General features: G+C 72.3%; 34 protein-coding genes and 2 pseudogenes. 22 read left to right on the top strand and 14 right to left on the bottom strand.

Annotation, left to right across the window (positions count from 1 at the left end; genetic code table 11):
• Positions 1-151: 151 nt before the first annotated feature.
• Together IEZ01_RS34855 and IEZ01_RS12405 are read right to left on the bottom strand one after the other, a co-directional pair.
• Positions 152-325 (bottom strand): annotated as a pseudogene (locus IEZ01_RS34855) (nuclear transport factor 2 family protein); the annotation flags it as partial.
• Positions 326-512: 187 nt separating this feature from the next.
• The gene (locus IEZ01_RS12405; protein WP_019883955.1) at positions 513-1,154 is read right to left on the bottom strand and encodes a ScbR family autoregulator-binding transcription factor; all 642 of its coding nucleotides are present in this window, start codon (positions 1,152-1,154) and stop codon (positions 513-515) included.
• 222 nt (positions 1,155-1,376) lie between these two features.
• Here IEZ01_RS12405 and IEZ01_RS12400 point away from each other — a divergent pair, with 222 nt between their 5' ends.
• Positions 1,377-2,444: a ScbA/BarX family gamma-butyrolactone biosynthesis protein gene (locus tag IEZ01_RS12400; RefSeq protein ID WP_229832903.1), complete on the top strand. Its 1,068-nt coding sequence runs from the start codon at positions 1,377-1,379 to the stop codon at positions 2,442-2,444.
• A 79-nt stretch (positions 2,445-2,523) separates the two neighbouring features.
• On the opposite strand, the gene IEZ01_RS12395 is transcribed toward IEZ01_RS12400, so the two are convergent.
• Complete coding sequence (locus IEZ01_RS12395; protein ID WP_189201663.1) at positions 2,524-3,429, bottom strand: LysR family transcriptional regulator; 906 nt, start codon at positions 3,427-3,429, stop codon at positions 2,524-2,526.
• A gap of 162 nt (positions 3,430-3,591) precedes the next feature.
• Between IEZ01_RS12395 and IEZ01_RS12390 the strand changes: the two genes are divergently transcribed.
• The 12 genes from IEZ01_RS12390 (at position 3,592) to IEZ01_RS35860 (ending at position 17,913) form a co-directional block, all read left to right on the top strand.
• Entirely contained in the window at positions 3,592-4,881 is a 1,290-nt protein-coding gene (locus IEZ01_RS12390) for an MFS transporter (RefSeq protein WP_229832901.1), read from the top strand.
• A 69-nt stretch (positions 4,882-4,950) separates the two neighbouring features.
• On the top strand, positions 4,951-5,889 hold the full coding sequence (yhfZ, locus tag IEZ01_RS12385) for a GntR family transcriptional regulator YhfZ (protein ID WP_019883959.1): 939 nt from the start codon (positions 4,951-4,953) through the stop codon (positions 5,887-5,889).
• A gap of 70 nt (positions 5,890-5,959) precedes the next feature.
• Positions 5,960-6,331 (top strand): PRD domain-containing protein, encoded by a 372-nt coding sequence (locus IEZ01_RS12380; RefSeq protein ID WP_019883960.1) that lies wholly within the window; start codon positions 5,960-5,962, stop codon positions 6,329-6,331.
• A gap of 57 nt (positions 6,332-6,388) precedes the next feature.
• On the top strand, positions 6,389-6,745 hold the full coding sequence (locus IEZ01_RS12375; RefSeq protein ID WP_019883961.1) for a DUF2620 domain-containing protein: 357 nt from the start codon (positions 6,389-6,391) through the stop codon (positions 6,743-6,745).
• Between the two features lie 21 nt (positions 6,746-6,766).
• Positions 6,767-8,092, top strand: coding sequence for a YhfT family protein (locus IEZ01_RS12370; RefSeq protein WP_189201659.1), 1,326 nt, complete (start codon positions 6,767-6,769; stop codon positions 8,090-8,092).
• A gap of 4 nt (positions 8,093-8,096) precedes the next feature.
• Positions 8,097-9,071, top strand: a complete 975-nt coding sequence (locus IEZ01_RS12365) for a phosphotriesterase family protein (protein WP_189201657.1) — start codon at positions 8,097-8,099, stop codon at positions 9,069-9,071.
• Between the two features lie 272 nt (positions 9,072-9,343).
• Entirely contained in the window at positions 9,344-10,027 is a 684-nt protein-coding gene (locus IEZ01_RS12360; protein ID WP_189201655.1) for a lysophospholipid acyltransferase family protein, read from the top strand.
• Between the two features lie 135 nt (positions 10,028-10,162).
• Complete coding sequence (locus IEZ01_RS12355) at positions 10,163-11,452, top strand: hypothetical protein (RefSeq protein WP_189201653.1); 1,290 nt, start codon at positions 10,163-10,165, stop codon at positions 11,450-11,452.
• The gene (locus IEZ01_RS12350) at positions 11,445-15,305 is read left to right on the top strand and encodes a CHAT domain-containing tetratricopeptide repeat protein (protein ID WP_158685635.1); all 3,861 of its coding nucleotides are present in this window, start codon (positions 11,445-11,447) and stop codon (positions 15,303-15,305) included. The genes IEZ01_RS12355 and IEZ01_RS12350 overlap by 8 nt, the downstream gene beginning before the upstream one ends.
• A gap of 160 nt (positions 15,306-15,465) precedes the next feature.
• Positions 15,466-15,741 carry a hypothetical protein gene (locus IEZ01_RS12345; protein WP_019883967.1) on the top strand — a complete coding sequence of 92 codons (276 nt, stop codon included), beginning with the start codon at positions 15,466-15,468 and terminating at the stop codon, positions 15,739-15,741.
• Positions 15,735-16,349, top strand: coding sequence for an RNA polymerase sigma factor (locus tag IEZ01_RS12340; protein WP_158685636.1), 615 nt, complete (start codon positions 15,735-15,737; stop codon positions 16,347-16,349). Before IEZ01_RS12345 ends, IEZ01_RS12340 begins: the two co-directional genes overlap by 7 nt.
• Before the next feature lies 1 nt (position 16,350).
• Positions 16,351-17,913 carry an IclR family transcriptional regulator domain-containing protein gene (locus IEZ01_RS35860; RefSeq protein WP_019883970.1) on the top strand — a complete coding sequence of 521 codons (1,563 nt, stop codon included), beginning with the start codon at positions 16,351-16,353 and terminating at the stop codon, positions 17,911-17,913.
• A 53-nt stretch (positions 17,914-17,966) separates the two neighbouring features.
• Here IEZ01_RS35860 and IEZ01_RS12330 read toward each other — a convergent pair whose 3' ends face one another.
• The 5 genes from IEZ01_RS12330 to IEZ01_RS12310 form a co-directional block, all read right to left on the bottom strand.
• A complete protein-coding gene (locus tag IEZ01_RS12330) occupies positions 17,967-19,523 on the bottom strand; it encodes an APC family permease (RefSeq protein ID WP_019883971.1) in 1,557 nt (518 codons plus the stop codon).
• Entirely contained in the window at positions 19,516-20,646 is a 1,131-nt protein-coding gene (locus IEZ01_RS12325; protein ID WP_019883972.1) for an aromatic ring-hydroxylating oxygenase subunit alpha, read from the bottom strand. Before IEZ01_RS12325 ends, IEZ01_RS12330 begins: the two co-directional genes overlap by 8 nt.
• Positions 20,643-21,812: an N-methyl-L-tryptophan oxidase gene (solA, locus tag IEZ01_RS12320; protein ID WP_020629239.1), complete on the bottom strand. Its 1,170-nt coding sequence runs from the start codon at positions 21,810-21,812 to the stop codon at positions 20,643-20,645. Before solA ends, IEZ01_RS12325 begins: the two co-directional genes overlap by 4 nt.
• Positions 21,813-21,823: 11 nt before the next feature.
• Positions 21,824-24,283, bottom strand: coding sequence for a GcvT family protein (locus IEZ01_RS12315; RefSeq protein ID WP_189201651.1), 2,460 nt, complete (start codon positions 24,281-24,283; stop codon positions 21,824-21,826).
• Between the two features lie 191 nt (positions 24,284-24,474).
• Positions 24,475-25,218, bottom strand: a complete 744-nt coding sequence (locus IEZ01_RS12310) for an IclR family transcriptional regulator (RefSeq protein WP_028797189.1) — start codon at positions 25,216-25,218, stop codon at positions 24,475-24,477.
• A 252-nt stretch (positions 25,219-25,470) separates the two neighbouring features.
• On the opposite strand from IEZ01_RS12310, the gene IEZ01_RS12305 reads away from it, so the two are divergent.
• Complete coding sequence (locus IEZ01_RS12305) at positions 25,471-25,791, top strand: bifunctional 3-phenylpropionate/cinnamic acid dioxygenase ferredoxin subunit (protein WP_019883976.1); 321 nt, start codon at positions 25,471-25,473, stop codon at positions 25,789-25,791.
• Position 25,792: 1 nt separating this feature from the next.
• On the opposite strand, the gene IEZ01_RS12300 is transcribed toward IEZ01_RS12305, so the two are convergent.
• Entirely contained in the window at positions 25,793-27,079 is a 1,287-nt protein-coding gene (locus IEZ01_RS12300; RefSeq protein ID WP_189201649.1) for an MFS transporter, read from the bottom strand.
• 196 nt (positions 27,080-27,275) lie between these two features.
• Between IEZ01_RS12300 and IEZ01_RS12295 the strand changes: the two genes are divergently transcribed.
• Both IEZ01_RS12295 and IEZ01_RS12290 read left to right on the top strand, forming a co-directional pair.
• Positions 27,276-27,728: an SPW repeat protein gene (locus IEZ01_RS12295; protein ID WP_019883979.1), complete on the top strand. Its 453-nt coding sequence runs from the start codon at positions 27,276-27,278 to the stop codon at positions 27,726-27,728.
• A gap of 241 nt (positions 27,729-27,969) precedes the next feature.
• Positions 27,970-28,605, top strand: a complete 636-nt coding sequence (locus IEZ01_RS12290; protein ID WP_019883980.1) for a LysE family transporter — start codon at positions 27,970-27,972, stop codon at positions 28,603-28,605.
• On the opposite strand, the gene IEZ01_RS12285 is transcribed toward IEZ01_RS12290, so the two are convergent.
• The gene (locus IEZ01_RS12285) at positions 28,562-29,068 is read right to left on the bottom strand and encodes a GNAT family N-acetyltransferase (protein WP_189201647.1); all 507 of its coding nucleotides are present in this window, start codon (positions 29,066-29,068) and stop codon (positions 28,562-28,564) included. The genes IEZ01_RS12290 and IEZ01_RS12285 overlap by 44 nt on opposite strands.
• Positions 29,069-29,124: 56 nt before the next feature.
• Between IEZ01_RS12285 and IEZ01_RS12280 the strand changes: the two genes are divergently transcribed.
• A complete protein-coding gene (locus IEZ01_RS12280) occupies positions 29,125-29,703 on the top strand; it encodes a YdeI/OmpD-associated family protein (RefSeq protein ID WP_040875081.1) in 579 nt (192 codons plus the stop codon).
• Between the two features lie 81 nt (positions 29,704-29,784).
• Here the strand turns inward: IEZ01_RS12280 and IEZ01_RS12275 are convergent, their stop codons facing one another.
• Entirely contained in the window at positions 29,785-32,166 is a 2,382-nt protein-coding gene (locus IEZ01_RS12275) for an LAETG motif-containing sortase-dependent surface protein (RefSeq protein WP_052185606.1), read from the bottom strand.
• Between the two features lie 202 nt (positions 32,167-32,368).
• On the opposite strand from IEZ01_RS12275, the gene IEZ01_RS12270 reads away from it, so the two are divergent.
• Entirely contained in the window at positions 32,369-32,920 is a 552-nt protein-coding gene (locus IEZ01_RS12270) for a hypothetical protein (RefSeq protein WP_189201645.1), read from the top strand.
• A gap of 46 nt (positions 32,921-32,966) precedes the next feature.
• Here the strand turns inward: IEZ01_RS12270 and IEZ01_RS12265 are convergent, their stop codons facing one another.
• Positions 32,967-34,223 (bottom strand): hypothetical protein, encoded by a 1,257-nt coding sequence (locus IEZ01_RS12265; RefSeq protein WP_373287602.1) that lies wholly within the window; start codon positions 34,221-34,223, stop codon positions 32,967-32,969.
• A 203-nt stretch (positions 34,224-34,426) separates the two neighbouring features.
• Between IEZ01_RS12265 and IEZ01_RS12260 the strand changes: the two genes are divergently transcribed.
• Positions 34,427-35,881 (top strand): PP2C family protein-serine/threonine phosphatase, encoded by a 1,455-nt coding sequence (locus IEZ01_RS12260; RefSeq protein ID WP_189201643.1) that lies wholly within the window; start codon positions 34,427-34,429, stop codon positions 35,879-35,881.
• Between the two features lie 147 nt (positions 35,882-36,028).
• Here IEZ01_RS12260 and IEZ01_RS12255 read toward each other — a convergent pair whose 3' ends face one another.
• A complete protein-coding gene (locus IEZ01_RS12255) occupies positions 36,029-37,510 on the bottom strand; it encodes a DNA-binding protein NsdB (RefSeq protein ID WP_189201641.1) in 1,482 nt (493 codons plus the stop codon).
• A 235-nt stretch (positions 37,511-37,745) separates the two neighbouring features.
• Here IEZ01_RS12255 and IEZ01_RS12250 point away from each other — a divergent pair, with 235 nt between their 5' ends.
• On the top strand, positions 37,746-38,870 hold the full coding sequence (locus IEZ01_RS12250) for an aminoglycoside phosphotransferase family protein (protein WP_028797191.1): 1,125 nt from the start codon (positions 37,746-37,748) through the stop codon (positions 38,868-38,870).
• Positions 38,871-39,211: 341 nt separating this feature from the next.
• Positions 39,212-41,128 (top strand): N-acetylmuramoyl-L-alanine amidase, encoded by a 1,917-nt coding sequence (locus IEZ01_RS12245; RefSeq protein ID WP_189201675.1) that lies wholly within the window; start codon positions 39,212-39,214, stop codon positions 41,126-41,128.
• A 26-nt stretch (positions 41,129-41,154) separates the two neighbouring features.
• Here the strand turns inward: IEZ01_RS12245 and IEZ01_RS12240 are convergent, their stop codons facing one another.
• Complete coding sequence (locus IEZ01_RS12240; RefSeq protein WP_189201639.1) at positions 41,155-41,973, bottom strand: aminotransferase class IV family protein; 819 nt, start codon at positions 41,971-41,973, stop codon at positions 41,155-41,157.
• A 183-nt stretch (positions 41,974-42,156) separates the two neighbouring features.
• Between IEZ01_RS12240 and cyc2 the strand changes: the two are divergent.
• A pseudogene (gene cyc2 / locus IEZ01_RS34850) lies at positions 42,157-43,548 on the top strand (germacradienol/geosmin synthase Cyc2); the annotation flags it as partial.

Genomic DNA, 43,548 nt, shown 5'->3' with positions numbered 1-43,548 from the left:
AGCTCCCCAGCCCTCATACAACCAGCGAACTACCGAACACCCAATGTGACAAGACCCGCTAACAAAGCACTACTAGGTGGCACCCGGATTTCCTCAGGCGGGCAGGGAGTTAGGGGTGGGGACTCTCCGGGCGAGGCCGGGGGGGCGAAGTGCCGCCGTAGGGCAGCCCGTCGGCCTGATGCAGTACGACGTCGGGTGCGAAGAAGGGAGCGGGTAGCGCGAAGGGGGCCGCGCCCGGGCCGCCTGCCGACAAGTACTCCGCTTCAGCTGCGTACATGCCGGTGAGGACGGCCGTCGACGAATCCGACGTAGGAGAAGTGGTCATTCCGCCAGGATGTCCAGCCGTGGCGTGGCGCACCAGCGGCATTCGGACGTCGACCTGTTGCCAGGCCCGACCGGCCCCGGTCCGCGCCCACCGTGGGCGTCGACGGGCACGGGCAGGTGAGGCCGGCGGGCCGCCGTCACTCCGCTCCCGCCGTGTTCGGACCGCGCCGGCTCCGTCCGGTACGTCGTCATTCCACCCGTCCGCGGGCCAGGTCCAGCTTGATTCCCGACAGCGCCTCCGGCGTCGCGATTCCCGGCAGCAGATAGCGCCACATCCGCAGAACCCGGTCCGGCAAATCCGTCCGGCCCGAGGTCAGCTGTGAATGCAACTGCGTTCCCGTACACGCGCCCACGACGAATTCCGCGACCTCCCCCGCGTCAACGGAATCGAGGAGATCTCCCGCCGCGCGCGCCTCGGTCAGGCACTCCTCCATGATGCCCGCCCATTCGCGGAACGAGGTGTCGTCCTGCAGGCCGAAGGCCCCTTGCTCCACGGCCAGCCGTACGCCCGCCCGCAGCAACGGGTCGCGTTGGAGCCGCCAGCACCACACCAGCGTGATGTCCACCAATCGTTGCAGACCCCCGGAAGAAAGCCGCGGAACAATGGTCGACGGCTGCGCCCGCATGACCGCGAGTGCGATTCCTTCCTTCGACTTGAAATGGAAATACAGCGCGCCGGTCGTCGAACCGGCCCGCTCCGCGATCTTCGTAATGCTGGCACCCGCGAAGCCGTACTCGTCGAACACCTCTGCGGCCGCCTGGAGAATCGCTTCCCGCGTCCGTACCGCGCGCTCCTGCTGCACCCGCTCCGCCCTCGTCACCGCCACCACCTGATCCCCTCAGTCAACACAGACGCTCAGACCTCACCAACCACACACGCATCGTTCACCTTCCCCCGCAACCAGCCCCCACCCCGCCCCGTGACACGCCCACCCGTACCCCCTCGACAAACAAAAAGAACACTCTCTATTTTATGCAGGCGGCCGACGATCGATCCGTCCGGCGTCCGCCGCGGCACGCCCCCTCAACCATCCATGAGAGGAAGGCACCCCATGACGTTAACCACGCACGAGCCCGCACCCAGCACCACCAGCATGTCGATGCCCGTCGGTGGCCCCAACGCCGATCACGGCACCGAGGGCCGTACGCACATACCCACGGCCACGTCCATATCCGACGGCCTGATACCCGCCGGCCCCACGACCCCCCTCACCCACACCGTGCCCCGGGAGTACGTCCACCGGCTCGCGCACTCCGAGGTGTTCCTCACCTCGATCCGTACGACGGCGCCCGACACTTACGCCCTCACGGCTCAGTGGCCTCGCCAGCACACCTTCTACTCCACGTACCCCCACCATCACGACCCCCTCATCCTCTGCGAAACGCTGCGGCAGTCCCTCCCCCTCATTGCCCACACCGCCTATGACCTGCCCCTGTCCCACAAGCTCGGCTGGGAACACCTCCACTACACCCTCAACCCCGACGCCCTCCTGAAGAGCAACACCCCGGCCGACATCCACATTTCTGCCGTCTGCACCGACATCAAGCGCCGTCGCGGTCAACTCATCTCCCTGACCATCCACTTCACGATCACTCACAACGGTGTGCACCTTGCCACAGCTCACACGCGGTACCACTGCCACCACCCGAGCCTCTACACCCGCCTGCGTCAGGGCCGTACCAACCCCACCCAGACGACCCTCACCGCCCCACCGCCCACCCCTCCGATCAACCCGCGGATCATCCACCGCACCCTGCCCCAGGACGTCACGCTCACCGCAACCCCCCAGCCCCATCAGCATCAACTCCGTATCGACCCGACCCACCCGATCCTCTTCGACCACCCTCTCGACCACGCGCCGGGGATGCTGCTGATCGAGGCCACCCGTCAGGCCACGCAGACCCATCACATCCACCCCCAGCTCCCCACGTCCCTCACGATCAACTTCCACCGCTATGTCGAGTACGACTCCCCCACGATCATCACCACCCACTCCACACCGGATGACCTCACCAGCCCTCTCGATCCCCGCACACACACCACGACCCTCACCGCGACACAGAACGACGCCACCGCATACAGCGCCGTCCTCACCACCCAGACGCTGCTGGAGGGTTGAGCGTCCGCAAACGCGGGAAGCCGGCCGCCCCATAGCAGGGCGGCCGGCGGCGAAGAGCGGGAAGGAAGACCGGGTCGTCTCAGTGGGCCTGGGCCGTCTGCTGCGCCGTCTCCAGCACCGTCGTCACGAAGGCGCGCAGCAGGGCGTTGTCGGCGGCCGACGGCCAGGTCAGGCCGTACTCGATGGGCGGGGCGTCATGGAAGGGGACGTACGTGATGCCGGGGCGCGGGTGGTAGCGGGCGCCGCCGGCCGCGCCCGGGGAGACTCCGCGGCCCGCCCCGACATGGGAGAGGACCTCCTGCCAGGAGGCGGCGGCCGGGCCCTTCGCGATGGCACGGCCCGACGGCGTACGCCGGGGGTAGTGGGCGTCGAGCCAGTAGCGCGGGGCGGAGCCCGTGGGGGTCACCATCGGGACGCCGGCGAGGTCTTCGAGCCCGACCGAGCCGCGGCGGGCGAGCGGGTGGTCGGCGGGGACGAGGAGGACGCGGGGTTCGCGGTAGAGGACGGGGCCGGTGGTGAGCCCGGGTTCGCGTACGGGGAAGGCGGTGAGATGGAGATCGAGCTCGCCCTCGTGGAGGGGGCGGAGGCCGCTGTCGAGCTGGACCTCCTGGATGCGGACCTCGGCCGAGGGGTGGTCGGCGGCGAACGCGTCGGCGGCGCGCGCCATCAGCTCTCCGCCCCATGGCGTGGCGAAGCCGAGGCTCAGTGTGCCCTTCACGCTCCGCCCCGCCGCGGTGGCGCGTTCGAGAGCCGCGAGGATCTGGCGGTGCGCGGGCAGCAGGTCGTCGCGCAGGAGCGTGCCCACGGCGGTCAGCCGGACGGTGCGGCTGGTGCGGGTGAACAGGGGCGTGCCGAAACGGCGTTCCAGCTTCTTGACGGTCTGGCTGACACGGCCGGTGGTGACGCCGAGGCGTTCGGCGGTCCGGCCGAAGTGGAGTTCCTCGGCGAGGGTGAGGAACGCCTCCAGTTCGATCCGTTCCAGCATGTCTCTCCGTTCGACGGCAGCTCGGCGCACCCTCATCGTTGAGCGTGACTAAACGACCGTTCCATTGTCGCGCCTTGATGGAGCGGGTCGCCGCGCGGAGGCTGGTGGATGTCCCTCTCCCCGGTCTCCCGGGCCCTTTTCTCCCCCGGAGGAAGCTCCCTCGTGTCCGCTCCCCGCACCCCCGTGCCGGTCCTGGTGCTGGCCGTCGCCGGTGCCGTGACCGTCGGCAACCTCTACTTCCCCCAGCCGCTCCTGGAGGCCGTGGCCCGCGGCATGGACGTGTCCGCGAACACGGCCGGGTTCATCGCGTCGTCGGCGCAGATCGGCTACGCCCTCGGCATCCTGCTGCTCGTCCCCCTCGCCGACACCGTGAACCTTCGGCGTCTGACCACCGTCCTGCTGGCGCTCACGTGCGCCGGTCTGCTGGTGGCGGCGGCCGCGCCGAACGCACTCACGCTGGCCGTGGCAACCCTCGCCCTGTCCACGACGACGGTCCTTCCGCAGGTGCTCACGCCCGTCGGGGCCGCGCTGGCGGGGCCGGGGCGGCGGGGTCAGGTCGTCGGGCTGATCGGGCTCGGTCTGACCCTCGGGTCGACCGCGTCCCGTTCCGTCTCGGGCGCGCTCTTCGGCCTCAGCGGGAGCTGGCGTACGGCCTATGTGGTGGCCGCGGTGGCGACGGCCGCTCTGCTGTTCGTGCTGCCGCGCCGGCTGCCTCGCCACGCCGGCCGGCGTGGCGCCCGGCTCCCGTACGGCCGACTGCTCGGCACGCTGCCCCGGCTCCTGGCCGCTCACCGTGAGGTGCGGCTCGCGGCTGCGGGCGGAGCGGCCGTCTTCGCCGCGTTCAGCGTCTTCTGGGCGACGCTCCCCTTCCATCTGGCGGCGCCGCCGCTGGAGCTCGGGGCGGCCTTCGCCGGTCTCTTCGGTCTGCTGACGCTCCCCGGGGCGCTGCTGTCGGCGGGGGCCGGACGGTTCACCGACCGGTACGGGCCGCGCGTGGTGTGCGGCTGGTCGCTCGGCTGCGTCGCGGTGGCGTTCGTCGTGCTCGGGGCGTGGGGGGACTCGGCCGTCGCGCTCGCCCTCGGCGCCAATCTGCTGGTCCTGGGCACGAGCGGCAGTCAAGTCGCCAACCAGGCCCGGGTGTTCGCGCTCGGCGACGCCATCGCCGCCCGTGTGAACACCCTCTTCATGCTGGCGTCGTTCGGCGGCGGCGCGCTGGGCACGCTGACGGCGACCTGGCTGTACGGGGCGTACGGCTGGTCGGCGACGGTCCTGACCGCCGGGGCGTTCGTGGCCGTGGCCTTCGCGGTGGTCGCGGCGGCGGGGGTACGGGGCGGGGTGGCTCCGGGCGGAACGGGCGACGGCACGGAGACGGACGTGAACCGCTCAGGTGGCGCCGGCTCCGGCACCGGTGTCGGTGCCGGTCACATTCCCGGGGCGAGGCCCGGCATATGACGTAGCGTCATGCCCGTACAGACGAATCGATCTTGTTGATTCCGGCCTCGCTCGTCGTACTGTTCGACCGTGAACGGTTTCGACGATCGGTTTCTCACCCGCAACGGTCTGGTCGCGCAGCGCCTCGCCGCCCTGCTCCTGCTCCACGAGCCGGGCGTGCGGCTGCCGCGCGTCCGTGACTTCGCGGTGACGCTCGGCGTGGGCAACGGAACCGCTCAGGCGGCGCTTCGGCTGCTGGAGGAAACGGGCGCGATCGGGACCACTGCGCGGGGACACCTCGGCACGTTCCTGATCCGCTCGGACCGGGCCGCCCTGTGGCGGCTCTCGGGCCTCGGCACGCTGCTCGCGGCGATGCCGCTGCCGTACTCGCGGCGGTACGAGGGGCTGGCGACCGGACTGCGGGCGGCGTTCGACCGGGCGGGCACGCCGTTCGCCATCACGTTCATGCGCGGCGCCACGGCGCGCGTGCGGGCGCTGCTCGACGGCAAGGCCGATCTGGTCGTGCTCTCCCGGCTCGCCGCCGACCGCTATCTCGCCGAGCATCCGGTCGAGCTGGTCGCCGACCTCGGCCCCGGCACCTACGTCGGCGCGCACGGGGTGCTCGTGCGCCAAGGCGCCGATCTCGGCGCGCCGGGGCTGCGGGTGGCGGTGGACCGTACCTCCGAGGACCAGTGCCTGCTCGCCGAGCGGGCGTTCGCCGGGCGTACGGACATCGAGTGGGTGGAGGGGTCGTACATGCAACTGGGCGGCCTCTTCGCCCAGAAGCGGGCGGACGCCACCGTCTGGAACCTCGACGAGCCGAAGGGGTGGCTCGGCGCGGCCGTGGACGTCCATCCCTTCGGGGACGCCATCACCCAGGAGCTTGCGGCGCACAATTCGAGTGCGGCCGTGATCGGGCGCCGTGACTGCCCCCACGCCCTGGCGGCTGTGCGGGCCGCGCTCGACCTCCGTACGGTCACCGCGCTGCAGGACGAGGTGGTGCGGGGCGAACGCATCCCCTCCTACTGAAGTTCCCTCCTCCTGACGTCCTACAGACCACTGATGCCCTTCAGACCACCGCCGCCCCAGGAGGGAACCCGTGGACGATCAGCTAGCCCTGCGTATCCGGCTCTTCCGTGAGAGCGGGCAGGTCCGGCCCGAGGTGGCCGACTTCGTCGCCGCCGAGCTGGACCTGCTGTCCGCCGCCGGGCGGACCGTGACGGAAGCGTCCGCCGGCATGCTCACCAGTCATCTGATGGGGGCGCTCACACGACTCCTGGACGGCGCGTCCGTCGAGGAGCGCGACACGGACGCGCTCATCGGCGCCGAGCTCACCGACCATCCGGAGGCCGTGGCCCTCGCCCGGGCCGTCTCCCACCGCGCCGAGCGGGCGCTCGGCGCGCCGCTCCCCGACTCCGAGATCCACTTCCTCGGTCTGCACCTGGCCGTCATCGGCCGACCCGGTGCGTGACCACCAAGAGCACCAAGAGCACCAGCACAGCAACCACGCGGGAAAGAAGGAAACAGCATGGCGAAGATCCTCACCGGCGGTGTCGCCAAGGCCGAGACGGCGGACGCGGTCCGAAGACTCGCCCTGGACGGCGTGGAGGTCACGGTCTCCTCCGACCTCGACGCCGCGACCCGGCTGCGCGCGGGCCTGGCCGACTACTACTTCGGCACCTGCCACACCGGCGCCGGTGCCTCCCTCGGCGTACTGGTCGGCCTCGTCGGGCAGGCGGCCTGCCACACCTTCGGGCGTTCGGTGCCCGACCGGGCCACCGTGGAGAGCCTGCTCGACCAGGGCAAGAAGGTCTTCGGTTTCTCCCTGGACCAGATCGACACGGTCGTGCCGCTGCTCGCGGACGCCGTCGCGGCGCGCGGCTGACCACCCGACGGGCCGCCACCCGTGAGTGCTCCGCTTGCCGCCGGGCTCGCCCTGAGCCCGCCGCAACAGCTCGGTGTCATCGCGCTGTGCGCGCTGACCGCGTTCGTGTCCCACCGCGCCCTGGCGGTCTTCAACGACGGTGTCAGGCCGTTCCTTCTCGACTTCGTCCAGGGCCGCGCCGAGCGCGGCCCGGTCACCGCCGTGTCCTTCGGGCTCTCCGCCGGGTTCGTGTTCGGTCTGGGCGCGCCGATGGCGCTGTCCACCGGCGTCCTCAACCCGTGGCTGCTGTTCCTGCCCACCGACGTCCTCGGGCTGCTCTCGCCGCGGCGATGGCTGGCACCGGTCCTGGGCGGCGCCTGGGGCGCGGTGGTCGTGTTCGGCCTGGACGGTGCCAACGAGGTGGCGCACCAGCTGCCCGTGGACATCCTCACGCCCCTCCAGCAGATGTCGACGCCGATCCTCCATCTCTTCACGCTCTTCCCGGTGCTGGCCGTCGCCCGGCAGTTCGGACGGCGGTGGGGGTGCGTGGCGGCGGTCACGGAACTCGCCCTCGTCGTCGCAACCATGAAGCTCTGGCCGGGCGTGTTCGCGGGCGCCCCCGCCCTGGCCGCCGGAGTGCTGCTGCTGATCGGCCTGGCGGTCGCCCGGGACATGAAGGACCGCCGGGCTCCAGCGGCCCCCGGCGGGGGTCAGGGCGGCGCTGACGACGCGGTGGCGTCGCTGTTCAGCGCGGGCGCGGCGCGGCTGCGCCGACATCTGCCGCTGTTCATGGTGCTCGGCGCCGGGATCTGTGTGCTCGCGCAGACGCACGCCTTCGGCGGCGGGGAGGCGACCAGTTTCCTCATCGCCAAGGGGCAGTACGCGGAGGCCGCGCAGGTCGACCTGTACCGGGCGTTCGGATTCCTGCCGCTGATCGCGACGACGGCGCTGGCCTCGGGCGCGTACGGGGTGGTGGGCTTCACCCTGGTGTATCCGCTTGGCTATCTGCTGCCGAACCCGTACCTCGCGGCGGTGGCCGGTGCGCTGGTGTTCGCGGCCGAGATCCTGGCGCTGTCCGCGATCGGCCGGGTCCTGGGCCGGCTGTCCAGTGTCCGCGACTCCTCGGAGCATCTGCGCGCCGCGATCGGCGACACGCTCCATCTGGCGATCCTCTTCGGCTCCCTGATGGCCGCCCATGCCATGGGCGGCGGGCTCGGCATCCTGCTGGTCGGCGGGCTGTACCTGCTGAACGAGACGATGGGGCGGCCGGTCGTACGGATGGCCGCGGCGCCCGCCGCGGTGGTGGCCGGAGGTGTCGCGCTCAACGTGCTGAACTGGCTCGACCTGTTCACTCCGGTCAAGGGCTGAGGCCATGCGTACGGCCCTGCCTCCGACCGTCCGTCCTGCCGTGCGCACGGTCACCGGCCCGCTCGATCCGTACACGGTACGGGGGCCGGTCCTCGCCCATGAGCATCTGGTGCTCGACCTGGACCGGCACGGCGACCGGGCCGCCGTACTCGACCCCCAGCTCCACGCCCCGGCGGTGACCGGTGAACTCACAGCACTGCGCGAGGGGTTCGGGCTGGCACTCGTCGTGGAGCTGACCTGCCGGGGTATGGGCCGCGACGCGCGCGCCCTGGCCCGGATCTCGCGGGACTCCGCGGTCGCGGTGGTCGCGGGCACCGGCTGGTACTACGCGCCGTTCCACCCTCCCGAGGTACGGCAGGCCGGTGGAGCCGACGTGGGCGCCCTGACCGAGATCCTCGTCCACGAGATCCGTCACGGCATCGGCACGACCGGCATCCGGCCCGGTGTGCTGGGCGAGGTCGGCAGCCACGGCGACCGCCTGACCGGGGCGGAACGCCGTACGCTGCGGGCGGCCGCGCGCGCCGCCCTCGCCACCGGCCTCTCCGTCGCCACCCACGCCCAGTTGGGCCGCGGCGGCCTGGCCCAACTGGACCTGCTCACCGGCGAAGGGCTCCCGCCGCACCGGATCTGTGTGGGGCACCAGGACCTCCTGGACGATCCGGTCACCCACAAGGAACTGGCGGCGAGCGGCGCGTACGTCTCCTTCGACACCATCGGCAAGGAGAGCTACCAGAGCGACGGGGTACGGCTGAGGCTGCTGCTGGGCCTGATCGACGCGGGCCACGCCGACCGGGCCCTGCTCAGCTGCGACATCTCACGCCACGCGTATCTCCGGACCGAGGGCGGGCAGGGGTACGGGCATCTGTTCGGCTCGTTCCTGCCGCGGCTGCGGGCGGCGGGCGTCGAGGAGGAGACGATCGACCTGCTGACCCGCCGCAACCCTCTCCGCTTCCTGACCGGGGGCCACTTCAGTCCCTGAGTGCGCCCCGCCGACCGCGCACCACGGGCTCCTCGAGTGCACGGCATCCGCACTCCCGAGCTCGTCGACGCGGCGGCCCGGGCTCCACCGGCGTGGCGAGATCCCGCCCGGCACACGCCCGCCGCCCCCGGGCCCGGGCCCGGGTACGGACGCGGGGGCGAGGGAGGGGGTTTCGACGGAGGGGAGATGAGTACGGGCGCTCAGGCCCGCGGCCGCGGGGCGCGGCGACGATGGGCGCGACGCATCGTCAGAGACCCGACGGGAGCCCCTCCGTGCTGAGCCGTATCTCCTCATCCCTCGTCCCTGTGCTGGGGCAGCTCAGCGTCAGCCACGACGACGACGCGGCCGCCTTGCCGGCCGGCTGCCTCGTCGTGGCCAACCACACCTCCCTGATCGACCCTGGTGTCGTACTGGCCGCGCTGCGCCGGCTGGGTGTCGAGCCGGTCGTCCTCGCCGCCGCCGGGCTGTGGCGGATCCCCGTCTTCGGCCGGATGCTGGAGCGCGAGGGGCACATTCCGGTCCACCGCGGCACCGCGCACGCCGCCGACGCGCTGCGGGTGGCCGCGTCCGCGCTGCGCGAGGGGCGGCAGGTGCTGGTGTACGGGGAGGGGCGGCTGCCGTACCGGAAGGACGCCGCCGAGGCCGCGCCGGAGGTGTTCCGTACCGGCCCGGCGCGGCTCGCCCTGGCCACCGGCGCGCCGGTCGTGCCGCTGGGCCAGGCCGGTGCCCGCCGGATCACCTCGGGCGGCGTGCCCAAGCAGCTCGCGGGTTTCCTGACCTCTCCCGTCCGCCGCCCTCGGGTGCACGTCCATGTGGGGGCGCCGGTGTGGCTGCCCGGGGACGTCACCGCCGCCACGGCCGCCGCCCATGCGGCTGTGACCGGTGCCTGGCGGGTCGCCGCGGGCCGCCTGGGCGAGCCCGCGGCACTCGCCACGCCGACCGCGCTCGCGGCCTGATCCGGTCGCGGACGGCGTCCGGGGTCCGGTTGGCCGAGAGCCGACTGCGGGGCGTCCGGCAGGGGCAGAATGCGCGCGGGAGTTGCTGACCGAGCGGGGCGCGGGGCCGGCGAGGCCGCTGTCGCCGGGGGTGTGATGACTGGTACGGAGACCGGGCCGGCGGGGACGGCGCGGGGGGCCGCCGGGGTGGAGCCGGTGGCCGAGGTGGCGCTGTCGCTGGTGGAGGACGTGCGCTCGAAGGGGGTTCAGGCGACGGACGTCAGCGTGGGGCACATCCGCTTCCACAGCTGGCAGGTGGAGCTGGCGAAGGCGGCGGCGCACGACGAGCCCCGGCTCGACGCGTATCTCGTCCGGGCGCACTACGACGTGGACTGCGAGCCGGATGTGCCACCGCCGCTCTGGGCCGAGGTGGAGTTCGGGTTCGACGCCGGCCGCTCCGGCGGCCCGCTGGTGTCCGCGGCACTGCCGGGCGGCGTGACCGTCCCCGAACCGGCCCGTACCCATGTGCTCACCTCCCGGCTCGACTTCGCCGCGGGCGACGAGGCCGGCGACGAGCCGCTCGTACGGATTCCGTTTCCGGCCCTGGCACCCGACATCACCGTCTTCGGCGTCGGCAGTCCCGCCGTGCGCTGGCGGCACACGGGTGTGGCGGGCGGGTCGGTGCGGCTCGGCTCGCATCTGGGGTGCTTCGTGCTGCGCGTACCGGCCGGGCGGCGGGAGATCGACGTGCGCGCACGGGCCGGGTACGCGCTGTCGGACGCGGACGCGATGGGGATGACGCCGACCGCGGGCAGCGACGTGTTCACCGTTCGCCTGCCGCGGCACGGCGCCCCGGCCGCGGGCGATGCCGCCGCGACGTCCATGCGGCTGGGCTTCACCCTCGACATCGTCGGATACAGCAAGCGCGAGGTGGTGCGGGACCGGCGCGCGCTGCATGCGCGGCTCGACCGGATCGTGCGCGACGCGGTCGACGACATCGGCCACGACCTGGACGATCTGGACCGCCAGCCGACCGGCGACGGGATCCATGTGGCGCTGCCCGTCGACGCCGATCCGCTGCACGACCTGCCCGCGCTCATCGGCGCCCTGCATGCCCGCCTGACAGCCGACAACCACCGTCACACGGACCGTATCCGGCTGCGGATGGCGGCCGACTTCGGCTCGTTCCTCTGGGCGGAGCTGGGCTTCGAGGGCGATCTGGTGCTCAGCTTCAGTCGCCTGGTGGACAGCGCTCCGGTCCGCGAGGCCGTGGTGGACAACCCCCAGGCGGATCTCGTCCTGCTTGTCAGCGAGTTCGTGTACCAGCAGGCCGTACGGGCCCATCCCGTCCTGAGCACCCGGAAGTTCACCCGGGTCGAGGCACATGTGAAGGGGTATCAGGCACCGGCCTGGCTGTGCGTGCCGGGGGTGGGCGGCCTTGGATGAGGAGGAGCGGCGCGCGCTGCGTGAGGTGAGCGCGGCGCTGGCCGAGGAGCGGCCGTTCGACGACGAGCAACTGACCGAGGCCGCACGGCTGTTCCGTCAGGGGGTCGTCTCCGCGGCGGAGGCGAACGATCCGGTCCGGCCCGCGATCCTGTCCAACCTCGCGGTCGTCCTGCACATGCTGTACGGCCGCACCGGGGATCTCGCCGTGCTGGACGAGGCCGTGGAGGCGGGCCGGGAGGCGGTCGCCACCACCCCCGAGGGCGACCCGGGCCTGGCCCCGTCCCGGGCAGCCCTCACGAGCGTCCTGCACGAGCGGAGCATCGCGCAGACGGAGCGCTTCCGCCGCTCCCGCGCGGCGGAAGATCTGCTGCTCCTGGTGGCGCTGCTGCGGGAGACCTCGGCCACCGCGGAGCCCGGCCACACCGAACGTGTCGAGGTGCTGGCCAGGCTGATGCTCGCGCTGTGGTGGCTGTTCCGGCTGAGCTCCGACCGGGCGGCGCTGGACGAGTCCGCCGAGACCGGCCGGCTGCTGCTGTCCGAGGCCCCGGAGGACCACCCTCAACTGCTGCCCGCGATGGGCAATCTGGCGACGGTCCTGTCCGCCCGGCACCGGCACACCGGCAGCCTCGACGACCTGCGGGGGTCGGTGGCGATCAGCCGGTGCGCCGTGGCCGTGATCCCGCCCGAGCACCCCGAGCTCCCGAACCATCTCACCAATCTGGCGTCCCAGCTGCGCGATCTCTACCAGGCCTCCGGCGACGTCGAAGTCCTGGAGGAGAGCGTCGAGACGGCCGAGCTGGCCCTCGCTCTGCTGCCCCAGGACCGTCCGGCGCCCCTCCCCCATCTCACCAACCTCGCGGTGTCCCTGACCGCCGGGTTCGAGCGGGACTCCTCGGCGGACTCCCTGCTGCGCGCGGTCGAGCTCCACCGGGAGGTGGCGCGAAGAGCGCGGGAGATGCCCGCCGACCCGGGTCTCGCGCCGCGGCTCTCCAACCTCTGCGGGGTGCTGCTCCTCCTCGATCTGACGGTCCCCGATCCGGAAGCGGTCCGTGAGGCCGTCGGCCTCGCCCGCGAGGCGGTGGCCCTCACCCCTCCCGAGCACCCGGAGTTCCCGCTGCGCGCGGCCCAGCTCGCCTCCGCCTGGCGCCGGTGGCACGAGTCCCTCCCCGGCGGCGCGACCCACCAGGACGCGGCCCGGGAGGCCGAGGCGGCGGTCCGTACGGCCCTGGACGCTCTCGCCCACGGCCATCGGGCCGGGGCGGGTGTCCTCACCACCTTCTGCGGGATCCTGCTCGCGAACTACCGGCAGACCGGCGACCAGGCCAAGCTCGACGCGGCCGTGGAGGCAGGGCGGAAGGCGGTCGGCAGGGCGTCGGCCGACGACCCGGACCGGCCCCTGTGCGTCCTCAACCTGTCCATCGCGCTGCGCACTCTGCACGAACACACCGGGAATCCGGAGCCGCTGACGGAGGCGGTACGCATCGCCCGCACTGTCCTGGACGACGACCGGCTGCCGCCCCGCCATCCCCAGCGCGCCCCGCTGCTGATGCAGCTGAGCCTCGGTCTGCGGGCCGAGTACCAGCGCGGCGGTGAGCTGCGGGTGCTCACCGAGGCGATCAGGGCCGGACGGGCCGGTGTCGCCGCCTGCCCCTCCGACCACAGCACGTTCTTCCAGCACCAGTCCAATCTGGCCGCCGCCCTGATGCTGCTGCACCAGCGCGGTGACACGGCCTCGCCGGATGTCATCGAGGAAGCGGTCGGGGCCGCGCGGTCGGCGGTGGACGCCGTCGCGCCGACCCACCCCAGGCGCCCCGCGCTCCTCTCCCACCTGTGCATGGCGCTGATCTTCCAGTACGAGGTCACCCGCGCGCCCGGGGCGATCGCCCTCGCCGTCGGGCGCGGCCGCGAGGCCGTACGGGAATCGCCGCCAGGGCACCCGGAGCTGACCGAGCGGCTCGCCAACCTGACCACGGCGCTGCGCCTGCTGCACCGTCTCGACGGCTCGCCCGGCACGCTGGACGAGCTCGTGTCCACCGCGCGCCGCGCCGTCGCCTCCCTGCCCGCCGGCCATCCGGCCGAGGCGAGCGTCCTGGCCACGGGCGCCGCCGCGCTGCGGGCCGCGTACCGCGTGAACGGCGAGCCGGAGGTCATCGGGGAAGCCCTGGGCTACCTGGACCGCGCGACCCGCTCCCGGACGTCTCCGGTCCACGTCCGGATCAAGGCAGCGCGGTCCCACGGTCGTTACGCGATGCAGGCCGGCGACCCCGAGCGCGCGCTCGGCGCCTACGAGACCGTCGTGGACCTGCTCGGACAGCTCGCGCCCTGGCGGCTCGCGCGCGGCGACCGCGAGTTCGGCCTCGGTGAGATGAGCGGTCTGGGCAGTGAGGCGGCCGCGGCGGCGGTGGCCCTCGGGCGGCCGGAACGGGCCGTGGAACTGCTCGAACAGTCCCGTGGCGTCCTGCTGCACCAGTCCATGGACATGCGGGGCGGCCTCGACGATCTCCGGCAGGCCGCGCCCGGGCTCGCCGCCGAGTTCGACGCGCTGCGCGTCCGCAGGGACGCGGCCGACCACGCCGGTCTCGGGGAACGGCCCGTCGACGACGGCGCGTGGGAGCAGCGCGCCGCCACGGAGCGGGCCGAGCTGGACGCCGCCTGGCAGGAGCTCCTCGGCCGGATCCGGCAGGTTCACGGCTTCGCGGAGTTCCTCGGGCGACCGCGGCTGTCCGTGCTCCAGGAGCAGGCCGCCGCCGGTCCGGTGATCCTGCTGTACGCGAGCATGCACGGCGGCGGCGCGCTCGTCCTCACCGGGGACCGGGCCACGCCGGTCCGGTCGGTACGGCTGCCCGAGGTGACCGAGAGCGAGGCGATCCGCCGCGCGGAGGCACTGCTGACCGCCCGCGCTCCGGCCGGGGAGACCACGATCCCGTACGGGGAGGCCAGGCGCCGGCACCGCGTGGTGACGGAGGTGCTGGCCTGGCAGTGGGACACCGTCGCGGGGCCCGTGCTCGACGCCATCGGGCTCGCGCCGCGCCCCGACGCCGAGGACTCGAACTGGCCGCGCGTGTGGTGGTGTCCGGCCGGTGTGATGGCGTTCCTGCCGTGGCACGCCTCGGGCCACCACGGCGAGCCGGAGGCCGGCGCGGCGGTGCTGGACCGTGCCGTCTCCTCCTGGACGCCGACCGTACGGGCGCTCGCCCACACACGCCGGGCCCGGGAGGAATCCGCGGCCGGCGTCGTACGCGACGGAGCCCTCGTCGTCGACACGCCCGACGCGCCCGGACTGACCCGTGCCGCGGACGAGTCGGCCCGGGTCGGCGCGCTGCTGTCCCGTACGCCGCTGGTCTCGCTCTCCGGGCCGTCCGCCACCGGCACCGGCGTGCTGGGCGCGCTGGCGAGCCGTCCCGTGGCGCATTTCGTCTGCCACGGCGTCAGCGAGTGGGCCGACCCCGGCTCCAGCGGGCTGCTGCTCACCGACGAGGAGGATCCGCTGCGGCTGCGCAGGCTCACCGTGGATTCGGTGCGGGGGCTGAGGCTGGCCGACGCCGCGCTCGCCTATCTGTCGGCGTGCAGCACGACGGTGGGCAACCAGCTCCTCGCGGACGAGTCGGTGCACATCACCGCCGGGTTCCTGCTGGCCGGATACCGCCATGTCATCGGGACGCTCTGGCCTGTCAACGACGCGGAGGCCATGCGCATCGCGGTCGACTTCTACGGCGCCCTCACCGACGCCGGTACGAGCCCGCCGGACACGGGCCGCTCCGCGCACGCCCTGCACCGGGCGGTGCACGCGGCCCGTGACCGCCACCGCGCCGCCCCGGCTCTATGGTCCGCCCATCTGCACGCGGGAGCCTGACCCAACTCACCTGCGGGAGAGGAGACTTACGGTCACCGGCCGGTGACGTCCCATCAACTCCGATCAGTTCCGGTCCCGAGGAAATTCCGCGCGGCTCCCGCCGTAAGAGGTGCGTGACGCGCACTGCGTCCTCGCGGACCGAGGAAGATCTGGAGCTTGCATGACCCCCTCCGATGTGGCCGGGCTGGTCCCGGCCGTGGCCGGCGCGGTCCCGGTGCTGATCGCCGCCTGGCGCCTGGCCCGCGCCGGGGACCCGCGCAGATGGTGGGGCCGCGTCTCCCGCCGTGGGACCGGCGCTCCGGCGGCGGCCCCGGAGTGCTGTACGGCACGGGTCGTGATCCGCTACGAGCCTCCCGAAGGGGGACGGCTGACCGTGTGGGCCAGCGGGGCCGCGCCCGCCTGCGGCAAACGGCGGGAGGAGTGCGGCCCATGGTAGATAGCGGCACGCCCGACGAGGCCCCGGGGCACACGCAGGAGGTGAGCCGGCTCTTCCAGGAGCACTACCAGGAGTACGTCCGGAAGGTGACCGCCCGGCTGCGCCACCGCTTCCCCGGGCTGCGGGACTGGAGCGAGGACATCGCCAACGAGGCGCTGCTGCGGACCCTGGACACCTGGCTGCGCCGCCGGAACCGGGCGGGCAGCTCGCCGCTGCCGTACATGCACCGGGTCGCGCACCACCTCGCCGTCGACGCGACGGCCAGGACCAAGGAACAACCGGTCGACGACACCTCGCTGTTGCGTCTGGCCGACCGGGGGGACGGGTGCCGGCATGAGGCCGTGACGCCCGTCGATCCGCTGGAGGAGGTCGCCAGACCGGCGGTCGCCGAGATGAAGGCGACCCAGCGCAAGCAGGTCGCGGACCGGCAGCTGCGCGGCATGGAGGAGTCGGAGATCGCACAGGACCTGAAGATGCCGCGCCAGCAGGTCCGGGTGCTGAGCAGCAAGGCGGCCAGGGAGCTGCGCGCCATGGAACAGGTCCGGCTCCACACCCGCGACCGACATCTCACACAGCGCAGGCGCGTGGAAGAGGGCACAGGTGAGTGAAGTGAGCAGGAACGACAGCGGCCGAGGCGCCGGCCCGGGGCCGGTCGTCCCGGCCGGGCTCGCCGCCTTGCTGTCCGGGCTGAGGGGACCTTCCGACTTCTGGGACCGGCCCGAGGGTGACTGGGGGCGGGGCGCGGACCGGCCGCGGACCGGTCGCGCGGAGCGCCGCCGGCACGCGAACTCGTGCTACCGGCTGGGCTCGAAGGCGCTGCGCGCGGGCGATCTGGACCCGGCCGGGAAGTGGCTGCGGCGTGCGTGGGCGCAGGGGCATCCGGGGGCGGCCTTCCGGCTGGCGGTCGTACTGCACCGGGTGGCGGCCCCGGCGCCGCCGGACGCCATCGAGGTCCTGGAGTTGGTACGGGACGCGGCCCACTGGGGCCATGGGGACGCGTGGCGGCTGCTGAGTGCTCTGGGGCTGGCGGAGCCTGGGGTTTCCGGTCCGGGGGCGGGGGCGCCGGGCGAGGAGGACCCGGAGTTCACGCCGGAGGTACGGGGGGCGCTGGCCGCCCTCGGCCCGCCGGAGGTGGACGGCGCGGCGGACGGCACGGCGGACGGTTCGCGCGGTGTGTCCGTGCCGGACGGTGGTTCTCTCTGGTCGCCGGCGCCTCTGCGGCCCGCGTCCGTGACCGACCTGGCGCAGCAGATGCCGGACGAGACCGGGGCGCCGCAGCAGTGGGAGGCGGTGCAGCGGATCCTGGACGTGCTGGACCTCATCGGCGGCGCGGGGCGCCCGGTCGGTGCGGAGCGGATCTCACGGGCGACGGGACTGCCTCATCAGATCCTTGAGCAGCTGCTGTACTGGCTCTGCGAGCAGGGGCTCGCCGCCGCCACGGACGACGGCGGCTACCGGGCGGGCCCGGTGATGCTGATGATGTCGGGGCAGCTGGACGTACCGCCCGAGCAGGTGCTGCAGCAGACCCTCGCCGGGCTGCGGGACGCGGCCGGCGCGGCCGTCTACGTCAGCAGCTACACCGACGGGGAGGTGCGGATCTCGCGGTACGCGGACGGGCCCGACACGCCGAAGGTGCACGAGTGGGTCGACTTCCGTGCCTGCGCGCACGCCAGCGCGGTCGGCAAGAGCCTGCTGGCGCAGCTCGACTTCGACGGGCGCATGGACCATCTGTCGCGGCGCCGGCCGATGCGGCTCACTTCGCGGACCATCACCGACCGCCGGGAGCTGTTCCGGGCGCTGGACGGAGCCGGCCCCGCGGCGGCCCAGTTCGACCTGCTGGAGTACTCGACCACCGAGGTGTGTGCGGCGGTGCCGCTCGGGGTGGCGCGGGAGGCGGATTGTGTCGCGCTGTCGCTGCCGGTGGCGCAGCGGCACCGGCTCGTGGCGGCGGCGCGGACGCTCAGCGGCCGTTCCGCGGGGCTGCTGCTGTCCCTGCTGCTCGCCCGGAGCCCGTCCGCGGGCGGGGCGGTGCCGGCGGTTCCGGGGACGTCGGCGCCGCGGTCGGTGACGGACCTGCTGGGGGCCGCGCTGCTGCGGCCCGGGCTCCCGGTGCCGCCGTTGGAGGGTGTCTGGTCCCGGCCGGTCCGTCATCTGGCGAGCAGCGGCCGCTGACGGGGGCCGGGGGTGTGTTCGGTGCCCGCCCGGTCGGCGAGGGCGGGCGGGCTTCAGGCCTTACGTCGGTGGCGGGCCTCCTCGGGGACCTCCCGCGGCGCGGCGGCGTGTTCGGCGAGGATGCCGGTGCGGTGGCGCTGGACGAGCCAGTAGTAGGCGAAGCCGCCGCCCGCGATGACGGCGACGAACAGGACCGCGCCCCAGCGCAGGTACCAGTGGTGGGGCGCGGTGGCGTTGTAGACGGCGGCGCGCGGCCAGATGAGGTTGATCATCATGAAGGTGCCCCAGCCGACGGCGGCGATGTTGACGGGCAGTCCCCAGCGGCCGAGGGAGAAGCCCGTGCCGGCGGGGCGCCAGTGGCCGCGCAGCCGGGCGACCAGCAGGGGTCCGGTCACCATCAGGTACGCCAGGTAGACCATGACGATGCCGATGCTGGTGACGACGGTGAAGATCTGTGGCTGGCGGATGTTGACGAGCAGGATGGCCAGGGCGAGGACGCCGATGATGACGGTCGGCAGGACGGGGGTGCCGAAGCGGGGGCTGACCTTGGCCAGCCTTCGGGCGCCGGGGAGGTTGTTGTCGCGGGCCATGGCGAAGGCGAGGCGGGTGGCGGCGGTGTGGACGGCGAGCGCGCACACGGTCACGGCGATCAGGACGCACCAGAGCATCGCCTTGCCCGCGGTGGACCCGAGCACGGAGAGGACGACGTACTGGAGCCCCTGGGTGGAGAGTTCTTCGGCGCGCAGGCTGCCCACGCTCATCAGGGCGAGCAGCAGGACGAGTCCGCCGAGGACGAAGGAGGCGAGGAGCGCGCGGAGGATGGCGCGGGGGGCGTTGCTTGCGGGGTCGAGGGATTCCTCCCCGAGGGAGGCGGCGGTGTCGAAGCCGTACATGACGTACGCGGAGGCGAGCGAGGCGATGAGGAACGCGCCGAGGTAGCCGTACGGCTGGCCGCCGCCGGTTCCGGCGGTGTCCAGGACGACCTGCGGGCCGCGTACGGCGTGGACGGCGAGGAGCACGATCAGGACGACAGTGGCGACGAGCTCCAGGAAGACGCCCGCGGTGTTGATACGGGCCATCAGCCGCACGCCGAAGGCGTTGACGACGGTGGTGAAGAGGATGAGGACGGTGGCGAGCAGGACGGCGTTGGTGGCGATGTCGTGGGTGCCGGTGCCGTCGCCGACGAACTGGAACACCGCCGATATCTGCGGCAGCGTGAGCTGGTAGGCGAGGGCGACGGCGGCGATCGACACCACAGAGGCGACGAGCATCATCCAGCCCGCGAACCAGCCGATGTGCGGATTGCCCAGTCTTTTGGCCCAGTTGTAGACGGATCCGGCGACGGGGTGGCGGGCGGCGAGTTCGGCGAAGCAGAGGGCCACCATGAACTGCCCGGCGAACACCAGCGGCCAGGACCACCAGTAGGCGGGGCCGCCGCTGGCGTAACCGAAGTAGAAGAGCTGGAAGGTGCCGGTGAGGATGGAGATGTAGGAGATTCCGGCGGCGAAGGTGTGGAAGCCGCCGAGGGTCCGGGTGAGTTCGGGCCGGTAGCCGAAAGCGGCGACCGCGGCGTCGTCGTCGCGTGCGGCGGCGCTGGAGAGGTCAGGCATCGGCGGCCGCCAGGTGGTCGAGGACCCACCGGTGGAAGTGCTGGATGTGGTGTTCTGAGGGGACGAGGACTCCGCCGTCGCGGTAGGCGCGGGAGGCCATGGACGGCTGGGTGCGTTCGCAGGCGTCGAAGTCCTGGACGTTGACGCGGTGGAACAGCTCGACCGAGGCGGACACGTCCTGGCCGCCGGCGACGACCTCGGGGGCGTAGAGCCAGTCGCATTCGACGAGGGTGCGGTCCGCGGCGAGCGGGAACATCCGGTGCAGGATCACATGGTCGGGGACGAGGTTGACGAAGACGGTCGGCTTGACCGTGATGGCGTAGTAGCGGCGGTCCTGTTCGGCGGCGAGTCCGGGCAGCGGGGCGAAGCCTTCGCCGCCGTCGACGGTGAATCCCTTGATGTCGGCGCCGAAGGCGGCGCCGTGGCCGACGTAGTACTGGGCGGCGTAGCCGTCGGCGAACTCCGGTAACACGTCGGTGAGTTCGGGGTGAATGGTGGCGCAGTGGTAGCACTCCATGAAGTTCTCGACGAGGAGTTTCCAGTTGGCGCGGACGTCGTAGCGGTGGCGCCGTCCGAGGGCGAGGTCCTCGGTGTGGTAGCGCTCGACGGCGGCCGCGTCGCCGAGGCGTTCGACGGCGGCGCCGATGACGGTCTCCTCGAAGGAGGGCGGCTGCTCCGCCAGGCACACCCAGGCGTAGCCGAGCCATTCGCGCAGGTGGACGCTTACCAGACCGTAGGCGACGCGGTCGATGTCGGGCATCTTTCCGAGGTTGGGCGCGGCGATGAGGGTGCCGTCGAGGTCGTACGTCCAGGCGTGGTACGGGCATTGCAGGGCGCGTCTGAGGCGTCCGCTCTCCTCGCCGCACAGGCGGGCGCCCCGATGGCGGCAGATGTTGAGGAAGGCGCGGAGCCGTCCGGTGCGGTCCCGGACGACGACGACGCTCTCACGGCCGACCTGGACGGTGCGGAAGGCTCCCGGGTGTTCGAGGTCGGCGGCGCGGACGGCGCACATCCACACCGTCTCGAAAAGGCGTTCCTGTTCGCGCCGGAAGATCTCGGGGTCGGTGTAGTGGTCGCCGGGGAGGGTGGCGCGCAGGCTGGAGGGGAGCGGTGCGGTGGTCACGGGCGGACTCCTGGGGCGTGGATGGTGGAGAGCCGGTGCGGGTCGAACAGCTCGATGGGGTGCGCGGTGGTGCCGGTGAGGGCGAGGTCGGCGAGGATCTCGCCGACGACGGGGACGAATTTGAAGCCGTGTCCGGAGAAGCCGCAGGCGACCGTGACGGATGCGGGGTGGGCGGGGTGCCGGGCGATGACGAAGTGCTCGTCAGGGGTGTTGGAGTACATGCAGGTGGCAGCCTTGAGGAAGCGGCCGGGCAGGGCGGGGGCGTGCCGGGCGACATGGCTGCCCATGGCAGCCACCTCGTGCTCGTGCACGGTGCGTTCGATGGTGTCGGGGGTGCAGACGGTGCCTTTGCGGAAGAAGGCGACCTTGACGCCCTGGTCGGGGCCGTCGAGGGCGGGGAAGCCGTAGCTCTGGACGCCGTCGGCGGTCTCCCAGATCCAGATCGGGTGATTGTCGGGCCGGAAGGGGCCGGTGCCGCCGTCGGGCTGGAACCAGTACATGACCTGACGTTCGATGCCGAACGGCACCCCGAGGTCGGCCAGGAGCCGCGGCGCCCAGGCACCGGGGCAGACCACCAGCTGGCCGGCGGTGTAGGTGTCCTCGGCGGTGTGGACGCGTACGCCGTCGCGGTACGGCTCCCAGCGCAGCAGCGGCTCCTCGAAGTGGAGGTCGGCGCCGGCGCGGGTGGCGAGCTGGAGGTGGGCCGCGACGGTGTTCTCCGGCCGCAGGAACCCGGCCCGGGTCTCGTGGAGCGCCACTTCGTCGTCCTCGGGGGTGAGGGTGGGGAAGCGGCGGCGGATCTCCTTGGCGTCGAGGATCTCGTGCGGCAGGTCCCACGTCCGGGCCGACAGGAGGGAGCCGGCGACGGTACGGGAGTCGGGGCGGCCGGCCATCAGTCCACCGCAGAGGGTGGCGATGTCGCGGCCGGTGTCGCGTTCCAGGGTTTCGTAGAGCTCGTAGGCGCGCAGCAGCAGCGGCACGTACGCGGGATCCTCGAAGTAGGACTGGCGGGTGATGCGGGAGCCGCCGTGGCTGGAGCCGCGCCGGTGGACGGGTCCGTAGCGCTCCAGGCCGAGGACGCGGGCGCCGCGTGCGGACAGGTGGTGGGCGGCCGCGGAACCCATCCCGCCGAGGCCGATGACGATCACGTCGTACGTAGGGGACATGGCAGGGCTCCCTAGCGGCGGATACGGCTCATCTCGGGGTCGAGCAGCGGTTCGGTGGCGACGTGCGCCGGGACCTTCTCGCCGAAGTACTCGATGTGTACGGGCGTGCCCGTGGGCAGGGGCGGCAGCCAGGCGTAGGCGACGCACCGGCCGAGGGTGTAGGCGTAGGAGGCGCTGGTGACGTATCCGGCGGGCGCGCCGCCGGCGTGGACGGGTTCGTTGCCGAGGACGACGGCGGCCGGGTCGTCCAGGAGCAGCGGGGTCAGGGCACGCCGGGGCGCTTCGGCCTTCTCGAGGGCGGCGCGGCCGACGAAGTCGCCCTTGTCCATGCGGACGGCGAAGCCGAGTCCGGCCTCGTACGGCGTGTGTTCGGTGGTCATGTCCTGGCCCCAGGAGCGGTAGCCCTTCTCCAGCCGCAGGCTGTTGAAGGCGGAGCGGCCGGCGGCGACGGCGCCGAGGGCGCGGCCGGCTTCCCAGAGGGTGTCCCACAGGCGCAGGCCGAGGTCGGCGGTGGTGTACAGCTCCCAGCCCAGTTCGCCGACGTAGCTCAGGCGCAGGGCGGTGACGGGGACGTGGCCGATGTAGGTCTGCCGGGCGCGGAAGTAGCCGAACGCCTTGTGGGAGAAGTCGTCGCGGGTCAGGGGCTGGACGAGGTCTCGGGCGAGGGGGCCCCAGACGCCGATGCAGCAGGTGCCGGAGGTGATGTCGCGGATGTGTACGTCCGCGGGGGCGTGCCGGAGCAGCCAGTCCTCGTCGGCGGGTGAGTTGGCGCCGATCTGGAAGTGGTCGGGAGCCAGTCGGGCCACGGTGAGGTCGGAGCGGATCCCGGCGTGCTCGTCGAGGAGGAGGGTGTAGGTGACGGCGCCCGGCTTCTTGGCGAGGTCGTTGGTGGTCATGCGCTGGAGGAAGGCGAGGGCGCCGGGGCCGGTGACCTCCAGTCTCCGCAGCGGGGTCATGTCGTACAGGGCGACCCGTTCGCGGGTGGCGTGGGCCTCGGCGGCGGCGATCGGCGACCAGTGGCGGGCCGACCAGGCGTCGCGGGGCGGCACGTCGAGGCGGTCGGTGAGGGGTGCGTTGGCCTCGTACCAGTGGGGGCGTTCCCAGCCTCCGCCTTCGAGGAAGTGGGCGCCGAGGGCGCGTTGGCGTTCGTGGAAGGGGCTGACGCGCAGCGGGCGTGGGTGCTCCGGGGGCTGGAGCGGATGGATGATGTCGTAGACCTCGGCGAACTGCTGGGCGGCGCGTTCGGCGACGTACGCGGGGGAACGCTGGGCTGCCTCGAAGCGGGCCGGGTCGCAGTCGTGGAGGTCGATGCCCGGGCGGCCCTCGGTCATCCATGCGGCGAGGGCCTTGGCGACGCCGGCGGAGTGGGTGATCCAGACGGCTTCGGCGAGCCAGAAACCGCGCAGGGCGCGGGTCTCGCCGATCAGGGGCATGCCGTCGGGGGTGAAGGAGAAGACGCCGTTGAAACCGTCCTCGACGGTGCTCGTCCGCAGGGCGGGCAGCAGGTCCTGGCAGTCGCGCCAGCTGGGGGCGAAGTCGTCGGGGGTGAAGGGCAGCGAGGACGGCATGCGGGGAGCGTCGTCGTAGGCGGGGACGGTGAACGGGTCGACGGGCAGGGGCCGGTGGGCGTAGCTGCCGATGCCGAGCCGGGCGCCGTGTTCGCGCAGGTACAGGTCACGTTCCTGCAGGCGCAGGATGGGCCGGGTCGCCTCGTGGACAGCGCCGGCCGGCTCGGGCAGCGGCGCGGTCCTGGCGTACTGGTGGGCGAGGGGCAGCAGCGGGACGTCGACGCCGGCCATGCGGCCGATCACGGGGCCCCAGAAGCCGGCGGCGGACACCACGTGGTCGGCGGGGAAGGTGCCGTGGTCGGTGTCGACGGCGGTGACCCGGCCCGCGTGCTGCCGGATGCCGGTGACGGTGTGGCGGCCGAGGAACCGGGCTCCGCCGGTCTCGGCGCGGGCGGTCAGGGCGCGGCAGGCGTCGACGGCGTGGGCGAGTCCGTCGTCGGGGGTGTGGAATCCGCCGAGGAGCCGGGACTCGTCGAGCAGAGGCCACAGCTCCTTGCAGCGCTGGGGGGTGACGAGCGCGCCGCGGACGCCCCAGGAGGTGGCGAGCGCGGCGCGGCGGTGCAGGTCGGCCCAGCGCTCGGGGGTGGTGGCGAGCTCCAGTCCGCCGACGCGCCGGAAGCAGGCTCTGCCGTCGACGGTGAGGGAGGTGAGGGTGTCGATGGTGTGGCCGGCGAGGGTGCTGAGGGTCCGGGAGGGGCTGGTCCGGAAGACGAGGCCGGGGGCGTGGGAGGTGGAGCCGCCGGGCGCGGGTAACGGGCCTTGGTCGAGGACGGTGATGTCGCTCCAGCCCCGGGCGGCGAGTTCGGCGGCGAGGGAGCAGCCGACGATGCCCGCGCCGATGACGACGACGCGTGGGCCCCTGGCTGCTCCCCCGGCTGCGGTGGCATGGATCTCACGGGGCACGAGAGACTCCTCTGCTGTTGCGCAGTGCACGACGGGTTGCGCGGTGGGGAACATACTGGGAAGGCCGTCGACGGGCCGTCAAGGGGCTGGAACGGACAGTGGCCGGATGGCCCGGACTGCCCGTTCGTACCGCGCCGCGCTCACCACCGCATGGGCGAAATCGCCGATGCCCCAAGGCCGGTGACGCTACGTCAGATGCCGTAGCCCATGCGGCTCGAGAGGAGGTCGGCGGCGGCGACGGTACGCAGGGCGAGGTCCGGCAGGCGGTCCGGTTCCAGCCGGTAGGCGGGGCCCGACACGCTGATGGCGCCGATCACCCTGCCGTCGTGGGCGCGGACCGGGGCCGCGACCGCGTTGAGGCCGGTCTCCAGCTCCTCGACCGCGAGGGCGTAGCCGCGCTGGAGCACGGTGTCGAGCTCCGCGCGCAGCACGCCGGCTCCGGTGACGGTGTGCTCGGTGAAGCGGGGCAGGGTACGGGCCAGCAGCCCTTCGCGCAGGGCGTGCGGGAGATGGGCGAGGAGCACCTTGCCGCTGGAGGTGGCGTGCAGCGGGGTGCGCCGACCGAGCCAGTTCTGGGCGGTGACCGAGGCGGAGCCGCGGGCCTGCATGATGTTGACGGCCGCGTCGTCGTCGACGACGGCGATGTTGACCGTCTCCCCCAGTTCGTCGGCGAGTTCGCGGCAGACCGGCGAGGCCTCCTGGGAGATGTCCAGCCGTACGGCCGCGGCGCCCGCGAGACGCAGAATGCCGGCGCCGAGGTAGTACTTGCCGCGGCCCTCGGCCTGGGCCACGAGCCCCCGGCTCTCCAGAACTCCCAGGATCCGGAAGGCAGTCGACTTGTGCACCTCCAGCTCGTCGGCGATGTCGGTGACTCCGGCCTCGCCGTGCCGGGCGAGGATCTCCAGGACGCTGACCGCGCGGTCGACGGACTGGATGGCGCCCGCGCTCTGCCGCGCGGTACGCCCTTCCGCTCCGGCGGCCTGAGGCGTCTTCCCCTTCGGCGGCTCGGCGGCCGTCTGGTCGGGGCTCATGGCTCAACTCCCGTGAGGTGGCGGCTGGTTCGGGCCGCATCTGCGGGCGGCCCTTGACGGCGTGGGCGCCCGGCCGGATTCTGTTGCGCACAGCGCCCCGTCGTGCGCCATACGAAACATGATGCTACCCAACCGCCTGGACCGAGTGGGGGCCCCGTGATTCCCGTCTGCCGTCTCGAAGAGCTTCCCGCGGGCTCCAGTGTCCGCCTCGACACCACACCGCCCATCGCGGTGTTCAACGCCGACGGCGAGCTGTACGCCATCGACGACACCTGCACGCATCAGGACGCCTCCCTGTCGGAGGGCTGGCTCGAAGGCCGGCTGATCGAATGCCCCCTCCACGGAGCCGCGTTCGACCTGCGCACGGGCCGCCCGGCCTGTCTGCCCGCCCGCCGCCCGGTCCGTACGCACCAGGTGACCGTCACCGACGGCGTGATCCATGTGCGGCTCACCGCCGGGGAGGGCAGCGCCGCGTGAATCAGCGGGGGTCGCGGGGGGCCTCCGCTCCCCCGGCGGTCTCCCGCTCGGTCCCGGCGGCCTCTTCCGGTACGGATTCTTCCCGCCGGGGAGCGCTCGCCCGGCCGCGGCCGCCCAGGAGGCACCCGGCGGCGGCGGTGGTCGCCACGGCCGCGGCGGCGAGGAGCAGGACGCGGTGGTCCACCAGGGCCACCAGGCCCGCCCCGGCGGCCAGGGCCACGGCGTTGGGCGCGAAGAGGAGGGTGTTGGCGGTGGCCGCGACCCGGCCGAGGAGCTCGCTCGGGGTCTCGCGCTGGACGGCGGTCATGGCCGCGATCAGCACGCAGGGCAGGCCGATGCCGATGAGCGCGCTGGCGAGCAGGCCGACCGGTACGGACGGCACGGTACGCAGCACGAGGCCCAGCGCGAACACCGTGATTCCCGAGGCGGCGAAGGCCCGTTCGGGCATCCGCCGCAGCAGGGCGCCCGCACACAGCCCGCTGAGGACGGAGCCGGTGCCCTGCACGGCGTACAGCACCCCGGCGAAGGCCGGCGAGCGGTGCAGGCCGGCGTCGACGACGGCGTAGATCAGCGCGCCGTTCAGCCCCGCCATGCCCATGGTCGCGGCGCCGGCCAGGACCAGGCGGCGCAGGACCGGGTGGTGCCGAAGGTGGCGGATGCCCTCGGCGGTATCGGCGGCCCACCGGCGGGACGTGGCCGGGCGGGGCGCGGGCTCGGCGACACGCATGAGGGCGAAGGCGGCGGCGGCGAGGAGGAAGGTGGCGGCGTCGAGCAGGGCCACGCCCACGCCGCCGAACTGGACGAACAGGCCCGCTCCCAGCAGTGGGGCGACGAGTTTCATGCCCTCGTTCGCCGTCATCCGCAGACCGTTGAAGTCCCCGCGCAGCGTTTCGGGTACGGCGGCGGCCACCAGGGCGGCCTCCGCCGCGTCGAGCAGGACGCCACTGACGCCGTACACGGTCAACACCGCGTACAGGACCCAGATCTGCTCGCTGGAGTGGACGGCGAGCAGCGGCAGCAGCACGGCCGCCATGCCGAGATTGGTCCAGATCAGCAGCGGCCGTCGCCGTGTGCGGTCGGCCACCGTGCCGATGAGAGGCCCGAGCAGCGTGGGGGCCCATACGCAGAAGGTCGTCAGGGCGGCCAGACTGTCCGATCCCGTAAGGGACTTGGCCCACACGCCGGCCGCGAGGGCCATGGCCGAGGTGCCGAAGCCCGAGACGACGACACCGCTCAGATAGAACACCACATTGCGGTCCCGTAAGACCCGCCGCCCGCCCCAGCCCATCCCCGCACCCCTTTCCGGCCGTGCACGCGAGGATACGTCGCACAGCATGTACGTCGCCGTGGGTAACCCCCGGTGACGGTACGGCGCCGGTCGCCGGGCTCCCCGGAAACCCTTGAGCCCAGAACTACACATAAAGGGCATATAAGAGCACAATGGGACTGCGGCATCTTGCACACGCTATAAGGAGGCGAGTGGAATGGCCGACGTCTCTCACCGTCCCGGCGACATCGCGGGGCACCCCGACGCATCGGAAATGCGCGAACGGTACGCGAAGATGCTCGGAACCCGAGGCGTGGCGGCGGTCGAGGAGCTGGTGCTCCTGGCCGGTATCTACGCTGCGATCTCCGCATGGACGGTCCACTTCGCAGCCGCCAAGCCGGAGCTGGCCCTCTCCAACCTGATCTGCGGCATCGCCATCGCGGTCCTCGGACTCGCGATGTCCATGGCGCCCGAAAGGTCCCAGGACCTCAACTTCGTCGTCCTGCTGCTGGGCGTCTGGCTGATCATCTCCCCGTGGGTGGTGTCGCGTGACGCCGGCACCGGAGCGATTCTCAGCAACGTGATCACGGGAGCCTGTGTCTGTCTGTTCGCACTCGTTGCGGGCGGTCTCCTCATGAGCAAGGGCAGGAGTGGCAGAAGGACAACCTGACCGCACGACCGCGGTGCTGCACCTCCTGGAACCGACCGGGGTGCAGCACCGTCCCCTGCCCGCGCCGCGCGCCTCCGCGGCATCCCGCCCGTCCTTGAATTGAGTTGCCCGTGGCCGGCCGGCGTCGTCAGAATCCGGCCATGACACTCACCTTCGCCTTCCTGCCGCTGATGCCCGCCGTCCGTATGACGCGCGGCCAGCAGCAGCCCGGCCCCCGACGGAGGCCTACGCCGCCCGTCGCATGACCGCCGCGCTCGTCGCGGGGCTCCTGGCCGGGTACGGCATCGCCCTGCCGGTCGGAGCGGTCGCGGCCTATCTGGTGGCGCTCACGGCCCGTACGTCCTTGCGGATCGGCGCCGCCGCAGCACTGGGAGTGGCGACCGCCGACGGACTGTACGCACTGGTCGCCGTGGTGGGCGGCTCCTCGCTCGCCCCACTGCTCGCCCCCGCCGCCGCGCCCCTGCGCCTGGTGTCGGCCCTGGTCCTGCTCGCCCTCGCCGCGCACGGCACGTACACCGCCGTACGCCGCCACCGCCGCCCGCAGGCGGCCGCAGGGGCCGTGAACACCCCGCCCGGACCGCTGCGGGCCTATCTGGGGCTCGTCGGGATCACGCTGCTCAACCCGCTCACGGTGATCTACTTCGCGGCGCTGGTCCTCGGCACCCGGACCGCCGAGGCCCCGGGCGTCCTCGAACAGGCCGTCTTCGTGCTGGCCGCGTTCACCGCGTCCGCCAGCTGGCAGCTGCTGCTCGCCGGCGGCGGAGCGCTCCTGGGCCGCGCCCTGACCGGTCCCCGCGGGCGGCTGGGCACGGCGCTGGCGGCCGGCGCGCTGATCACGGCCTTCGCGATCGACCTTCTCGTGAGGGGAGGTCCCTGACCGGAGCGCAGTCGATCACCAGCTCGGGCCGGTCCCACATCACCGCGGGCGGCCGGGCCTCGACCGTGCCCACGCGGCGCGCCCCCACCCCCAGGTAGAACCCCTCGGCGGGCGGGTGCGAGACGATCCGCACCTCGGTCAGCCCGGCCTCCCGCGCCTCACCTTTCATGTGCTCCATGAGGAGCCGGCCCACCCCCAGACCCTGCGCCGCGTCGGATACGAAGAGCAGGTCCAGCTCGGGCGGATCCACCACCAGCGCGTAGAAACCGAGCACCCCACCGCCGGCCCCGGCGGCCACGAACACCCGGTGGGTCTCTATGTAGTCGGGGCCCACACGGTAGTCGGCGACCATCGACGCGTACGGCCCCTCGTAGGCGCGCGAGGTACGCACCAGGGCGGTCAGCCGCCGGGCGTCGCGCGCGGTGGCGCGCCGGATCCGTATCTCTGTGTCGTTCCTGCTCATACCGAGATCATCGCTCATCGCCGCGTCGGGCCCGGCGGGCAGGCACTCTGGTGGTCATGAACAGACTCGACGGACTTGAGGTGCTCGTTCCCACGGACACCGGCGTGCTGGAGGCCTGGCTGGAGGGGCATCACGCGACGGCGTCCGGTGTCTGGCTCATGCTCGCCAAGAAGGGCTCGGGCGTCACGTCGATGACCTCGGAAGAGGTCATCGACGTCGCCCTGTGCTTCGGCTGGATCGACGGGCAGCGCAGGGCGTACGACGCCGTCCACTTCCTGCAGAAGATCACCCCGCGTCGCCCGCGCAGCCTGTGGTCCCTGGTGAACGTCCGCAAGGTCGACGCCCTGACCGCCGCCGGCCGGATGCGCGAGCCCGGTCTCGCGGAGGTCCGGGCGGCCCAGGAGGACGGGCGGTGGGCGGCCGCGTACCCCTCGCAGAAGGAGGCGACGGTCCCGCCCGACCTCGAGGCCGCGCTCGCCGCCTCCCCGGAGGCCAGGGACTTCTACGACAGCCTCGGCAAGACGGACCGCTATCTGGTGATCCTGCGGCTGGTGACGGCCCGCACGGCCGAGAACCGGGCGGAGCGGCTGACCAGGATGGTCGCGAAGCTGGCGGCGGGCCAGAAGATCAGCTGACCTCCGTCGTCACCTCCCCACACGCCGCGAGGGGGCCTCCCGGAACGGGAAACCCCCTCTTCGTACGGGTGCTGTGGCCGGTCAGCCCATGGCGTTGCGGCGTCGCTTCCACCAGACGAGGCCCGCGCCGGCGGCCACCGCGGCCGCGGCGATGCCGGCGATCAGGCCGACGGGGGTGTCGCTGCCGGTGTTGGCGAGGTCGCCGTCCGGGTCGGGCTTGTTGCCGCCGGTCTCGCCCGGGCCGGGGCGGTTGGTGGGGGTCGGGTCGGGCGTGCCCGGGCCGGTCGGCGTCGGGGTGGGCTTCCCCGGGTCGGTGGGCGTCGGGCTGGGGGCGGGGGTACCGCCGTTGTCGCTCTCGCCCGCGCCGTTGCCGCCGAGGTAGGACGTGTCGCTCTCGCGGGCGGAGATCTCCGCGCGGACGGACGTCTTGGTGGTGGCGGGCAGGCGCGGGTGCTCGACCTGGAAGCGTGTCCCGGTGATGTTCCGCTTCGGCGACTTGGAGAAGTCGACGCCGCCGACGCCCTGGTTGTAAACCTTGCCGCCGTAGCGGAGCTCGAACCACTCGACGCCTTCGCGGTAGGACTTCATGTACCGCTGCCAGGTCTCGGTCTTGGACCACTTCTCGTTCGGCCCGCGCAGCTTCCAGCGGTCGACGGCGTTGCTGTTGATGATCTTGCGGAAGTCGGTCGGGGTCTTGGCGTCCTGCTGGCGGATCCACTCCGCGGCGACCCGGGACGCGTAGACGCGGCGCAGGTCGGCGTAGGTGGCGGTGGTGTTGACGCGCTTCTCGACCTCGGGGATGACGTTGGCCCGCAGCAGGGTCTCGCTGGCGCGCTTCTCGGGGTCGGTGAGCTTGCAGACGCGGGCGCCGGGGTTCTCGTACTTGACGTCCATCCACTCGGTGGACACCTTCAGCGGCGCGTCGAGGATGTAGATCCCGCCGTCCTGCTCACGGACCTTGGCGGTCTTGGGCTCGATCCACAGGCGGACCATCGGGAAGCAGGGCATCCCGTCACGGCGCGGTGCGGTGTCCCAGAACCGGCGCGCGCCGGCGTGTTTGTCGGGGTTGAGGGCGTTGGCGAAGTCGTGCTTCATCGCCAGGTCGGCTTCGAGGAGGACCCGGCCGGCGTCGGTCTTCGCGAAGGCCGAGTCCATGATCCGGTCGGGCTGGTCGGGGTTGAGGTTGACCCAGAACTTGTCCGGAGTCAGCGCGAGCCAGGTGAACATGGCGTCGGAGGCGAGCTGGAGCTTGGCCTGGCCGCCGTAGCCGGGGTTCTCGTCCTCGTCGGGCATGTAGTCGGCCTTGAAGGAGTAGTCGAGGCCCTTGCCCTTGACGGGGTTGCCGACGTACTGGAGCTGGAGGGTGGAGAAGTCGATGCCGCCGGGGCCGCGTCCGAGGCCGCTGCGGGTGTTGACCTGCTGGTACTGGCGCTGGAGTGCCTTGGCTTCCTTCGGGGTCCTGCCCGAGTCGAACGCGGCGTCGTTGAGGGGGCCTCGGGAGCCCTTCGACGGGTCGGGGTTCATGACCGGGTAGGACTTGGAGTACTTCGTGGTCGGGAAGACACCCTTGCCGGTCGCGCGCCGCTCGTAGATACGGACCGGGTTGCCCGTGGTGTTCCGCTCGCCCTGGAGGGCCTTGTTCAGGGCGCCGTACTGGTTCGTCGTCCCCCGGGTCGCCTTCTCCCCGGCGTACATGACCAGCCTGTTCTTGGTGAAGTCGAACTTGGCGTCCTTGTGCCGCATGATGATCTTGTCGGCCTTGAGCTGGTTCGAGCGGTACTTGCCGTTGGACTTGAACTCGCCGAACTGGTTCAGCTTCTGATTGTAGGAGTCGTACTTACGGCGTGCGACGAGCTTGCCGTCCTTGTCGCGGATCTCGATGGTGACTTCACACAGCCAGTCCGGGCCGATCATGTTGAAGTCGCGCACCGTCTTGCGCTCGAACGCGCCACCCTTGTGGTTGTTGATCTCGTTGTTGATCAGGAAGCGCTTCATCCACTTCCCGAACGGCACGTTCGGGTTCTGCGCCGTGTCCTTGAACCGGTTGTAGCGGGCGTAGATGCCGCTACGCATGTCGTCCGGGTCCTTCGACGCCGCGTACTTCTTGTCCCACGCGTCGATGTCGTCGTCCGTACGGCCGACCTGACCGAGCTGCTGCGGCGTCGGGGCGGGGAGGTTGTCGAACCCCTTGAAGAGGTTGTCGAAGAAGTACTGCTCGTCCGCCCCGGGGAAGACGTCGTGGTGACGGCTGCCCGGCGCCCCGGAGTTCGCGGGGGTCCGCGGGTATTTCTTGCCGAGGTGGAGCTGGTCGCACCGCTTTCCGGTCGTGATCTTCGCAGTGTCGCCGGGCGCGGCCTGCGCGGGTGCGGCCGGAAGGCCGACCAGCATCATCCCGGCCGCCGAGGCGATCGCGAGGCACGAGGCCAGGCGCCGCTTCAGGCGCGTCGTTATCGGAGTGCTCACTGAGGTCCCTGATAGGGGGCTCATGGGACAGGAAGGGCGGGCGGGGTGGGGCCCCCGTGACATGTCCCCGTCCGCCGACGGCCCACACTAGGGCCCCCCGCGCTTGCTGATGCAACGGTTTACCGACGGGACATGACTCAACTACAGAACCTCCACAGGCAGTTGAATGTGGCGCCGGACCGGTTCGCTACGGTGGGCCGCTATGACCGACCACGCACACCACGGCACCGACCCGGCCCGGCACCCCGAGCTCCTTGCCTGGCTGGCCGAACGACAGGCCGCCTTCCCCCGCTGGGCGGAGGACGCCGGCGGCGTGGAGCGGTTCGACTTCAGCCCCGCCTCCCTCGACGTCCTCGACGACCTCCTGCGGCAGACGTTCGGCACCGACGCGGAGATCGCCGCCCAGCGACGGGAACCGTTCGTGCAGGGCGCCGTCTGGTACCTCGGCGAAGTCGTCTGCCGCGAGCGGGGAACGGTCTGGAAGTACGAGCCCGACACCGCCGACGACCAGGAACCGGCCCCGCTCTTCGACCCGGCCGACCGGCCCGGCGTTCTCGACACCCCCTGCGTGAGCCTGCCTTCGGAGGGCCCGGAGCGCGGCCTGTACCCACTGAACGTGCTGCGCCGCATGCTGATGGAGAAGGACGCACTGGGCAATCCGATCGACGAGCGCCTGGTCGACGCGCTCGACGACGACTACCTCGACGACGGATTCGACGACGACTTCGACGAGGACGACGAGGACGACGCGTAGGACACGGACGGGGACCCGGACCGGTCGGCGCGGGGCGCGGCGGCCGTCAGCCCAGCCGGCGCCGGAGCGCCTCGACGGCGCCCGGCTGACGGCCGGGGACCCGCTCGCGCAGCGCGACGAGCGCGGGGGCCAGGGCTTGGGCGCGGGCCGGGTCGGTCAGCCGCTCCCACTGGTGGTGTGCCCGGTCGACCGCGCCCTCGACGTCCCGGTCGGCCGGTGAGCCGCCCGCGTCGAGCCGGGCCCGTGCGGCGACGAGCCACAACTCACAGCTGCGGGCGGGGTCCTGGGCCAGCCGGGCGAGGTCGGCGCGTACCTCCATCCAGTGAATCGCCTGCGGCGAGCGGGGACCGTGGAGGCGCAGGGCGTCCTGCTCCCAGGCGGCCGCGGCGGCCGCGGCCTCGGCGTGGCGCCCCGCCTGCGCGGCGGCGAGGATCGCCGGATGCGGGTCGGGGGCGGGCGCGGCCACGGCGGGTGCCGCGGCGGCCACCGGCCCGGCCGGCGGAGGCGTTGCGCTGGTGGTCAGCGGCGCGGACGGCCCGGCAGGCGGCGCCATGCCGGTCATCGCCCCGGACGGCCAAGGCGTCGGCGCCGTGCCGTCCGTCGCCAGCAGGACGGCTCCGTCCTCGGCCCCCGCACGCGCCGCGGCCTGTTCGTGCAGCAGGGGAAGTGGCGGGCGGGCGCCACTGCGCCAGATCGACGCATAGGCCTTCAAATAGGCGGGGAGCACCACCGTGCGGCGGGGTGGCGGCGGGGCCACCCGGCCGTACAGACTCGTGCCCTGACCCAGCGACAGGAGGGTGCCGTGGCCGGCCCAGCGCTCCCATACCTCGGCGTCCGCGACCAGGTCGACGACGACACGCGTGGTGCCCGGCCTGCGGATCTTCAGCTCGCCCGCCAGCCAGTGCCAGGGCAGCGCGGTGTACCGCAGGGTCGCGGTGGCCGTGCGGGCCAGGGCGAGATGCGGCAGCCCCTGCCGGCGGTCGAGGTGGAGCTGGCCCGCGATGTAGACGGAGAGCGGGCCGGGCGCCGCGGCGGCGGCCCGCAGCCGTGTCAGGACGGTCTGGGGGTCGAGCGGGTCGGCCAGCTCGACCACGGTGGCCGCGCCGGTCCCGGTCAGGGCGCTGGGCGGTACGGCCGCGAGGGCGGGCAGCGCGGACGCCGCGTCGATGACGCGGCCCTTGCCCGCGGGAGCCGCGGCCAGCAGCAGCGCGGTCCCCGCCGAGTCCTCGCTCATGGCCCTCGCCGCACCCCCGTTCCCGGCCTGGGCCGTATCGTCGATCACCGTGCCGACCACGTCGTTCATCACCACATGAGCACCGTAGCCCTCCGGCGGGCCGTCCACGGCCCGCTTCGCTGGCCGATAACCACCGGGCCGTTGGCATATACCAGAAGCACCACCGTATCGAGTGTTGCCAAATCACTTACAGGCCGTCGCCGCCTGTGCAACAGTCGTAACTGGCCCACCCTTTCAGACATGGCCGCGCCGCGCTTGCATCGGAGTACGACATGCCGTCCCATCTGTTCGCGGACCGTCCCGCCCAGCAGCCTCCCGAGCGCGGGACCGTGGACGCCCTCATCTCGCAGACCCGGCGGCTGCGCGGCGACGTGGACGCGGTGCGCCGGGACGCGGTGACGGACGAGGACGACCCGCAGGGACGCTGGCAGCGCGCCCTGTGCGAGCTGGCCATGCACCAGCTCGACGATCTCGGCGCCCATCTCGGCCAGTTGCGCGCCGGGGTGCCTGAGCAGAAGACCGAGCCGGTCCTGGACGAGTCGGCCGGTGCGCTCGCCGGGCCCGTCTACGAGGAGATGTCGGCGCAGCGCACCGGTTCGCTGCTCAGCCGGGTCGGCAGCGCCGAGTGGAACCTCCTCACCGACGAGGTGAGCTGGTCCGAGGAGCTGTACCAGATCTTCGGGCGGCCGCGAGAGCGGGGTCCGATGACGCTCGACGAGATGCCGTCGATGGTCTTCGCCGAGGATCAGGGTCTACTTCAAGCCATGGTCACGGACTGTCTGATCGACGGGAAGCCGATCGACGGAGAGTTCCGGATCGTGCGCGCCGACGGCCGGGTGCGGACGGTGCACATGATGGGCGAGCCGGTGCTCGACTCCGATGGATGCACCGCGTCGATGTGGGCCGTTTTACGAGACGTCAGCGAGCTGCGCCGCAGCGAGCGGGCGGTCCGCGAGTCCAGCGACTCGCTCCAGCGCATGCAGCACATCGAGCAGACGGAGCGCAGGGTCGCGGTCGAGCTCCAGGAGGCCGTGCTGCCGCCCTGGCGGGGGTCGTTGCGGTTCGCGACCGGCGGGCCCGCGCCGCTGGATCTGGCCGGGCACTACCTCCCCTCCGTGAGCTCCGGGCTGATCGGCGGGGACTGGTACGACGCGCTGGCGCTGCCCGGCGGAGACGCGCTGCTGACCGTCGGCGATCTCACCGGCCACGGGGTCACGGCGACCTCGTCCATGGCGATGCTGCTCGGCGCGCTGCGCGGCATGGCCGTGGCGGGTATCGCGCCTGGTGCCCTGATGAGCCATCTCAACCAGCTGCTCGAAGCCTCCGCGCAGCCCGCGCTGGGCAGTGCGCTGTGCTGCCGCTACAACCCCGTGACCCAGACCCTGAGCTGGGCGCAGGCAGGGCACCCCTCCCCGCTGCTGTTCCGCGGCGGGAAGGGGTGTGCGCTGAAGCGGCCCGAAGGGATGCTGCTCGGTGCCACCTACGGTGCCGTGTACGAGCAGTGCGAGGTGCGGCTGCGCCCGGGTGACGTACTGGTGCTGCACACGGACGGGCTGACCCGCGGCACCGGCGGCGACGATTTCGGTACGGACCGCCTGCTCTCCCTCGCGCCACGGTTCGCCCGGGCCCGGGACGCGCAGGAAGTCGTACGGTCGGTGGTCGAGGAGTTCGGTCAGGGGCCGCGCGAGGACGACGCCTGCGTGCTGGTGGTCCGGGTGGGCGGCTAGGAAAAGAGACTGGGCCCCGAATGTCGACGGGGCCCATGGAAGTGGACGATCTGGAGACCGGCCGGTGACGAGGGCGCGCTCGGCGCGCCCTCGTTCTTTTCTCTGGAAGGTCGTTCTTTCTCTGTGGGGTGGGAGGGGCGGGGTGGCTCAGGCCCCCGCCGTCCGGGTCTGCTTGGGCAGGGCGAGCGCGATCTCCTCGCGCAGGTCCTCGATCTTCGCGTAGCCGGCGTACTGCGCGGTGAGCCGGTACATCTCGCGCAGCCGGTCCCAGGTGCGGTGCGAGGAGTTGTCCCCCATCGACACCAGGGCCAGGCGGGCGTAACGGTCGGCCTGTTCGGGGTCGTCGGCGATGAAGCACGCCGAGGCCAGCGAGATGTAGTCGAAGATCTTGGAGCGCTGACGGCCGTTGATCCGTAGCTCCAGGGCCCGCTTGGCGTGGCGTTGGGCGGTGAGCGCGGCGGTGGGTTCGTGGTCGGCGAGGGTGCGGTAGGCGAGGGCCTGCATGCCGTGCATGTCCGCCTCGTCGAACATCTGCATCCAACTGGGCGGTGGCACATCGCCCTTGTCCGAGACGAAGAGGTCCTCGGCCTCGCCGAGGGTGCGCCGCATGGCCTGGCCGCGGCCCATGGAGGCCTGCGCCCAGGCCTCGATGGTGTGCAGCATGGCCTGGGTCCGGGGCAGTACCTCGTCGCCCGAGCCCGACTTGGCGAGCTTCATCAGGTCCAGGGCGTCGTCGGGACGTCCGAGGTGGACCATCTGTCGCGCGGCGCGGGACAGGGCCTCGCCGGCGCGTGGCCGGTCGCCGCCCTCGCGGGCCGCGTGGGCGGCGATGACGAAGTACTTCTGGGCGGTGGGTTCGAGTCCCACGTCGTGGGACATCCAGCCGGCGAGGACAGCCAGGTTGGCGGCGACGCCCCACAGCCGGCGCTGGAGGTGATCGGGGTGGCGGTAGGCGAGCATGCCGCCCACCTCGTTGAGCTGGCCCACCACGGCCTTGCGCTGAAGGCCTCCGCCGCGCGCCGCGTCCCAGGCGCGGAACACTTCGACGGAACGTTCCAGTGCTTCGATCTCCTGCGACCCGATGGGGGCGGCTTCGTAGCGGTCGAACCCAGCGGGGTCGGCGTGCAGGGGATCGGTGGCGCGGGGGGCGTCGGTTGCTGGTGCGGGGTTGGTGTGGATCCAGTCGTGCATGGCGCTGCTGAGTGCGGAGCCTGCGGCGAGCGCGGCGCCCGCGCCCACCAGGCCGCGTCGGTTGAGCATGAGGTCCATTCCCGTGAATTCGGTGAGGACCGCCGCCGTACGCTCGGGCGCCCAGGGCAGCCCGTCAGGGTTGTCGCCGTTCCTGACGTTCTGCCGTTTGCCGGCGCGCCCGTGTCGTACGAACCCGAGGTCCTCGATGGTCACGACACGGCCGAGTCGCTCGGTGAACAGGGCTGCCAGCACTCTGGGCACGGGATCGCGGGGGATCTCCCCCATGTCGATCCACCGCCGCACCCGCGAGGTGTCGGTCGCCAGCTGGGGGTGGCCCATGGCCGCCGCCTGCCGGTTCACGAGCCGCGCGAGCTCTCCCTTGGACCAGCCGGCGAGGCCGAACAGGTCTGCAAGGCGGGTGTTGGAATCTCCGGTCACGTCAAGCCCCCAGGTTCTCGGCTGAGTTGACAGTAACCCCCTGTCATAGGGCTGGCGACTATTCGCCAGGGTTCGCCAGGGTGCGCCCGATGTTCCGCCACCCGCGCCTGGGTGTCAGGTAGGAAAGCGCCACCCCGCCCCGGAAACCGGCCCGCATTCCCCAGGGTGTCGATCGGGGAACGGGACGGGGCAGGCGTACGCAACTCGTCGGCACACGAAGGGATCTGTCTCGCCCATGTACACAGCATCGTCCTCCGTGTCCGCCCCGCCCCGGCCGCAGCGCACCGTCCCGGCCCAGGCCGGAAGCGGACCGTTCCTCGACCCCACGCAGGCGGGTCGGGCCCGACGCTGGGCAGGGAACGTGCCCCAGCCGCTGAGCGGGAGAATCGACCTGTCCGGCCCCCAGGGCGCGCAGCTGCGCAAGGCGATCGCCTCCGTGCACCGCATCTGCCCCGAGTTCCATCCGGTGCAGGTGCTGCGCCGCAGCGGCCGGTCCGTGCTGATCGTGGGGACCACGGGACGGATGACTGCGGTCGCGAAGTGTTTACTGGATCACTCGCCGGTCTGGACCGAGCGGTTCCGGCACGAAATAGGGGCATACCGTGCGTTCGTCCGGCACCGCCCGCCTGTGCGGGCGCCGCGGCTCATCGCCGCGGATCCGGAGAACTGCACGCTGGTGATCGAGCGGATGCCGGGACGCCCGGCGGCGCTGACGCGGCACCCGATGGAGGCCCCGCCGCGGGCGGACGTACGGGCCGCGCTGGGGGCGATCGCCCGGCTCAATGCCTGGCGGCCGCCGGCCGGCACGTTCGACGCGCCGCTGGACTACGCGTCCCGGATCGCCCGCTACCACGAGCTCGGGCTCTTCACCGACCGGGACCGGGACGACCTGCAGAAGCTGCTGCACGGCCTGGCCCACGCGGGTGGCCGCCAGGGCATGGGCCAGTTCTGTCACGGCGACGCGCTGCTGTCGAACATCCTGCTGTCGCCGACGGGACCGGTTCTGGTCGACTGGGAGCACGCGGGCTGGTACCTGCCCGGGTACGACCTGGCGACCCTCTGGTCGGTCCTCGGTGACGCCCCGCTGGCGCGGCGGCAGATCAGCGGTCTGGCGCAGTCGGCGGGTCCGGCGTCGCGGGACGCGTTCCTGGTGAACCTGATGATGGTGCTGACCCGGGAGATCCGGACGTACGAGACGGCGGTGCAGCGCACGATCCGTGAGGCTCCGCCGGCGGGTTCGGTGCAGCTGCCGTCCGGTGCGGTCTCCCCCGGGGAGGAACAGCGGCTGCTGCTGAGGCGGCTGCACGATGACTGCGCGCTGGCACGGCGGGCCGTGCGCGCTGCGGTCGGGACGCGCTGAGGCGCTCCGGCCGACGACGAGGGGGAAGTGCGCTGTGTGCCCGGTGCCGACACACCGGACGCACAGCGCACTGTCGTTTCCGGCCTCCTGCGGGCGGCTCCCCGGCGGCACAGGTCCACTCCACTGACGCGCCGCAGGCCCGCGCGCCATCGCCCCGAAACTCCCCCGAACGGCTCCGATCTGGGAACTCTCCGAGGGGGCAGGGTCATTGACGGGCCGTCGGGAAACGGTTACGCCTGTACGGGTCCGGCGCTGTACCCCCGACGTCACCGCCGTCCCAGGAGGCTGCCTTGCCCCGTCTTCCCTTCCCCAGGCGCGCCCGCGGACGCGCCGGCGGAGCCTTGGGCGCCGTCGCGTCCCTGGCGCTGCTGCTGCCCCTGCTGTCGGCGGGCCCCTCCGCCACCGCCGGGCAGCCGGTGACCGGATCGCTCCAGGCCGAGTTCGCGGCGGCCGCCAAGCGGTACGACGTACCTCCGAGTGTGCTGCTTGCCGTGGCGTACATGCAGTCCCGTTGGGACGGGCACGGCGGCGCGCCGAGTGTGAGCGGCGGGTACGGTCCGATGCATCTGACCGATGCCCGGACCGCGCTGGCGCGCGCCCCACACCACTCCCATGGAGCTGAGGACGCCCGCGGTGACGAAGCGCGCGGGCCGAAGTACGGCACGGAGGCCCCGCTGCCGGAGGCGTCGGAGCTGCCGCCGCGGCTGCGGACCCTGGAGCGGGCGGCGGCGGTGTCCGGGATCGCGGCCGAGGAGCTGCGGACGAGCCGCGCCGCGAACATCCGGGGCGGCGCGGCGCTGCTGGCCGCCGCGCAGCGGCAGCTGGGCCGGCCGGCGAGCGCCGATCCGTCGGCATGGTTCGGTGCGGTGGCGCGGTACTCGGGCGCGGACGACACGGCGACCGCGAGGACGTACGCGAACGACGTCTTCGACGTGATCCGTACCGGTCAGCGGCGGGTCACGGACAGCGGGCAGGTGGTGTCGCTGCCGCCGGACCCGGATGTGGTCGTGGATCCCGGTCAGGTCGCGGCGCTGGGGCTGCGGATGGCCGACCGTGGGCGGTCGGAGTGCCCGGTGACGGTGGCGTGCGAGTGGATCCCGGCACCGTACGAGGAGTTCGGCGACGGTGACTACGGCAACCACGACAAGGCGAACCGGCCGGTGTCCCAGTCGATCAGGTACATCGTGGTGCACGACACCGAGGCGACCTGGGAGTCGACGCTGAAGCTCGTGCAGGACCCGAGGTACGTGTCCTGGCAGTACTCGCTGCGCTCCTCCGACGGGCACGTCGCCCAGCACCTGCCGCTGAGGGACGTCGGCTGGCACGCCGGGAACTGGTTCGTGAACGCCAAGTCGGTCGGTCTGGAGCACGAGGGGTTCCTGGTGTCCCCGGACGCCTGGTACACGGAGGCGATGTACCGGGCGTCGGCGCGTCTGGTGAGGTATCTGGCCAAGCGGTACGACATCCCGCTGGACCGGCAGCACATCCTGGGGCACGACAACGTGCCGGGGACGGTCCCGGCGACGATCCGCGGTATGCACACCGACCCGGGGCCGTTCTGGGACTGGGACCACTACTTCCACCTGCTGGGCAGGCCGTTCACGCCGGCCGCCGGGCCGGACAGCGCCGTGGTGACGATCCGTCCCGACTACGTCCGGCACCGGCCGGTGTACACGAGCTGTCTGAAGCCCGGTGACACCTGCGCGCCGCACGGCAGCGGCGCGGTGCGGCTGCACAGCGCACCTGACGCGAGCAGCCCGCTCGTGAAGGACATCGGGCTGAGCCCGGGCGGGAGCCCCGCGACGACCGGGGTGAACGACACGGGTGCGCGGGCGTCCACGGGCCAGCAGTACGCGGTGGCCGAGCGTCGCGGCGACTGGACGGCGATCTGGTACCTGGGGCAGAAGGCCTGGTTCCACAATCCGCGCTCGGCGCCGACGGCGGTGGGCGCGCGGGGCTGGGTGCTGACCTCGAAGGAGGGCCTGGCCGTGGTCCCGGTGTACGGGCGGGCCTACCCCGAGGCGGCCGCGTATCCGCCGGTGGTGCCCGTGCAGGCGATCGTTCCGCTGCCGTACACCCTGGCGGCCGGGCAGTCGTATGTGGTGGGTGACCGTACACCCGGCGAGTACTTCTACGCGCCGGTGTACGACACGACCGGTCACGCCGTGGTGCGCGGCAAGGAGCTGTACTACGAGATCCAGTTCGGGCATCGGGTCGCCTTCGTGAAGGCGTCGGACGTGACGGTCTCGCGCGTCTGACCCTGCGTCCGGCGGGCGTACGGCGCTCAGGGGGCGGTGAGAGGTTCGGCCCGGTAGGCACGGTGGAGCAGGTCGAGGAAGTCCGGGGCCTCGGGCAGGGCGGCGGTGCCGATCCGGTGCACCGCCACTCCCGGTGTCCAGGAGTTCATCACCGCTGCTCCGGCCAGCGCCGGCAGGTCGGCGGGGGTGATCTCCTGGACGCGCTGGGGGACGCCGAGCCTGTCGAGTTGCCGGCGGACGACGGCCATCGTCGTGCCTTCCAGCATCTCGGCCAGGGGCCAGACGACCGCCGAGCCGTCCCAGAAGGCGAGGTTCCAGACCGTCGCCTCGCTCAGGCGGCCTCGGCGGTCGACGAAGGCGGCGTCGTCGAAGCCCTGGGCGACGGCGTCACGGAGGAAGTAGGTCTTGGCCACCTCTCCGACGTGCTTCACGGTCGGCAGGACCCGTTCGTATGTGACGGTCGCCAGCGTCAGCGGCCCCTCGGGCCCTGTCGAGGGCGCTGCGGTACGGATGAGCAGCTCGGGCTCCTCGTCGGGGTCCGCGACGGTGAATTCGCCCGACGGTGTGTAGACCGTGGCCGTCAGCGACAGGTCTGCCGGCCCGTCCTGGAGCGCCTGCCGCAGGCGGGTGAGGACCAGCTCGTCGGGGAGTGCCCGGCCGAAGAGTTCGGCCGATGCGCGGCGCAGCCTCCGGAGGTGGAGGTCGAGGCCGCGAACCCGGCCGTCGCGGATCTGCATGGCGGTGAAGTGGGCGTAGCCGGCGAAGGCGAGCGGGGCCAGGTCGCCCGCGGTGGCGGCGCGGCCGTTGCGGTGGACGAGGGAGGAGGTCGCGGGGTATGTGCTCATGGGGCGACGCTAAAGCTTCATATCGGTATGAAGGTCAAGCGCGGACCGGGGGCGGTTCATTCCTGAGCGCACGAGCCGGAGTGCGGCGTTCATATGACTAATCCGGGTGGCGGAGTGGGGCGCCCCGGGCAGGGGTAGGGCACGGCCGGAAGTGACGACCGTTCACCGAAAGGCCTGGCACGCATGGCACAGCCCTTCGTACTGCCGGATTTCTATGTCCCGTATCCGGCACGGCTCAACCCCCATGTGGAGGAGGCCCGGACGCACACCAAGGAGTGGGCGCGCCGCATGGGGATGCTCGAAGGCTCGGGTATCTGGGAGGAGCACGACCTCGACTCCCATGACTACGCGCTGCTGTGCTCCTACACCCACCCCGACTGCGACGCCGAGGCCCTGTCGCTGGTCACCGACTGGTACGTGTGGGTCTTCTTCTTCGACGACCACTTCCTCGACGTCTTCAAGCGGACCCAGGACCGGGCGGGCGGCAAGGCCTATCTGGACCGGCTGCCGCTGTTCATGCCGCTGGACCCCGCCACCCCGATGCCGGAGCCGACCAATCCGGTGGAGGCGGGGCTCGCGGATCTGTGGATGCGTACGGTCCCGTCGATGTCCCCCGGCTGGCGGTCCCGGTTCGCGCTGGCGACGGAGAACCTCCTCAACGAGTCGATGTGGGAGCTGTCCAACATCAACGAGGGCCGGATCGCCAATCCGGTGGAGTACATCGAGATGCGCCGCAAGGTCGGCGGCGCCCCCTGGTCGGCGGGGCTCGTCGAGTACGCGGCGGGCGCCGAGATCCCCGCGCAGGTGGCCGGCTCCCGGCCGCTGCGCGTGCTCACCGACGCCTTCTCCGACGCCGTGCACCTGCGCAACGACCTCTTCTCGTACCAGCGGGAGGTCGAGGACGAGGGCGAGAACAGCAACGGTGTCCTCGTCCTGGAGAAGTTCCTCGGCTGCACCACGCAGGAGGCCGCCGAGGCCGTCAACGACCTGCTCACCTCCCGGCTCCAGCAGTTCGAGAACACCGCGCTCACCGAAGTCCCCGCGCTGTGCGTGGAGAAGGGGCTCGGCCCCGAGGAATGCGCGGCGGTCGCCCTCTACACCAAGGGGCTCCAGGACTGGCAGTCCGGTGGCCACGAATGGCATCTGCGTTCCAGCCGGTACATGAACGAGGGTGTGGAGACAGGGAATTCGTGGACCGACGGGGTGCTCGGGACATCGGCCCTGGACATCCGGACCCTGTTCGGCCGCCCGGCCGCGGCTCGGCTGCGCAGTTTCACGCATGTGCCGCACCAGCGCGTGGGGCCGTCGCTGCTGCCCGACTTCGACATGCCCTTCGAGCTGTCGCTCAGCCCGCACCACCAGGAGGCCCTGGCCCGTTCGGTGGAGTGGGCGCGCCGGATGGGGATGCTGGAGGACCTGTGGGACGAGGAGATGCTGGTCGGCTTCGACTTCGCACTCTGCTCGGCGGGGCTCGACCCGGACGCGACGCCGGAGGAGCTGGAGCTCAGCGCGGAGTGGCTGACCTGGGGGACGTACGGCGACGACTACTACCCGCAGGTCTTCGGGCGGACCCGC

This window comes from Streptomyces purpureus, from assembly GCF_014648195.1.
Taxonomy (GTDB): Bacteria; Actinomycetota; Actinomycetes; order Streptomycetales; family Streptomycetaceae; genus Streptomyces; species Streptomyces purpureus.
The sequence above is the reverse complement of the archived record's forward strand: the minus strand, read 5'-3'. Positions and strand labels throughout refer to the sequence as shown.

Excerpts from the sequence above, each read along its gene's own strand:
- IEZ01_RS12400 (WP_229832903.1), top strand. The coding sequence starts at position 1,377 with ATGACGTTAACCACGCACGAGCCCGCACCCAGCACCACCAGCATGTCG.
- IEZ01_RS12395 (WP_189201663.1), bottom strand. The coding sequence starts at position 3,429 with ATGCTGGAACGGATCGAACTGGAGGCGTTCCTCACCCTCGCCGAGGAA.
- IEZ01_RS12375 (WP_019883961.1), top strand. The coding sequence starts at position 6,389 with ATGGCGAAGATCCTCACCGGCGGTGTCGCCAAGGCCGAGACGGCGGAC.
- IEZ01_RS12365 (WP_189201657.1), top strand. The coding sequence starts at position 8,097 with ATGCGTACGGCCCTGCCTCCGACCGTCCGTCCTGCCGTGCGCACGGTC.
- IEZ01_RS12355 (WP_189201653.1), top strand. The coding sequence starts at position 10,163 with ATGACTGGTACGGAGACCGGGCCGGCGGGGACGGCGCGGGGGGCCGCC.
- IEZ01_RS12345 (WP_019883967.1), top strand. The coding sequence starts at position 15,466 with ATGACCCCCTCCGATGTGGCCGGGCTGGTCCCGGCCGTGGCCGGCGCG.
- IEZ01_RS12340 (WP_158685636.1), top strand. The coding sequence starts at position 15,735 with ATGGTAGATAGCGGCACGCCCGACGAGGCCCCGGGGCACACGCAGGAG.
- IEZ01_RS12330 (WP_019883971.1), bottom strand. The coding sequence starts at position 19,523 with ATGCCTGACCTCTCCAGCGCCGCCGCACGCGACGACGACGCCGCGGTC.
- solA (WP_020629239.1), bottom strand. The coding sequence starts at position 21,812 with ATGTCCCCTACGTACGACGTGATCGTCATCGGCCTCGGCGGGATGGGT.
- IEZ01_RS12300 (WP_189201649.1), bottom strand. The coding sequence starts at position 27,079 with ATGGGCTGGGGCGGGCGGCGGGTCTTACGGGACCGCAATGTGGTGTTC.
- IEZ01_RS12295 (WP_019883979.1), top strand. The coding sequence starts at position 27,276 with ATGGCCGACGTCTCTCACCGTCCCGGCGACATCGCGGGGCACCCCGAC.
- IEZ01_RS12290 (WP_019883980.1), top strand. The coding sequence starts at position 27,970 with ATGACCGCCGCGCTCGTCGCGGGGCTCCTGGCCGGGTACGGCATCGCC.
- IEZ01_RS12285 (WP_189201647.1), bottom strand. The coding sequence starts at position 29,068 with ATGAGCAGGAACGACACAGAGATACGGATCCGGCGCGCCACCGCGCGC.
- IEZ01_RS12280 (WP_040875081.1), top strand. The coding sequence starts at position 29,125 with ATGAACAGACTCGACGGACTTGAGGTGCTCGTTCCCACGGACACCGGC.
- IEZ01_RS12270 (WP_189201645.1), top strand. The coding sequence starts at position 32,369 with ATGACCGACCACGCACACCACGGCACCGACCCGGCCCGGCACCCCGAG.
- IEZ01_RS12265 (WP_373287602.1), bottom strand. The coding sequence starts at position 34,223 with ATGAACGACGTGGTCGGCACGGTGATCGACGATACGGCCCAGGCCGGG.
- IEZ01_RS12260 (WP_189201643.1), top strand. The coding sequence starts at position 34,427 with ATGCCGTCCCATCTGTTCGCGGACCGTCCCGCCCAGCAGCCTCCCGAG.
- IEZ01_RS12250 (WP_028797191.1), top strand. The coding sequence starts at position 37,746 with ATGTACACAGCATCGTCCTCCGTGTCCGCCCCGCCCCGGCCGCAGCGC.
- IEZ01_RS12240 (WP_189201639.1), bottom strand. The coding sequence starts at position 41,973 with ATGAGCACATACCCCGCGACCTCCTCCCTCGTCCACCGCAACGGCCGC.